The sequence below is a fragment of the Microbispora sp. ZYX-F-249 genome (genome assembly GCF_039649665.1).
Lineage (GTDB): Bacteria > Actinomycetota > Actinomycetes > Streptosporangiales > Streptosporangiaceae > Microbispora > Microbispora maris.
The window spans coordinates 114,428-170,706 of the sequence record NZ_JBDJAW010000008.1 but is presented as its reverse complement, the minus strand read 5'-3'; the positions used below and the strand labels follow the sequence as shown (position 1 = coordinate 170,706).

The window sequence follows — 56,279 nt, the reverse complement described above, 5'->3', positions numbered from 1 at the left end:
GGACCAGCCGGGTCGCCGGAGGCAAGACCGTCTGGTTCTCGCTGGCGATTCCCTAACGCCGGAACGCCTTGCGGTAGGCGGAGGGCGACGTACGCATCGACCGGCCGAAATGGTGGCGGAACGTCACAGGGCTCTCGAAGCCGACGGCGGTTGCGATCTCCTCGATCGGAGCCGCCGTCGCCTCGAGCAGCGGCAGGCTGGCCGCGATCCGCTGCGCGATCACCCACCGCAGGGGGCTCGTCCCGGTGCGCCGCCCGAAGTGCCGGATGAAGCCGCGCTCCGACATCCCGGCGACCCGGGCCAGCGCGGCCACCGTGACCGGCCGGGTGAGATCGGCCAGCACCCAGTCCATCACCCTGCCCACCGCGTCGTCGTCCTCCACGGCCGCGACCGGCGCCTCGGCGAACTGCGCCTGCCCGCCTTCGCGGTGCGGCGTCACCACGAGCCTGCGGGCCACCGCGTTGGCCACGCCCGGCCCGTGGTCGCGCCGGACGAGGTGGACGAGCAGGTCGAGCCCCGCCGCGCTGCCCGCACTGGTCAGCACGTCGCCCTCGTCGACGTACAGCACGCCGGGATCCACCCTGACCTCGGGGAAACGCCGCTGGAGCAGCTCGGCGTACCTCCAGTGGGTCGTCGCGGCCCGCCCGTCGAGCAGCCCGGCGGCGGCGAGGGCGAAGGCGCCCGAGCAGATCGACACGATCCGCGCGCCCCGCGCGTGCGCCCGGCGCAGGGCGTCCGTGAGGGCGGGGGAGACCTCCGCCCGCACGTCCGGGACGCCGGGCACGACCACGGTGTGCGCCCCGGCGAAGACGTCGAGCCCGTGCGCCGCCTCGATCGTGAACCCGCCGACCGCCCGCAACGGGCCGGGGCTTTCCGCGCACACGGCCAGCTCGTACCACGGGACGTCCAGCTCCGGGCGCGGCAGTCCGAAGACCTCGACGACGCAGCCGAGTTCGAAGGGGCTCATGCCGTCGAAGGCCAGCACCGACACGGTACGGCTCCGATGGGGCAGCGGAAGCATGGCGGGATATTAGCGATATTGGGCTTTCGCGCCTCTTCTGGGGCGGTGGGGTGGCCGGGCACCCTGATGGGCATGTCCGCCGTAACGCACACGCCGGCCGCCGAGCCGGCCACCGCCGTCGCCCACTTCTCCGCCCGGCTGGCCTTCGAGACCGACGTGTCCGACGTACGCGCCGATCTGCTCTCGGGCGAGCCGGGGATCGTGGTGGTCGACTCCCGCAGCGCGCAGAGCTGGCGGCAGGGTCACATCGAGGGCGCGGTCCACCTGCCCACGGCGGAGATCGCCGTCCGGGCGCCCGCGTTGATCCCCCGCGACGCGACCGTGGTCGCGTACTGCTGGGGACCGGGCTGCAACGGCGCGACCCGCGCGGCGCTGGAGTTCGCCCGGCTGGGCTACCGGGTCAAGGAGATGCTCGGCGGGTTCGAGTACTGGGTGCGCGAGGGCTTCCCGGTCGTGGAGCCCTCCGGCGTGCGCGCGCGGCCGGCCGATCCGCTCACCGCGCCCCGGGGAGCCGCCTGCGCCTGCTGAGACCTTCTCGGTTACACCCACGCCGCGAAAGTCCGATACACTGGCCACGCACCGCCGACGCGGTGTGGGTAAGGGGCTATAGCGCAGCTGGTAGCGCACTTCCATGGCATGGAAGGGGTCTGGGGTTCGAGTCCCCATAGCTCCACCATGATCGATGAGGCATCGCGAGAGCCGTCCTCCGGCCGGAGGGCGGCTCTCGGCGTTTCCATGGACGCCGAGACGGTCTGCGGCATCTACGGATATCTCGCCGAACGTGGCGTGAAGATCTGGATCGACGGCGGCTGGTGCGTCGACGCCCTCCTGGGACGGCAGACGAGGCGGCACCCGGATCTCGATGTGGCGCTCGGCCGCGAGGACGAGGAGCGGTTCGTCGAACACATGGCGAGCCTCGGATACACCAGAAGGCACGACGGCGACGACACCGCGTGGAACTACGTCCTGACCGATGACCGGGGCCACAGCGTCGACGTGCACGTCTTCGAGTACGACCAGTCCGGGCGGAACGTCTACGGGATCGCGTATCCCCACGGCTCGCTCACCGGCGAAGGCACGATCGACGGCCGTACCGTGGCCTGCGTCGCGCCGGAGTGGATGTTCGCCTTCAAGACGGCGTACGCGCCCGCGGACAAGGACCTCGCAGACGTCCGCGCGCTGAGCGAGGCGTTCGGCTTCGAGATACCGCCGACCCACCGGTGATCACCGGGCCATGAGGCGCAGGGCGAGCTCACGTAGATCCGCAACGGTCATGGACGGCGTTTCGTCATGGGGCCATGCGCGCTGGTCGCGATTGATCCAGGCGGTGTCCAACCCGGCCCTCCGTGCGGCGATGACGTCCTCGGCGGGGTCGTCGCCCACGTGCAGGACGTCGCCGGCCTCGAGTCGCATCCGATCCAGCATGAACCGATAGATCTCCGGGTCCGGCTTCTGGAATCCGCATTCGGCGGCGACCACCACCGACTCGAAGACGCCGTCCAGGCCCAGGCGACGGGGATGGGTGTTGCCGTTGGTCACGAGCGCGAGGCGATGGCGCGACTTCAGGCCGGCCAGGCTTTCCCGCACGTCTTCGTGGACGCGCAACCGCGCCCACCGGGCGCGCATGTAGACGTCGTACACGTCGCGAGCCAGCGTGGGATCGGCGTGTCCGCACTGCGCCAGGGCGGCCTCGAACGACGCCAGCCGGATCTTCTCCATGCTCCGACCGCGATACGCGTCGAGACGGGCGACCGAATCGCGGATTTCGCGTAACCAGTGCGCGGTCACCGGCCCGTCCGGCCTGCCGACCCCCGACTCGCGGAGCAGGCGAGCGGCGTCCTCGAGTGCGAGGCTCATCGCGGTCTCGAAGTCCCACAGTGTCCCGTCCCCGTCGAAGGACAGAGCCCGATAGGCGCCGGACAAGTGGCTCCCCCCTCGCCGGATACCGGCGCGGCCGGTCAGTGACCCGTGCGCGCGAAGGCGACCGCGTCCAGCGGGACGGCGTGCCCCTCGGGGTCGGTGAACGACACGTCCAGCCGCGCCCCGGTCCGCCGATCGCGGCGTTCGACCGTCGGTCCCGCGAGCCGGGGCGCGTGGCGGTCCCCCCACTGCTGCAGCGCGCCGAGGATCACGAGCGCGTCGCGGCCCGAATCGGTCAGGTGGTACTCGTACCGGGTGCGGGCCCCGGTGTCGCGGTAGGGCCGCTTCTCGACGACGCCCGCACCGGCGAGCGTCGCCAGCCGGGTGGTCAGCAGATTCGTGGCGATCCCCAGGCGCTGCTGGATGTCGGCGAAGCGGACGGCTCCCGTGTGCAACTCCCGCAGTATCAGCGGCGTCCACCGCTCTCCGAGGAGGGTCACCGCCCGCTCGATGGAGCACGTCATCGAGTCGGGGAGTTCGGTGGTCGTCATCGCACGCCTCGCTCGCTCGTCGCCGTTGGGATCCAGGCTAGCCCGAAGATGCTGACTTGCGATTTTAAAGTCAGCTCTCTAGCCTGGACGCGAAGTCGTCGAGGGATGGAGACGAACAATGAGGATCGAGGGATCGGTCGCGCTGGTCACGGGCGCGAACCGTGGGCTCGGACGGTGCTTCGCGGCCGCGCTCCTGGACCGTGGCGCCGCCAAGGTGTACGCGGCGGCGCGCAGGCCGGAGACGGTCGACCTGCCGGGCGTGGTGCCGCTCGCCCTGGACATCACCGACCCCGCGTCCGTCCGGGCCGCCGCCGAGCGCGCCCGCGACGTCGACCTTCTGATCAACAACGCCGGAGTCTCCACGGGCTCGTCGTTCGTCACCGGTGCGCTCGACGACATCCGCCTGGAGATGGAGACGCACTACTTCGGCACGCTCGCCATGGCTCGTGAGTTCGCCCCGGTCCTGGGCGGTAACGGGGGCGGCGCGATCCTCAACGTGCTGTCGGTGCTGTCGTGGTTCACCGCCCCGCAGGTGGCCGGCTACTCCGCGGCCAAGGCGGCCGCGCTTCAGCTCACCAACGGTCTCCGCCTCGAACTGCGGGAGCAGGGCACGCTCGTCACGGCGCTGCACGTCGGATACATGGACACCGACATGGCCGCCCACGTCGACGGCCCGAAGATCGACCCGGCGGAGGTCGCGGACCGGGCCCTGCGGGGGATCGAGCAGGGGAGCTTCGAGGTGGTCGCCGACGACGTGAGCCGCCAGGTGCGGGCCATGCTGTCCGGCGACGTGGCCGGACTGTATCCGCAGCTGGCGTCCTGAACGGCGGGCACATGACGACGTCCGTGCCGGGTAGGGGCGGATGTCATGAAGAGGATCCTGCAGCTCGTCGTCACCCGCTGGCTGGCGCGTACGCCGATCGGGATGGTCCTGCTCGGCCTCGGGTGGCTGTTCATGCGCAAGCGGCGGGCCCGCAAGCAGCAGCCCGCGCAGACCCCGGCGCTCCGCGAGCCCGGACGCCGGTCGGGCAACCCGTACGCCTGGCGCGGTCCCGCCGCCGGCGACCGCCGGTGATTCACCCGAGCGCGGCGGGCGTGCGGAACGTCTGCCGGTAGACCAGGGGGGACACCCCCACGGCGGCGTGGAGGTGCTGGCGGAGTGAGACCGCGCTGCCGAACCCGGCCTTCCTGGCGATCGCGTCGACCGGCAGGTCGGTGGTCTCCAGCAGGTGCCGGGCATGGGCGATCCGCTGCCCGGCGAGCCACCTGGCCGGGCTGAGGCCGGTCTCCTCCCGGAACCTGCGGGTGAACGTCCGCACGCTCATGCGGGCGTGCGCGGCCAGTGCCGCCAGGTCGACCGGCTCCTCCAGGTGTTCGAGCATCCACGCCCGGGTCGGCGCCGTGGTCGTCCCTGCGGGGTCGGGCAGCGGCCGCTCGATGAACTGGGCCTGGCCGCCTTCGCGGAACGGCGGGGTGACGCACCGGCGGGCGGTGCGGTTGGCCACCTCGCTGCCGTGGTCGCGCCGGATGACGTGCAGGCACAGGTCGATCCCCGCAGCCACACCCGCCGAGGTCAGCACGTCGCCGTCGTCGATGAACAGCACGTCGGGATCGAGCCGTACGCGGGGGAACAGCGCGCGGAAGCCGGTGGCGTTGCGCCAGTGCGTCGTCGCCGGACGCCCGTCCAGCAGGCCCGCGGCGGCCAGCACGAAGGCGCCGGTGCAGATGGAGATGAGCCGGGCCCGTCCCGCGGCGCCCCACAGCGCCGCGCGTACCTCCTCGTCGAGCGTGCCGTTCTCCACCGGGGTCCCGCTGTGGATGCCCGGCACCACCACCGTGTCCGCGGTCTCGAGCACGCCGAGGTCGTGGTCGGGGACCACGCTGTAGCCCGCCCGGCTCCGCACCGGGCGTCCGCCCGGGGTGCAGGTGACGACCTCGTACAGCGGGCCGGGGTCGCGGGCGGCCCAGAACACCTGACCGGGGATGCCCAGGTCGAGGGTGGCGAAATCGTCCAGGGCCAGTACGGCGACGCGGTGCACGGCCGGTTGCATGGCCCGATTCTTTCACATGTTGACCTCCCGGCCACTATCCCCGGTGGCGGACACAACGGGATGATGCTCGCCATGAAGTCGCTGCATCGCGCCTGGATCGTCGCCGCCGTCGCCTTCGTCGCGATCATCGGGGCGGCCGGGTTCCGCGCCTCGCCGGGCGTGATGATCACGCCGCTGGAGGACGAGTTCGGCTGGTCGAGGGGCACGATCTCGCTCGCCGTCTCGGTGAACCTCATGCTCTACGGGCTGTGCGCGCCGTTCGCGGCGGCGCTCATGGACCGCTTCGGCATGCGCCGCGTCGTCTCCTGCGCCCTGCTGCTGGTGGCGGTGGGCAGCGGCCTGACCGTTCTCATGACCGCGAGCTGGCAGCTCGTCGCGCTCTGGGGCGTCCTGGTCGGGCTGGGCACCGGCTCGATGGCGCTCGTCTTCGCGGCCACGCTGACCGACCGCTGGTTCGTACGGCACCGCGGTCTGGTCACCGGCGTGCTCACGGCGGGCGGGGCGACGGGACAGCTCGTCTTCCTGCCGGTGCTCGCGCACCTGGCCGAGTCGCAGGGCTGGCGGTGGGCCTCGGTCACGGTGGCGGCGGCCGCGCTCGCCGTCGTCCCGCTCGTGTGGTTCCTGCTCAGGGACACGCCGGAGGAGCTGGGCCTGACCGCGCTGGGCGCGACCGAGCCGGTCGCGCGCACGCCGGGCAAGGGCGCCGCGGCGCGGGCCGTACGGGTGCTGCGGGACGCCGCCCGCACCCGGCGCTTCTGGTATCTCTCGCTCGGCTTCGCCATCTGCGGGGCGAGCACGAACGGCCTGGTCGGCACCCATTTCATCCCGGCCGCCCACGATCACGGCATGTCGGAGACGACCGCCGCCTCGCTGCTCGCCGTCATCGGGATCTTCGACATCGCCGGCACCGTCTTCTCCGGCTGGCTGAGCGACCGGGTGGACCCGCGGCTCCTGCTCGTCGTCTACTACGGGCTGCGCGGGCTGTCGCTGCTGGTCCTGCCGCAGCTGTTCGCCGCCACGGCCGAGCCGAGCATGCTGGTCTTCATCGTCTTCTACGGCCTCGACTGGGTGGCCACCGTGCCGCCGACCGTCGCCCTGTGCCGCAAGATCTTCGGCGCGGACGGCGCCGTGGTGTTCGGCTGGGTCTTCGCCTCCCACCAGATCGGCGCGGCCGTCGTCGCCACCGTGGCCGGGCTCACCCGGGACCACCTGGGGAACTACGACCTGGCGTGGTACGGCTCGGGCGCGCTGTGCCTGCTGGCCGCGCTCATGTCGTCCCGTATCGTCACGCGTGTCCGGGATCGCCGCGAAGCTGCGATCCTTGTCGGGTGACCGAACGCGTTCTTCCCCTGGTCGTACGCATCGAGCGGGCCGCGCCGCCGCGGCGCACCGACGCGCTGGAGGCGGCCGCGACGGCGGTGGTGCTCCTGCTGGACGGTGCCGAAGACAGTGCCGAGAACGGCGGACAGTGGCCGCAGGAGGTCGCCGAGTGGCAGGACGGCCGGATCAGGAAGGTGGTCAGGCGGGCACGCGGCGCCGAGTGGCGGCGTGCGCTCGCCCTGCCCGGCATCACCGTCGCCGTGGGCACGGCCGAGGTCCGCGTGCATCCTCCGGTGCCGCTCGACGGCTGGCCGCGCGACCTGGCCAGGCTCCAGGTGTCGGGCACCGAGCTCGTCGACGACGTGGCGCCGCCGGAAGCGGGCCCCGATGACGTGGTGCTCTGGGTCAATCCCCGTCTGGAGATGACGGCGGGCAAGGCGATGGCCCAGGCGGGCCACGGCGCGCAGTTCGCCTGGTGGGGCGCGGGGGAGACGGACCGGGCGGCCTGGCGCGGGCGCGGCTTCGCCGTACGGGTCAGGACGGCCGCCCCCGGACGGTGGGACGCGCTGGCCGCGAGCGGGCTGCCGGTGGTCAGGGACGCGGGGTTCACCGAGATCGAACCGGGCTCCGCGACGGTCGTGGCCGACGCGCCGTGGCTGCGGGTGGGCGTTCCCGAAGTGTGATGGGGAAGGCACCCGAAATAGCGGGATTTGCCGTACGCTCCCGATCGTGTCACCTGGGGACTACGGGACGAAGGCCGTCCCCTCTTACATAGCGGCCGAGGCCGAGACCACTCCGCTACCGAAGATCACGGTCCCTGAGCCGGCGCCGCCGGCGAGTCCCCCCAGGAAACTCGGGGACCTGCCGATGCGGGTGGTCTACAAGGTCGTCGCGGTCGCGGCGGGGGTCGCCGTGCTGGGGGCGGGCGCGGCCGTCGTGCTGCTGAACCGGGACGACCCCGACACCATGGCCGCGGCGCCGCGCCAGTCCGCCGTGGTCGGCCTGCCTTCGGCGGTGTCGGCCTCGTCCGCGTCGAGCGCCGCCGCGCCGGCCGCGGGCGCGGCGGCCACGCCCGGTCTCAGTCCTCTCTCCAGCCCACTGTCCAGTCCGGCCGTGAGTCCTGCGGCCAGTGTGGCGGCCAGTCCGGACGCCGTGGATCCGGCGCTCGCGGCGGCCCTGAAGGACCCCCGGGTGCCCGCGCTGCCGAAGGCCGACCGCCGGCTCCGCGACCTGCCCGGCCGGGCGGCCGCCACCCGCGGCCTGGTCAAGGACCGCCGCTCCGGTGTCGCCCTGCCCCGCTTCGCGAAGGGGTGGGCGCTCGCGACGCCCACGCCGTTCGCCTCCCGCCAGTTGCTGCCCAGGGTGAAGGGCGCGTCGTACCGGGGGATGCTGGTCTCCTGCCCCGTGCCGATCCCGGAGCAGGAGACGCTGCGCGACACCGCGTTCCTGGCCGCCCGGTGGACTCTGAACCATCACCCCTCGGGCGCCACGATCACCTGGACGGCCTCCCAGCCGATGAAGGCGGGCAAGCGGAAGGGCTGGCTGCTGGGCTACACCGTCCACTACACGCTCAAGGGCGAGAAGCGGGTCTCCGCGGCCGCGCTGGCCCTCGTGGACGTTCCGGAGAAGAAGCCCGCCGTCGTGTTCGTCACGATCCCCGACAGCCAGAAGAAACGCTGGCGCGACATCAACACGGTGATGTCGTCGGTCAGGGCGCTCTGACTCAGCGCTCGGCGAGAACGATCACGGAATCGCCGGGGGCGAACGTCACCGGCCGGGACCGGTCCGGGTTGAGCACGACGCCGTAGTGGGGCGTCTCCCCGGTCTTCGCAGCCAGGCGGTAACCGATCGCGGTCTCGCCGCGGCGCAGCGCCGACTCCACGAGCGTCCGGAAGGCGACGGGCGCGCCGGTCGTCACGTAGTTCTCCACCGGCCGCGGGTAGGCCTCCGCGCCGGCGGAGTCGAACAGCTGCCCGAAGACCTCGGCGAGGTGCGGGTTCTCGGCGAGCTGCGCGAGCAGCAGGCCGATGACGGTGTCGCTGATCACGATGTCGTCGGCCTCGGTGACCTCGGCGAGCGAACGGTTGTTCTCGTCGTGCATCTCGCTCGCGATGGAGTACTTCTCGCCGAGGATCGCCTGCATGTCGCGCAGCTGCAGCAGCGTCATCAGGGTCCGGGTGTCGGCCTGGCGGGGGGCGTACCTGTCGTCGGAGAGCACGATGACGTGCTGGTAGACGCCGACACCGAGGGACTCCAGGGCGTACCTGTCCGTGCCGTCGCACTCCTTGACGTTCACCGTGAGGTTGCGCAGGTCCCCCAGGCCGGCGCCGGCGCCGGGGTGGTCGGTCGCGACGTCGAGCACCGATCCGGATGTGACGTAGCCGTCGAGGTGGCGGATGATCCGCGCGGCCCGGCCGTTCCAGCCCACCATCAAAGTCCGCTCGACGGCCGGCTCCGGGGCTCGCGCGGAGACGATGTGCCGATCGTCGACGGGCATGGCGGTGTTCGCCAGGCGGACCAGCGAGTCGTCCTTGGCGAGCACGACGAGTTCGTCGGACGCCCCGACCACCGTGTCCGGCGGCGGGTTGAGCAGCACGCCGCCCGCCGTGCGCAGGCCGAGGACGGACGCGGTCGCGTACGCGTGGAGGGCCTCGCCGTACGACCTGCCGGCGAGGGCGGGTTCGCGGCGCAGATAGATCTCGCTGCCGTCGAAGTTCAGCAGGTCCATGCTGACCACGGACATGCCGGACTGCCGGGACGACTGCACGAGCAGCCGCGCGGCGATGTCGTCGCTGTCGACCAGGTGCACCCTCGGTCCGCCGGCCAGCCGGGCGGCCGCCATGTTGCGCGACGCGGCGATGGAGGCGACCACCGGGGGATGCTCCCCGGCCCGCTTGGCCAGCGCGAGCAGGGTCTTGATGACCTGCGCGTCCGGGTCGTCCTGCTCGGGGGACAGCACGACTATCGCGCGCGCCGTGTTCAGGCTCATCAGGCCGAGGTCGGCCGGTTCCGTGGGGCTGCCGGTGCGGCAGACCAGCCGTGTCCTGCCGGTGTCTCCCACCCGGGCGCGGACGGCGTCCTCCATGGCGGGCTTGTCCCTGTCGGCCAGGATCGCGATGACCGAGCCGCGCTGGCTGGCGTGCGCCTTGAGCAGTTCGGCGACGATCGTGAACAGCTGCTCCGACCAGCCCAGGATGACGGTGTGGCCGCTCTCGATGACGCGCGAGCGGCCCTTGCGCAGCTCTTCGATCTTGCCGCGCAGGCCGGCCGCGAGGACGCCCACGAGGATGCTGACGATGAAGATGCCGCCGAGGGACAGGCCCAGCATGATGGCCAGGAAGGGCGCCGTCCCGGCGTCCCCGGAGATCTTGCCCGGACTGAGCGCGTGCATGAGCGACAGCCACAGCACCCCGGGCCAGCCGTCGTGCCGGAGCGCCTCGTCGGGGGCGAGCCACATGGTGAGGACGCTCGCCACCACGATCAGGACCAGGGACACCAGGGCCAGCCAGCCGATCAAGGCGGCGGTGCCCTTCGCCATGGTGTTGTCGAACCAGTAGCTGAGACGTTCCTTTACTGTATGTTTTGACACCTGTGTCCCTCGCCGGTAATGGGTAAACGCGAGACATGGTAGAAGCGGCTAGGCTGCTCTGTGTGACGGACCTGATACTTGCCTCCGCCTCGCCCGCCCGCCTCGGTGTGCTGCGGGCGGCCGGGCTCGATCCGAAGGTGATCGTCAGCGGCGTCGACGAGGACGCGATCACCGCTGCCACTCCTGGGGAGCTCTGCCTGAAACTGGCCGTGGCCAAGGCGGACGCCGTCGCCGGGACGCTCGGCGACGGCATCGTGATCGGCTGCGACTCGGTGCTCGAGCTCGACGGCGTCGCCTACGGCAAGCCGGGGACGCCCGAGGAGGCGGTGCGCCGCTGGCACATGATGCGGGGCAGGACCGGCCGGTTGCTGACCGGGCACAGCGTGGTCGACGTGGCGGGGGGCCGCGGGGTGTCGGAGGTGGCGGCGACCGTGGTGCGGTTCGGCACGCCGTCCGACGAGGAGATCGAGACGTACGTCGCCAGCGGGGAGCCGTTGCGCGTGGCGGGGGCGTTCACGCTCGACGGCCTGGGCGGCTGGTTCGTCGAGGGCATCGAGGGCGACCACGGCAACGTGCTCGGCATCTCGCTGCCCCTGCTTCGCCGCCTTTTCGCCGATCTGGACGTGCCGGTGACGACCTTGTGGCGCTAGCCTGCCCGCCATGAGTGGCATGGGGCGGCCCGCCGGACGGCGCGGCATCGGCGGTTTCGCCGAGGGAATCGGGTTCTGCTTGCGGGGTCTCGGGTGGGTCGCCCGGCATCCCCGCTGGTGGTCGTTCGGGTTGATCCCGGCTCTGATCGCGTTGGTGCTGTACGCACTGGCGCTGGTCTGGCTGGGCACGCACGCCACCGACGTGGCGGCCTGGGCGACGCCGTTCGCCGACGACTGGGGCTGGCGCGACACGTTCCGCACGCTGGTCGGCGTGATGATCTTCGTGGTGGGTCTCGCGCTCGCCGTGCTGACGTTCACCGCCGTCACGCTCGTCATCGGCGACCCGTTCTACGAGAAGCTGTCGGAGAAGGTCGAAGAGGATTGCGGCGGCCTTCCCGGCGGCGACCAGCCCTTCTGGTCGTCCCTGTTCCGGTCGATCCGCGACAGCCTCGTCACGCTCTGGTACGTCCTGCTGTTCACGGTGCCGCTGTTCGTGCTCGGTTTCGTGCCGGTCGTCGGGCAGACCGTGGTGCCCGTAGTCGGGGCGTTCGTCTCCGGGTTCTTCCTCACGGTCGAGCTGACCGCTCTGGCAATGGAACGCCGGGGCCTGCGGCGCAAGGAGCGCTTCGCCCTGCTCCGGTCGAACATGTCCGCCACGCTCGGGTTCGGTGTGCCGCTCTTCCTCGCGTTCATGGTGCCGCTCGTCAGCGTCGTCGCGATGCCCGGCGCGGTCGCCGGCGCCGCCATGCTCGTCCGCATGCGTCTGGCGCCGGCGGCCGTACCGGAGGGTCAGGCCAAGGACACGAGGCCGGCGTAGCCGGCGTTCCACATGTCCTCGACCCCGTCGGGCAGCAGCAGGACGCGGTCGGGGCGCAGGGCCTCCACGGCGGCCTCGTCGTGGGTGACCATCACGACGGCGCCCCGGTAGGAGGCGACCGCCGCCAGCACCTCGTCCCGCGACGCGGGGTCGAGGTTGTTGGTCGGCTCGTCGAGCAGCAGCACGTTGGCCTGCGAGCTGACCAGGGTGGCCAGCGCCAGGCGGGTCTTCTCACCGCCCGACAGCACACCGGCGGGCTTGCCGGCGTCGTCCCCGCCGAACAGGAACGAGCCGAGGATCCGGCGCGCCTCGCCGTCGCCCAGGTGCGGCGCGGCGGCGGCGAGGTTCTGGGCGACGGTGCGCGCCGGGTCGAGCGTGTCGTGCTCCTGCGCGAAGTAGCCCAGCCGCAGACCGGGTCCGTGCACCACGCGGCCCGAGTCGGGGCGTTCCCGCCCGGCGAGGATCCGCAGCAGGGTGGTCTTGCCCGCGCCGTTGAGACCGAGGACGACGAGCCTGCTGCCGCGGTCCACGGCCAGGTCGACACCGGCGAGCACCCGCAGGTCGCCGTACGCCTTGGTGAGGCTGATCGCGCCCAGCGGGGTACGGCCGCAGGGGGCGGGCTCGGGCAGCCGGATGCGGGCGACCTTCTCGGCGCGGCGGGCCGGCGCCGCCTCGGCCAGCATGCGGTCGGCCCGCCGCGCCATCTCCTTGGCCCGCGCGGCCGTCGACTTGCCGGCGCGCATCCTGTCGGCCTGCGCGTGCAGCGCCACGGCCTTGCGCTCGGCGACCGCCCGCTGCCGGGCGCGGCCGCGCTCGGCGGCGTCGCGGTCGGCCAGATAGGTGCGCCAGCCGGTGTTGTGCACCTCCAGCGCCGCCCGGCCGGGGTCGAGGTGCCAGATCCTGTTCACGGTGTCCTCCAGCAGCGCGGTGTCGTGGCTGATCAGGACCAGCCCGCCGGTGCGGCCGGCGAGGAACGAGCGGAGCCAGGTGACGGAGTCGGCGTCGAGGTGGTTGGTGGGCTCGTCGAGCAGCAGCGTGCCGTGCCCGGCGAACAGGATGCGGGCGAGTTCGACCCGGCGGCGCTGCCCGCCGGACAGGGTGCCGACCGGCTGGGCCATGACCCGGTCGGGCAGGCCGAGCCCGGCGGCGATGCGGGCGGCCTCGGCCTGCGCGGCGTACCCGCCGCGGGCCTCGAACTCCGCCTCGGCCCGGACGTACCGCCGCATCGCCCGCTCCCGCAGGGCGGGGTCGGCCATGGCCGCCTCGGCGGCCCGCAGCGCGCGCTCGGCCTCGTCGAGGCCCCGGGCCGACAGGATGCGGGCGGCGACGGTGAGGGACGGATCGGCCGCCGCGGGATCCTGCGGGAGATAACCGACCGGGCCGGTGCGGGTGACGGTGCCCGCGGCCGGTCGCAGTTCGCCGGCCAGGGTCTTCAGCAGGTTGGTCTTGCCCGCGCCGTTGCGGCCGACCAGGCCGACGCGGTCGCCGGGGGAGACGTGGGCGGTGACGTCGGACAGCAGGAGACGGGCGCCGACGCGCACGTCGACACCGCGAAGGGTGATCATGGGATTACGCTCCGGAGAAGCTCAAGGACACACGGGTGGCGTGGAAGCGGGTGTCCGAGCTAGGAGATCCGGGGCAGAGACATGGCGCCGAGTGTAGGCCGAGCGCTCTGTCCGGGGCCAGCGGTTTTCCGGCCGCCCGGCCGCCAGGTTGTCCACAGGAGGACGGCTGTCCCCAGAACGCGCTTCGGCCGCCTTGAGGCCCGGCCGTCCGGCGAGGCTTGCGGCCATGACGATTCCGAAGCTCGTGCTCTCCTCGCCGGCGGACATCCTCGCCGCCGTGCCCTATCTCGTCGGGTTCCATCCCGCCGACAGCCTCGTCGTGACCGGCTTCGCCGGTGCGGAGGTGCGGCTGACGACGCGCTGGGACCTGCCGGTCGCCGCCGAGGACCTCGACCGGCTGGTCTCGCTGCTGCGCCGCGAGGCGGTGACGGCCGTTTTCGTCATCGGGTACGGTTCCGGCGCCGCGGTGACCCCCGCCGTCGACACGGTGACCCGGCTGCTGCGTGCCGAGGGCATCGGGGTGACCGAGAGCCTCCGGGCCGAAGGCGGGCGCTACTGGTCCTACTCCTGCGACAGCGCGACCTGCTGTCCCGCGGAGGGCACGCCGTACGACACCGAACGCAGCCGTGTCACGGCGGAGGCCGTGATGCACGGGCTGGTCGCCCTGCCAGACCGGGGCAGCCTGCGGCGATCGGTCGAGCGGTGCGGCGGTGCGGCGATGCGGGAGGCCACCCTCCGCGTGATGGCCGAGCTGCGGGCGTTGCCGGAGCCCGGGGGACCCGCCGCCGACGAACTGGCCGCGCGGTTCGTGGCCGAAGGGCTGGCACGGGTGCGCAGAGCCCTCGGCCTGTACGACTCCGGGGGCCGGCTGGACGACGACGGCGCCGCGCGACTCGGGCTCGACCTCGCCGTGGTCAGGGTGCGGGACGAGGCCTGGGCGTTGGTCGACGACCGTGACGCGCACATCGCGTTGTGGCGCGACCTCACCCGCCGCCTGGAGCCGGGCCACGCCGCGCCCGCGGCCTCACTGCTGGCGGCCGCCGCGTGGCATCGGGGGGAGTGCGCACTCGCGGGGATGGCGCTGGACCGGGCGCTCGCCGCCGACCCCGGCTATTCGATGGCGCTCCTGCTCCGGCAGGCCCTGACGTACATGATGTCCCCCGCCATGCTGCGCGACCGCATGCCGACGCCGGAGGAACTCGACGACGAGATGGGCCGTCCCCGGGCGATCTGGCTCGCGCCGCTGCGCGCACTGCTGGCCCGGGGCCTGCCCGAGCCGGCGCCGGTGCCGGGCGGCCGTCAGACCGGGTCGCCGTCCTGAGCCCGGCGGCGGCGCTCGTTGTAGGCCCGCATGCGGGCGGGGTAACCGGTGAGCTGCACGTCGTAGACCGGGAGAGCGAGGTCCCTGGCGACCTTGGCGATGACCGCGGGAGATCCGACACGGCGGCGGGTCCACTCACCGTCGTGCGCGACGGCCACCGCGGTGGTGTCGGTCGCGAAGGTCTCGGGCTCGACGTAGAACTCGACGCCACGCCGCGTCTTGGCGAACTCGATGAGGGTCTCGACGTCGGCGTCGGTCGCCTCGCGGTCGAACTTGGCCACGCGGGCGCCCCGTCGCCGCCGGAGCCCATAGCGATCTCGCCATCTCATAGTGCTTGTATACATCGCCGTGGATCACGATGACGTTAAGGGAACGGTCTCGGGGCGATGTCGGGGATGTCCCTGATGCCGCCGGGCGCGTAACCGGCCCAAGATGGAGGCAGACTCGAAGAGAGCCGAGCAGTCGACGTGACGGAAGGCTATGCGTGATGCCCACGGCAGTGACACCACCCTGGCAGGGCCGTGCCCCTATGCCACATCCTCAGTTGCGCGTCACCAACCAGGACCGCGAACAGGTGGTCGAGCATGTCAAGGCGGCCTACGCCGAGGGCAGGCTCGACAAGCACGAGATGGACGAGCGCCTGCACCTGGCGATGACCGCGCGCACGCACGCCGACCTCGTGCCCATCATGAACGACCTGTACGGGACCCGGCCGGCCTACGTCCCCCGGCCGCCCTCGTACCACGCGCCCGCGGCCCCCGACGGGGGAGACCGGGTCGGGGCGGCGGCCTCGCACCTGTTCGGGCTGCTGGGGTTGTTCATCGTCGGCCCGCTGCTGATGATGGTGACCGCGGGGCGGACGTCCCCCTACGTCAGGAAGCACGCGGTGGAGTCGCTGAACTTCCACCTCACCGTGCTGGGGGCGACCGTGCTGCTGCCGATCACCGTCGTCGGGCTCGTCCTGGTGCCGGTCGTCTGGGTCGTCGGACTGGCCCTGTGCATCGTCGGCGGGGTGTCGGCGCTCGCCGGCACCGAGTTCCGCTACCCGCTGACCATCCGCCTCGTGAAGTGACGTCCGGAGCGGGGCGTACGGTCAGGGCATGAGCGCGCGGACCGCGGCCGCGGTGTCGGCCTCCTCGGGCCGCTTGTCGGGCCGGTAGCGCAGGACCCGCGCGAACCGCAGCGCCATGCCGCCGGGGTAGCGGCTCGACCGCTGCACGCCGTCGAAGGCGATCTCCACGACCAGCGCGGGCCTGAGCGTGACGACGTAGTCGTCCGCCGGCCCCTCCGCCAGTCGCAGGAACTGCTCGGTCTGCCAGGTCAGCAACTCGTCGGTGAGACCCTTGAACGTCTTGCCGAGCATCACGAAGCCGCCGGTCTCCGGGTCGTAGGCGCCGAGATGCAGGTTGGACAGCCGGCCCCGGCGCCGTCCGCTGCCCCATTCGGCGGCCAGCACGACCAGGTCGAGCGTGTGCCGTGGCTTGACCTTGACCCAGCCCGCCCCCCGCCGGCCCGCGGCGTACGGCGTGCGCAGCGACTTCACCACGACGCCCTCGTGGCCCCGCCGTACGGCGTCGCCGAAGAACGCCTCGGCCTCGTCGGCGTCGGCCGTGACGAGCCGAGGCGTGACCAGCCCGGCCGGGACCGCGGCCTCCAGCGCGGCGTGCCGCTCCTCGTCGGGCAGATCGAGGAGGTCGGCGCCGTCCACGCGCAGGGCGTCGAAGAAGAAGACGGTCAGCGGCACGGTCGCGCGCAGCGACGCCACGTCGGTCCTGCTGGCCACCCGGCCGGAGGTGACCTGGAACGGCTCGGGGCGGCCGTCCGGGCGCAGGGCGATGACCTCGCCGTCGAGCACGAGGTCGGTCCCGGGCAGGCCGAGCACGGCCTCCACCAGTTCGGGGACCTGGGCGGTGATGTCGTCGAGCGTCCGGGTGAAGACGGCGACCCGGTCGCCCGACCGGTGGGCCTGGACCCGCACGCCGTCGAGCTTCCACTCCACCGCGGCGGGGGCGCCGGCCTTCTCCAGCGCGGCGGTCACGCTGGGCGCGCTCTGCGCGAGCATCGGCGCCACCGCACGCCCGACCTCCAGGTGGAACGCCTTCAGCTCCGCGACGCCGCCGCGCAGCGCGGCCGCGCCGACGGCGGGCAGCGAGCCGCGCAGGGTCAGGGCCCGGCGCACCTCGGCCGCGGGCACGTTCGCGGCCATGGCGATCGCCTCGATCATCACGCCGTTGAGCGCTCCCTGGCGCAGCTCGCCCGTCAGCAGCCGGTGCATGAACGACTGCTCCTGACGGGTGAGGGCGCCGAACAGCTCGCCCAGCAGCTCACGCCGCGCGGCCTGCGAACCGGCGCCGGACCGGGACTTGATGCGTTCGAGCAGCTCGTCGACCCGGGTCAGGGTCGCCGTGGCGACCTGACGCGGCTCGGGGAGGTCGGACAGGCTCCGCCACCCCACCCCGATCTGCCGCTGCGGCAGCTCACCCGACAGGTACGCGATGGCGATCTCGGCCTCGTCGGCTCCCACCCTGCAGAGCAGCTCGCCGAGATGCCTGATCTTGGCGAGCCGCGCCGAGTCCGCGGCGACGGCCGCGGAGGTCCTGGCAAGGTCGATCAGCAACACACCGTAATCCTGCCTCACCACAACGGCAGATGCCCAGGCCGGGGGTCGGGCACCAGGGAGTGTCCGGCGCGGCAGGTCCGTGATTCGTCAGACACGACCTAGCTGTAGTGACGCGCGCTCGGCCACAGCTGGCGCCAGGGACGGACGGGGTCGCGGCAGACCGTGATCGGCACGCCCCGCTCCTCGCCCGGCATTCCGCTCAGCCTGCCCGCCGGGACGCAGCGGGTGAAGACGGTGGCGAGGTCGGCGGGCGGGTAACCGACGGACACGACCACCCGGGTCCCCTCCGGCGGCGGCCCCCACCACCACAGCTCGTTGTGGCCGCTGTACACCGCGGGCAGCCCGAACTCGCCCGCCCAGCGGCGCAGCGCGCCGGCCTCGCCGTAGTTCGCCGCGAGCAGCACCGCCCCGGCGCGCTCGGCGGCGGGCAGGCCGTCCACCACTCGTGCCGTCTGCGCGGCCACGTCGCGCATGCCCACCGACTCGCGGGCGACCTCGTTGACGGCGGCCACGGGCGTTCCCCCGAGCGACGCGGCCGGGACGACCGGCAGCGCCACCACCACCGCGACCACGGCGCCGGCCGCCAGTGCCGTGGCCAGTGCCGCCCGCCACCGCCACCCGGCCGCCGTGACGCAACCGGCCGCGAACAGGTAGAGCAGGAACGCGCCGGTGTAGTCGGGGCGGCCGCCCGAGTACAGGATCAACGCGCAGGCCACGGGATAGGCGATGGCGAGCGAGCGGACCCGCCGGTTCCGCCACAGCCGCAGCCACCCGGCCGCGCACACCACCGCCTGTACGGGCCCGAGCAGCACGATCTGAAGGGGGACGAAGGACGCCCGGTTGTCCGCGCCCTCGTCGATCCGCAACGCCTGGGCCATCTGGAGCTGCGGCCAGTCGTGCGTGGCCTGGTAGACCAGGTTGGGCGAGGCGATGGCCAGGGCCAGAAGGACGCCCGCCCACAGCCGCCTGTCCCGCAGTACCTCGCGCGGACCGGCCACGAGGACGCCCAGGCCGACGCCGCCCAGCAGCACCACGATCAGATCGCGGTTGTACGCCGCGATCCCGCACAGTGCCCCCGTCCAGAGCCAGTAGCGCCCGTCCCCCCTGAGTAGCACCCTTAGCAGGCACAGCGTGACCGCGCTCCACAGCACGAGGTCGGGGGTGAGGGTCAGCAGCGCGTGCCCGGCCACGAGAGGCAGCACGGAGGTCGCGGTCCCGGCCGCGGCGAGGATCTGGGCGGTGCGGCCGCCGCCCAGCTCGCGGGCGGCCAGCGCGACGAGCACGACCAGAGCCCCGGTGCACAGGGCGGGGACGATCCGCAGCGCGACGACCGTGTCCCCGAAGAGCGTGGTGGACAACCGGGCGATCATCGGCGTCAGCGGCGGAGTGTCGAAGTAGCCGAGCCGCGGCCGTTCACCCAGCATGCGGAAGTACAGCTCGTCGCGGTGGTAGCCGTACCACGGGCTCACCGCGAGGAGCACGGCCACGGTCACGGCGGCGATCGCGGCCACGGCCCGGGGTGGCGCGGCGAGCGGTCCGCCCGCCCGGACACCGCGGCCGGCCACCGGCGTGCCGGCGACCGCCTGGCCGTCCGCGGTCACGCCGGCCTCCCGGAAGCCGGCGTTCGCAAGGGGCCGCCTCTGGAGCCGTGCTTCGGGAGGGCATCGTCCACGCGGCCATCATCCTCGAAGCGCTCCGGCTCGCCTACCCCCGGACAGGCGCCGCCCGGTGTCCGGTCAGCCGACGCCGAGCAGGTCGACGACGAAGATGAGCGTCTCACCGGGCTTGATGAGGGCGCCCGCGCCGCGGTTGCCGTACCCGAGGTGCGGGGGGATCGTCAGGCGGCGCCGCCCGCCGACCTTCATGCCGGCCACGCCGCGGTCCCAGCCGGCGATGACCCGGCCGCCGCCGAGCGGGAACTGGAACGGCTGACCGCGGTTCCAGGAGGCGTCGAACTCCTCACCCGTGGAGAACGCCACCCCGACGTAGTGGACGGTTACGTTCTGCCCGGGCTTGGCCTCCGGCCCGTCCCCCTCGACGAGATCCACGATCTCCAGGTCCGCGGGCGGCGCGCCCTCGGGAAAGTCGATCTCGGGCTTCTCCAGTGCCACGTGGGCCTCCTGTTCTTCCAGTGCCGGAAGTTCCGACCGGCTGACGACTCTACCGGTGACGGCCGACACGACGACGCCTTCCCCACACGGCGTGGGGAAGGCGTCGCGACTTCCGTGGACGACGGGGGGAGGTTATGGGCGAGGGCCCCGCGACGCGCCCGCCCGGTCGTCGTCGCGCACCTCCTCGGCCCGGGGTCCGGACTCCGGGAGACCGGTGGCCTGCGGCGCCGTATCGCCCGTGGTGACCGGAGACGTGGTGGCCGGAGACGCGGTGACGGGACCGGCCGACGGCGGGCGCTCGACGACGACGGTGTCGGCCGGCTGCACGCCGCCCTGCAGCAGCGCCTGGGCCTGGTCGAGCATGGGGGAGGCCACCAGCACGTCGTAGCGTCCGGCGACGATCGAGCTCCTGGACGAGAAGTCGCGCGTCCCGCCGGTGAAGGCGTGGCTCGTGAAGCCGAAGGCGGCGCCGGCGATGGCGCCCCAGAGGATCGACCACAGCACCAATCCGATGAACGAGGTCGTGGTCGAGGTGAACAACCCGAGGAACAGGCCGACGACGAGTCCGAACACCGCACCGGTGATCAGGCCCGACAGTGCGGCCCTGCCGTTGGTGAGCCGTCCGGTGACGGTCTCCTCCAGGCGCAGGTCGCTGCCGACGATCGCGGTGTTCTCCACCGGGAACCCGGCGTCGGACAGGGTGTCGACGGCGCGCTGCGCCGCCGTGTAGTTGTCGTAACTGACCAGCAGCCGTCTGTCGACCGCCGGACTGACCGGCCCTCCGGCCGGGGAGTACTGCATGATCGCCTCCACGGGGTAGTGCGGTCGGTACACGAACGCACTACCCCGACAGAGCTCGATATTCCTGTGCGGAATAGGAGGAGTCACCAACTCTGGTAAAGTGGCATGCCCTCGCTGTAGCCGGAGGCGCTCTGCACGCCGATCACGGCCCGCTCGTGGAACTCCTCAAGCGTCGTGGCGCCCGCGTACGTGCAGGAGGAACGCAGACCGGCCACGATGGCGTCGATCTGGTCCTCCACACTGGGCCGCGCCGGGTCGAGGTACATCCGCGACGTCGAGATGCCCTCCTCGAACAGCGCCTTGCGGGCCCTCTCGAACGGCGAGTCGTCGGCGGTGCGCAGCCGTACGGCGCGGGCCGAGGCCATGCCGAAGTTCTCCTTGTACTTGCGCCCGTCGGGCGCGGTGCGGGTGTCGCCGGGCGACTCGTACGTGCCGGCGAACCACGAGCCGATCATGACGTTGGAGGCGCCCGCGGCGAGCGCGAGCGCGACGTCGCGGGGGTGGCGCACGCCGCCGTCGGCCCACACGTGCCGGCCGAGGCGGCGGGCCTCGGCCGCGCACTCCAGCACGGCGGAGAACTGCGGCCGTCCCACGCCGGTCATCATCCGGGTCGTGCACATCGCGCCCGGACCCACGCCGACCTTCACGATGTCGGCGCCGGCCTCGACGAGGTCGCGTACGCCCGCCGCGGTGACGACGTTGCCGGCCGCGACCGGCACGGAGGGCTCGAGCGCGCGTACGGCCCGCAGCGCGGAGATCATCTTCTCCTGGTGGCCGTGCGCCGTGTCGACCACGAGCACGTCGACGCCGGCGTCGAGCAGCTCCTTGGACTTGGCGGCCACGTCGCCGTTCACCCCGACGGCCGCCGCGACGCGCAGCCGGCCGCGCGCGTCGAGGGCGGGCTGGTAGAGGGTGGAGCGCAGCGCCCCGGTGCGGGTGAGGATGCCGACCAGGCGGCCGTCCTCGTCCACCACGGGCGCCAGCCGGTGGCGGCCCTCGTGCAGCGCGTCGAACGCGGTCTGCGGGTCGACGCCGCGCGGCAGCGTCTGCGGTGAGGCGGTCATGACCTGGGAGAGCTGCGTGAACATGTCGACGCCGTGGCAGTCGGCCTCGGTCACCACGCCGACCGGGCGGTTCTCCCAGTCCACGACGATGACCGCGCCGTGCGCGCGCTTGGGCAGCAGGGTGAGCGCCTCGCCCACCGTGTCGTGGGCCGTGAGCGTGATGGCCGTGTCGTGGACGAGGTCGCGGCTCTTCACCCAGTCGATGACATCGGCGACCACGTCGATCGGGATGTCCTGGGGGATGACGGCGATGCCGCCGCGCCTGGCGACGGTCTCGGCCATGCGGCGGCCCGCGACGGCCGTCATGTTGGCGACGACGACGGGGATCGTGGTGCCGGTTCCGTCGCCGGTGGACAGGTCCACCGCGAGGCGCGACCCGACGGAGGAACGGGACGGCACCATGAACACATCGCTGTACGTGAGATCGTAGGGCGGCGTCACATCATTGAGGAATCGCACGTTTGTCCAGCCTACGTTGTGAGCGGGTCATACCCGGCATTCCCGGCCGCCGCCGTACCAGACCCGGACACGGGATACATTGACCTCGCCTGAAAGGAGAGCACGTGATCATCGTTGACCGTCCGGAGACGCTCGTGGTCGGCTTCGCCGTGCGGACGACCAACGCGGCGGAGGCGGACCCGGCCCGCGCCCAGTTGCCGGGCCTGTGGGCCCGCGCCGGCGCGCCCGGCGCCTTCGCGCACGTGCCCGGCCGGGTCGACGAGAACCTGTACGCCGTGCTGACGGACTACGAGAGCGACCACAACGGCGCCTACACGCAGATCGTCGGCGTGGCCGTGCGTACGGCCGCGCGGCTGCCCGAGGGCATGGTCGCCGTGCGGGTGCCCGGCGTGCCCGCGCTGCTGTTCGAGGCGCGGGGGCCGATGCCGGGGGCGCTCACGGAGGCCTGGCAGCAGGTGTGGAAACACGCGGAGTCGGGCCTCACCCCGGCCCGCGCCTTCACCACCGACCTGGAGATCCACCACCCCGGGGGCGTCGACCTCTTCGTGGCCACGCTCCCGTCGTTCGGGGATCCGACCGGGCCCATCCCGCCGGTTCAGGCCACGCCCGCCTGACGGCCGTCCCCGTCGTCGTCCACGCCGTCGTCGTCCGGCGGCGGGTCGGGCAGCCGCCATCCGGCGACCAGCAGCGGCAGCAGGATGTGCGTCCACAACAGGGCGAAGACGCCGAGGAAGACGGCGGCGCCGGGGATCTGGGCCTTCTCGCCCGCGTCCCAGGTCGCGACCACGACGAACACCGCCAGACCGCCCAGGACGAGCCGCATCACCCTGTTCGCGTACGTGTGGGCCCGGAACCTCTCGCTGACCTGCCGTTCGTCGAGACGGCTCTCGGGCAGCGAGGCGAGCCCGCGGGTGGCGCTGTTGAGTGCGGTCACGACCGGGATGTAGATCGCCAGCATGACGACCAGCAGCACGAGGTTGACCCGGACGGCGGTGTCGCTCGGGGCGATCGCCCACGACACCGCCGCGTCCGCCCACAGCAGCAGCACGCTGGCCGCGCCCGCCACGACGAGCAGGCGGCGCCGCCGCCGGGTGCGGTGCAGCGCGGGAAGGTGCTCCTCCTCCATCGCCCGGGCGATGTGGTGGTCCCAGCGGTCGCGCAGGCTCATGACGCGCTCCCCAGCTTGGGAAACGGCTTGAGGGAGAAGACGACCTCCACCGGCACCTCGAAGAACTCGGCGATCCGCAGGGCCAGGTGGAGGCTGGGGCTGTACTCGCCGCGCTCCAGGTAGCCCACCGTCTGGTAGTGCACCCCGAGCGCGGCGGCCAGGTCCCGGCGCGAGACGCCGCGGTCGGCCCTCAGCACCGCGATGCGGTTGAACACCGGCTCCTCGGCCACGTCTCACCTCCGTCGGGCCCACGGGACCGCTCACTTTCCGCGGACCCGGCGCAGCAACCAGGGGGCTAGAACCATACCGCCGACCGCCCACGCGCCCAGCACGGCGGCCGCCTGGCCCAGCCGCCACGCGTGCGCGACCTCGGCCGCGAGGACCGAGTCGGGCAGGAGCGCCGCGCGCAGCCCGAGCGCCTGCCAGTAGAGCGGGAACACCTCCGCGATGCGGCGCACGAGGTCGGGCATCGTCTCCAGCGGCAGCATCACCCCGGAGACGACCATCAGGAGCATCGCGGGCAGGGCGAGCATGGCGCCCGCCTTGGGGCCGGGCAGCAGGCTGCCGATGACCGCGCCCACCGGCACGACGGCCAGCGTGCCGAGCACGACGACCCACCCGAGGGTGAACCAGCGCGCGGGCGTCGCCGGAGCCGGGACCCCGGCCAGCGGGATCGCGAAGGCCAGGACCAGAGTGATGTTGACGAGGATCGTCAGCAGCACGGTGGTGGCGCGGCCGACCAGGTAGACCCGGATGCCCCGGGGCAGCGTGCGCGCCCGCAGCAGCGTCCCCTCCTCCCGGTCCGCGGCGATCAGCATGGGCAGCGCCGTCAGCCCGGTCGAGAAGATCGCGAACGCGATGAAGCCCGGCGTCATGAACGTCCCCGCGGTGACGGTCGTGCCCTCGACCGGTGTGTCGCCGATCCAGAGGATGAGCAGCCCGTAGGTGACGACGCTCCCCGCGACGGCGTTGAACAGCTCCTTGCGGTCGCTCCACTGGTTGAGCTGCTCGATCCAGCCCCGGCGCAGTCCCAGCATCGTCGCGTTCATCGGGTCCTCGCCTCCTCGATGAGGTCCAGGTAGCTCTCCTCCAGCGTCGGCCGCCGGATCTCCAGACCGGGGACCGGGCCGCCGTACCGCTGGTGCAGTTCCCAGGCCACCGCGGACGGGTCGGCGGTCTCCAGTTCGCCCTCCGCCCAGCGCACCCTCGACGGCGCCTGTACGGCTCGCGCGAGCTCGGCCGGGCTGCCGCAGGTGAGGACCCGCCCGGCCACCAGCACGGCGATCCGCCCGGACAGCCGTTCGGCCTCGGCCAGGTCGTGGGTGGTGAGCAGCACGGTCAGCCCCTCCTCGGCCGCCAGCCGCTCGATCAGCAGGTGGAACTCGCGCCGGGCCTCGGGATCGAACCCGGTCGTCGGCTCGTCCAGGAACAGCACCTCCGGCCGCCCGACGATGCCGAGCGCCACGTCGAGCCGCCGCCGCTGCCCCCCGGACAGCACGGCGGCCCGGACGCCCGCCGAGTCGGTGAGGCCGAGCACGGCCAGCAGGTCGTCGACGTCGCGGGGGTCGTCGTAGTGCGCGGCGACGTGGCGCAGCAGGTCGCGCACCCGCCAGCGCGGGTGGTCGCGCCACGACTGGAGCACCACCCCGAGCCGCGCCCGCCAGGCGTCGCCGGCCCGCGCCGGGTTCTCCCCGAGCACGCTCACCTCGCCGGTCCAGCCGGTCCTGAACCCCTCCAGGATCTCGACGAGGGTGGTCTTGCCGGCGCCGTTGGGCCCGAGGAGCGTGAACACCTCGCCGCGCCGCAGATCGAGGTCGACCCCCTCCAGCACCCGGACGGGTCCGTACGCCATGCGTAGCCCGCGTACGCGGATGACGACATCGTCCATACGCCCTCCTATGAAGCAACCCTGCTGTTGAATGTAGTAGGTGTACTACATTCAACACAAGAGCTGCTGCATCAGAGGGCGTATGGGTGATCGCTCAGGGCGTCCAGAGAGGCTCGGGGATCTCGAAGCCGACCGGGTCGCCCCAGCGGTTGCGGTAGGCGACCTCGTGGGCGGGCCGGCGCGGGGCGACCCCCCAGCGGCCGGTCGGGTAGCCGAAGGTGACCATGCACGCCACCTGCCAGCCCTTGCCCTCGGGCACGCCGAGGATCCGCATCGTCTCCGCGCCGTGGAACAGCCCCAGCACGGACGTCAGCGCGCTGCCCACGCCGAAGGCCCGGGCGGCGAGCTGGGCGCTCCACACCGAGGGGTAGATGGAGCCGCCGCCGGGGTCGTTGCGGGTGAAGGCGAACATGAGCAGGGGATAGGACTCGAAGTTGTCGGCCAGATGCCGGGCCGAGCGCAGCACGTTGAGCGTGGCGGTGTCGCCGGTCGCCTCGGCCCGCTCGCGCATCGGCTTGTAGTGCCCCTCGAACAGCCTGCCGAGCGCGTCCCGGTACAACGGTCCCAGCTGGGACTTCACCTCCGTGTCGTCCACCAGCAGGAACCGCCAGCCCTGGCTGTTGCCGGCGCTGGGGGCGCGGACCGCGGCGTCCAGGATGCGTTCCTGGACCTCCACGGGGATCGGGTCGGGTTTGACCCGCCGCATGGCGCGGGTCGTGTAGAGGGCTTCGAAAACGTCCATGTGCGGGGGGACTCCTCGTTGTGTCGGCAGGGTGGAGCAGGGACGGTCAGGCCAGCACGCCGGCGGCGCGCAGGGCCTTCGCCTCGTCGTCGGGCAGGCCCCAGGAGCTGAGGTCCAGCAGCCGGGTGGCGGGGGACAGGTCGGCGCGCGGCGCGCCGACCAGCCGGGGCGCGGGCGCCGCCTGCGGCAGCCCGCCGACGTCCACGAACGTGCCGCGCGCCCGGTTGTGCGGGTGCCGGGCGGCCTCGCGCGGGTCGAGCACCGGGGACACGCAGGCGTCGGAGCCGTCGAAGACCGCCTCCCACTCGGCCCGCGTACGCGACCGGAACGCCTCGGTCAGCCGCTCCCGGATGGCCGGCCAGTTCGCCCTGTCGTCGCGGTCGGGCATGTCGTCGATGCCCATCCGGGCGAGCATCTCCGCCCAGAACTGCGGCTCCAGCGCGCCCACGGCGAGGAAGCCGCCGTCGGCCGTCTCGTAGGTGTCGTACATGGGGGCGCCGGTGTCGAGGAGGTTGGTGCCGCGCGGGCCCCAGTGGCCGCCGTGCACCGCGCCGTAGAACATCGACAGCAGCAGCGCCGCGCCGTCCACCATCGCCGCGTCCACCACCCGGCCCCGGCCGGTGCGCTCCCGCTCCAGCAGAGCCAGCAGCACGCCGTACGCCAGCATGAGCCCGCCGCCGGCGAAGTCGCCCAGGATGTTGATCGGCGGGGTGGGCTTGCCGCCCTCGCGGCCCAGCATCGACAGGGCCCCCGCGATCGCGATGTAGTCGATGTCGTGCCCGGCCGTGGAGGCGAGCGGGCCGTCCTGGCCCCAGCCGGTCATCCGGCCGTAGACCAGCCGCTCGTTCACCGCGTGGAGGTCGGCGGGCCCGATTCCGAGCCGTTCGGCGACCCCGGGCCGGAACACCTCGATCACCACGTCGGCCCGCTCGGCCAGCCGCCTGAACGCGGCGACGCCCTCGGGCGACTTGAGGTCGAGGCCGATCGTGCGCTTGCCGCGGTCCATCACGTCGCGGCGCGGGGTGTCGCTCACGGCCTTCACCCGGTCGATCCGCAGCACCTCGGCGCCGTGGTCGGCGAGCATCATCCCGGCGAACGGCCCGGGCGCGAGACCGGCCAGCTCCAGCACGCGGACCCCCGCCAGCGGTCCCCGCGACTCGTCCATCCGACCCCTCCTCAACGCGGCAGCACTTCACGCGACAGTAGAACATGTTTCTGGAGACGTGCGAGACTGCGCCCGTGACGTGGAATGTTCTCGCGCTGCCGCCGCTCCCCGAGGACGCGGTGCGCGGCCTGCTCGCCGACCTCGACGGGCGCGCCGAGGTGCGCGTCCCCGCCCGGCACGACCGCGAGTCGCTGCTGGAGGCGCTGCCGGACGCCGAGATCGTCGTCGGCGACTGGAGCGGCGCCCTGGCCCTCGACGCGCGGGCCGTACGGCTGGCGCCGCGCCTGGCGTTCGTGCAGCAGCCGTCCGTGGGCGTGGACGGGCACGACCCGGAGGCGCTGGCCCGAGCAGGGGTGCCCCTCGCCAACACCGCCGGGGTGAACGCCGCCGCGGTCGCCGAATGGTGCCTGGCCGCCGCGCTCGCGCTGCTGCGCCACCTCGCGGACGGCGACAGGGACATGCGGGCGGGGGAGTGGCCGCAGTTCGCCTACCAGCGCCGCGAGCTCGCCGGATGCCGCGTGGGAGTGGCCGGTTTCGGGCCGATCGGCGCGGCCTGCGCCCGCCTGTTCGGCGCGCTCGGCTGCCGGGTCTCCTACTGGTCGCGCACGCCCAAGCCCGAGTCGTACGGCGCCGCCTATCTGGACGTCGACGCGCTGGCCGCGGGCAGCGACGTGCTGGTCCTGGCCGTGCCGCTGGCGCCGGAGACCCGCGGGCTGATCGACGCCGCCAGGATCGGGCGCATGCCCAGGGGGTCGGTTCTCGTCAACGCGGCCCGCGGCGGGGTGGTGGACCAGGCGGCGCTGCTGGCCGCGCTGGAGTCCGGCCACCTCGCCGGCGCGGCGCTCGACGTGTACGACAGCGAGCCTCCGCCGCCGGACGACCCGCTGCGCTCCTGTCCGCGGGTCCTGCTGTCACCCCACGCGGCCGGCGTCACGCCCGAGGCCACGACGCGGCTGATCCGGTGCGTGCTGGACAATCTCGCCGCGGCGATGGAGGGCCGTCCCGTCGTCAACGTGGTCAACGGCGCCGACCCGCTCGTCCGCCGTCGTCCGCCCAGGTCCTGACGGTTTCCACAGTTACACCAGGGGCGGCGGAGGCGATGAAAAGAGGCGAGATACGATCTACGCCGGTGGGCCGTCGTGAGAACACCGGATAGTTTTCGCGGGCGTAACGTGTCTACTCTGGTCTGCGTTCCCCTCCGGGGATAGCGTGCCAAGAAGGCGATCTCTACGATCCATGGGGGTGGTGTCATGCCAGAGCGCACGGCCAGTATGACCGCCCATAGCAAGGCCGTCGAGCAGATCAGGGACTCCTACGCCGCCATTCCCGCGGACGCGGCTCCCCGGCTGGCCAAGGCGACGACGAACCTGTTCCGCTTCCGTACGCCGGCCAAGACGGCATCGCTGTCCGCCCGCGATCTGGACCAGGTCATCCACGTGGACCCGGCGACGATGACGGCCGAGGTCCAGGGCATGACCACGTACGAGAACCTCGTGGACGCGACGCTGCCGCACGGGCTCATGCCGTACGTCGTGCCGCAGCTCAAGACGATCACGCTGGGCGGCGCGGTCACCGGCCTCGGCATCGAGTCGACGAGCTTCAAGGACGGCCTGCCGCACGAGTCGGTCGAGGAACTGGAGATCCTCACCGGCGACGGGCGGATCGTGGTGGCCCGGGCCGACAACGAGCACGCGGACCTGTTCCGGGCGTTCCCCAACTCCTACGGCACGCTCGGCTACGCCCTGCGCATCCGCATCAAGCTGGCCCGGGTGAAGCCGTACGTCAAGCTGACGCACATCCGCTTCAGCGACGCCGACAAGTGCATGCTCGCCATGCAGGAGATCTGCGAGAGGCGCGAGCACGACGGCGAGCAGGTCGACTTCGTCGACGGCACGTTCTTCGGCCCCGACGAGCTGTACATCACGGTGGGCTCGTTCTCCGACCGGGCCCCCTACACGTCCGACTACACCGGCATGCGGATCTACTACCAGTCGATCCGCAGCCGCGTGCGCGACTGGCTGACCGTGCGCGACTACCTGTGGCGCTGGGACACCGACTGGTTCTGGTGCTCGCGCGCCTTCGGCGTGCAGCAGCCGCTGGTCCGCTCGCTCCTGCCGCGCCGCTACCTGCGCTCGGACGTCTACCGCAAGCTCGTCGGCCTCGACCAGAGGTACGGCGTGACCGCCCGCATCGACCGCTGGCGTAACAACCCGGTGCACGAGTCGGTGATCCAGGACGTCGAGGTGCCGGTCGAGCGCGGCGCCGAGTTCCTGGAGGTCTTCCACGACAGGGTCGGCATGACCCCGGTGTGGATGTGCCCGCTCAGGGCGACCGGCCGGTGGTCGCTCTACCCCCTGGAGCCCGGCCGTCTGTACGTGAACTTCGGCTTCTGGGGCATGGTGCCGCTGCCGCGTGGTCAGTACGACGGGTACCACAACCGGCTGATCGAGCGGGCGGTGCACTCGCTCGACGGCCACAAGTCGCTGTACTCCACCTCTTTCTATGAGCGTGAGGAGTTCTGGCGGCTCTACAACGGAGACGCCTACTGGCCGGTCAAACGCGCCTACGACCCGGGTGGCCGGCTACTCGACCTCTATGACAAGTGCGTCAGGGGCAGGTAGGCGTCGAAACGTCGGGAGAGGTGCAATGACTCTTGCGGAGATCTTTGAGAAGATCGTCGGTCCTGACGCAGGCGTCGAGTTCGTCGCCTACGACGGCAGCAAGGCCGGATCCTTGGGCGCGGACGTCCGCATCGAGGTGAAGTCGCCGGTGGCGGTGGCCTACCTCGCGCAGGCGCCGGGGGAGCTCGGCCTCGCCCGTGCGTACATCTCCGGGCACATCGACGTGCACGGTGACATGTACACCCTGCTCGACCGGATGTGGTCGCTGACACTCAACGACCTGCCGCTGAGTGAGAAGATCGCCGCGGTCCGCTCGCTCGGGATCAAGCCGCTGCTGATGCGCGTTCCGCCGCCACCGCAGGAGGCGCGGCAGAGCACCCTGGCCAAGCTGGGCAGCAGGCACGCCAAGCAGCGCGACGCCGAGGTGATCCATCACCACTACGACGTCTCCAACCGCTTCTACGAGTGGGTGCTCGGCCCCTCCATGGCGTACACGTGCGCGACGTTCCCGCGGGCGGACGCGACGCTGGAGGAGGCGCAGTACACGAAATTCGACCTGGTCGCCAAGAAGCTCGGCCTCAAGCCCGGCATGCGCCTGCTCGACGTCGGCTGCGGCTGGGGCGGCATGGTCATGCACGCGGCCAAGGAATACGGCGTGAAGGGCCTCGGCGTCACGCTGTCGCGCCAGCAGGCCGAGTGGGCGCAGAAGGCCATCGCCGAGGCCGGGCTGTCGGAGCTCGCCGAGGTCCGTCACATGGACTACCGCGACGTCGCGGAAACCGGTTTCGACCGGGTCAGCTCGATCGGCCTCACCGAGCACATCGGCAAGGACAACCTGCCGTCCTACTTCTCCTTCCTGTACGGCAAGCTCAAGCCGGGCGGGCGCCTGCTCAACCACTGCATCACCCGTCCGACCAGCACGGAGAAGAGCATCAACAAGAGCGGGTTCATCAACCGCTACGTCTTCCCGGACGGCGAGCTGGAGTCGGTGGGTTACCTGATCCGCCAGATGGAGGACACCGGGTTCGAAATCCGCCACGAGGAGAACCTGCGCGAGCACTACGCGCTGACGCTGCGCGAATGGTGCAAGAACCTCGACGCCCACTGGGACGAGGCGGTCGAGGAGGTCGGCCAGGGCACCGCCCGGGTCTGGCGGCTCTACATGGCCGGCTCCGTCGTCGGGTTCGAGCGCAACAAGGTGCAGCTCCACCAGGTGCTCGGCGTCCGGCTCGACGAGGGACGGTCGCACGTTCCGCTGCGCCCGTCCCTCGACTGGCCCTGATCGGTCAGCGCAGCTCGCGCTTGAGGATCTTGCCGGTGGCGGTCATCGGCAGGGACTCGCGGAACTCCACGATCCGCGGGTACTTGTAGGCCGCCATCGTCTCCTTGCACCAGGCCACCAGTTCCTCCTCGGTGGTCGTGGCGCCGGGCTTGCGGATCACGTACGCCTTGATCTCCTCGCCGTGGGAGTCGTGGGGGACCCCGACGACCGCGGCGAGCGAGACGGCCGGGTGGGTCATGAGGACCTCCTCGATCTCCCGGGGATACACGTTGAACCCACCGCGGATGATCATGTCCTTGGCCCGGTCGACGATGAAGTAGTAGCCGTCCTCGTCGCGGCGGGCCACGTCGCCGGTGCGGAACCAGCCGTCCTTCATCACCTCGGCGGTCGCCTCGGGCCGGTTGTAGTAGCCCTTCATGATGTTGTGCCCGCGGATGGCGATCTCGCCGACGTCGCCGGCCGTGTTCCAGCCGGCGTCGACCAGCTTCATCTCCACGCCCCAGATCGGGGTGCCGATCGAGCCGGCCTTGGCGGGCCTGCCGGGCTGGTTGAACGACGCCACCGGAGAGGTCTCCGACAGGCCGTAGCCCTCCAGGATGTCCACGCCGAACGCCGCGCTGAAGTCCTTGAGCACCTCCACCGGCAGCGCGGCGCCGCCGGAGACCGCCGTGACCAGCGACGACGGCACCTCGGCGGCCCCGGTCTGCACCGCGGTGAGCATCGCCCAGTACATCGTCGGCACTCCGGCGAACAGCGTGACCTCCTCCCGCTTCATCAGCGCGAGGGCCTCGGCCGGCTCGAAGCGCGGCATCAGCACGAGCGTGCCGCGGCGCCGGAAACCGGCGTTCAGCAACACGGTCTGGCCGAAGGAGTGGAACAGCGGCAGCGTGACGAGGTAGGTGTTCTGCGCCTGCCGGGGGAACATCTCGTCGCTGACGATGGCGTTCATGACCATGTTCTGGTGGGTGAGCTCGGCGCCCTTCGGCTGGCCGGTGGTGCCGCTGGTGTAGAGGATCACCGCCGTGTCCTCGGCCGAGGTCTGCACGGTCTCGAACTCGCCGGACACCCCGTCGAGGGCGGCCCAGAGCGTCTCGCCCAGCTCGGACTCGGTCGCGAACGGCGTGGCCGGCAGCACGAAGAAGTGCTCGGTGACCTCGGTCTCGGCGAAACCGCCGCGGCCCCGCTCGCCCAGCGGCAGCTCCGGTGAGCCCTCGAAGCAGAAGAAGGCCTTGGCGTCGGAGTCGTTCAGGTGATAGGCGATCTCCCTGGTCTGCAGCAGCACGTTCAGCGGGACGACGGTCGCGCCCGCCTTGAGGATCCCGTAGTAGACGAACGGGAAGTACGGCAGGTTGGGGCAGGCCAGCGCCACCTTGTCGCCCCTGCCGATCCCGCGCGAGACGAGCAGGTTGGCGACCTGGTTGGCGATGGTGTTCACGAGTGAGTACGGCAGGCGGAGGTCTCCGAAGACGACCGCTGTGGCGTCGGGCGTGTCTCGTGCGCTGTCTTCCAGCACGACGGCCAGGTTGAGCATCTGCCGCTCCCTCTTCTGTCGGACCCTCGGTCCATACCAACCGGTAGGTACCTCAGCGTAACGGCTCGGAGGGCGTATTTCGGGGGGCCGGTCACCCCGGTCGCCCCGGCTCTCAGTGGGCGTACTCGGCGCGGCGCCGCAGCATGACCGCCAGCATCAGCGGGAACATGGCGACGTGGGCCGCGACCATCAGTGTCATGCCGTCGATCAGGCCCAGCCACAGCAGCGGGAACAGCGGCACGACCGGGGCGAACATCGCGCCGCACATCTCCAGGGCCGGGGCCCGGGCGTGGCCGCGCACGCGCATCCAGGCGGCCATGCCGGCCGACATGTCGAACGCCATCAGCAGATAGGCGAGCTCGGGCTCGCGGTCGTACGAGGGATCGATCCCCAGGGCGGACCACAGCAGGCCGAGCGCGACCATCCCCGGGAACATCGCGACGACCATCTCGAGGTAGTGGAGGGCGAAACGGCCCCATCGCCGCGCGGCGTGCCTTTCGGGCGTCGTGTGTGTCATGGCCCAACTGTCCGGGCGGCCCCGGGACGCGCCAAGGAGGGAGAGAGGGACAGGTCCGGAATCTTGGGCTCCCGGTCCGTCCGGCCTACAGTCGTGTCATGACCCAGCGGCGCATGGTCGTGGTCGGATACCACACGGCGGAGCTCGTCGACATCGCCTGCGTGACGTCGACGCTGATCATGGCGAACGCCCACGGCGCGTCCCCGTGCTACGACGTGTGCCTGGCCACCCCGTCGGGCCTGCCCGTCACCTGCGGCAGCGGCCTGACGCTGCAGGGGCAGCAGGCGCTCGAACGCCTCACCGGGCCGCTGGACACGCTCCTCGTCTCGGGCGGGATCGGGCACGAGGAGGCGGCCGCCAACCGGGTGATCGTCGGCCACGTCCGGCGGCTGGCGCGGGAGAGCCGCCGGGTCGCGTCGGTGTGCACGGGCGCGGCGGTGCTGGCCGCCGCCGGTCTGCTCGACGGGCGGCGCGCCACCACGCACTGGCAGTTCGCGCACACGCTCGCCGCCCGCCATCCGAAGGTCGCCGTCGACGCCCGCCCGATCTTCATCCGCGACGGCAACGTCACCACGGCCGCCGGCGTCACCAGCGCGCTGGACGTCACCCTCGCCTTCATCGAGGAGGACAACGGCCCGGCCCTCGCCAGGCAGGTGGCCCGCAACCTGGTGACCTACCTGCAACGCCCCGGCAACCAGGCGCAGATGAGCATGTTCACCGAGGGCCCGCCGCCCGGCGACGACCTGGTCAAGCGCGTCGTCGACCACGTCACCGGCCACCCGGACGCCGACCTGTCGACCACCGCCCTGGCGGCCGGGGCGGGCGTGAGCGAGCGCCACCTGACCCGCCTGTTCCTCAAGCACACGGGGCAGACGCCGGGCCGGTTCGTCCGCCGGGCCCGCACGGAGGCCGCCGCCCACCTGCTCGCCTCCACCTCGCTGCCCATGGCCGCCGTCGCGGCCCGCTGCGGCTTCGGCACGGCCGAGGCCCTCCGCCAGGCGTTCGTCGATTTGTACGGCATCCCGCCCTCGCGCTACCGCCTGACCCAGGCGACCGCGCTGCCGTCCTCCTCCGGCGACGACGCGCCTTTCCCCGCCCGAAGAGGCCCTGTGGCCGAGCCGGGGAGTGTGGCAGACTGACGACCGAATATGGTTCTAGTCACTCGGAAGGGGCCGGCCTCTCCATGACGACACAGCCGACGGAGCCCGCGGGGCGCACGCCCATCACCTCGGCCGCCGACATCGACCTGAACGACTGGAACTTCTGGGGCCGCCCCGACGCGGAGCGGGAACACGCGTTCCGGCTGCTGCGCGACCTGGACAAGCCCGCCTTCTTCCCCGAGCCGGAGTTCAGCTTCGCCGGCGCCACCGGACCGGGCTACCACGCGCTCGTCCGGCACGCCGACATCCTGGAGGCCAGCCGCAACCCGGAGGTCTTCTGCTCGGGCGACGGCGGGGCCACCAACATCCCGGACCTGCCGGCGGAGTTCGCCGAGTACTTCGGCTCGATGATCAACATGGACGACCCGCGCCACGCGCGGCTGCGGCGGATCGTCTCGCGCGCCTTCACGCCGAGGATGATCAAGCAGTTCGAGTCCGACGTGGACGCCGCCGCCACGCGCATCGTCGACGAATTGCTGGAGACCGGCCCGGGCTGCGACTTCGTCACCGAGGTGGCCGCGAAGCTGCCTTTGAAGATCATCTGCGACATGATGGGCATTCCGGAGAAGGACTACCAGTTCGTCTTCGACCGGTCGAACATCGTCCTCGGCGCCACCGACCCCGAGTACGTCAGCGACCGCGAGGACATCGCCCACGCGCTGCTCACCGCGGGGATGGAGCTGCAGCAGCTCGTCCAGGACCTGGCCGCGCTGCGAATGGAGACGCCCACCGACGACCTCACCTCGTCCCTGGTCAACGCCAACATCGACGGGGAGCGGCTGACCGCCCAGGAGCTCGGCTCGTTCTTCATCCTGCTCGTCGTGGCGGGCAACGAGACCACCCGCAACGCCATCTCGCACGGCATGCGCCTGCTCGCCCTCAACCCCGGGCAGCGGCGGCTGTGGCTGGAGGACTTCGAGGGCCGGGCGCCGCGCGCGATCGAGGAGATCGTCCGGCTGGCCGCACCGGTCAACTACATGCGCCGCAAGGTCACCCGCGACCACGAGATGAACGGCAACCTCTACCGCAAGGGCGAGAAGGTCCTGCTGTATTACTGGGCCGCCAACCGCGACGAGCGGGTGTTCGACGACCCGCTGCGCTTCGACATCCGGCGCGACCCCAACCCGCACGTCGGCTTCGGCGGCCCGGGCCCCCACTTCTGTCTCGGCGCGCACCTGGCCCGCCGCGAGATCACGGCGATGTTCCGCGAGCTGATGCGGCGGATCCCCCAGATCGAGGCGGGCGAGCCGGAGCGCCTGCTGTCCAGCTTCATCAACGGCATCAAGCACATGACCTGTGACTTCTGACCTGGGCGGTGCCCGCATGGCCACGGTGAACACCGTACGCGGCCCCGTCGAGGTGGACGACCTCGGCGAGACGCTGATGCACGAGCACGTCTTCGTGCTGGCGACCGAGCATCTGGACAACTACGGCCGCGGCGCGTGGTGGGACGAGGAGACCCGGGTCGCCGACGCGATCGCCAAGCTCCGGTCGCTGGTGGCCAAGGGGGTCACGACGATCGTCGACCCCACCGTCTGGGGACTGGGCCGCTACATCCCCCGGGTGCGGCGGATCGCCGCCGAGGTGCCGGGACTCAACATCATCGTGGCCACCGGCCTGTACATGTTCGAGAGCGTGCCGCACCAGTACGAGATGCGCGGGCCGGGCCTCGTCATGGACATGCCCGAGCCGATGGTGGACGACTTCGTCCGGGACATCACCGAGGGGATCGCCGACACCGGGGTGAAGGCGGCGTTCCTCAAGTGCGTGGTCGAACAGCAGGGGCTCACCCCCGGCGTCGAGCGGATCTGCCGGGCCGTGGCACAGGCTCACCTGCGGACCGGCGCACCCGTCACCGTGCACACCAACGCCGCGGCCCGCAGCGGCCTCGCCGCGCTCGACCTCTTCGTCGCGGAGGGCGTGGACCCGCGGGCGATCGTGATCGGCCACGCCGGGGACTCCAACGACCTCGACTACCTCATGCGCCTGGCCGACACCGGCGCGATCCTGGGCATGGACCGCTTCGGCCTGGACCTCTACAACCCCACGCCCGCGCGGGTGGAGACGATCGCGGCGCTGTGCGAGCGCGGCTACGCCGACCGCATGGTGCTGAGCCACGACGCGGCGTGCTTCATGGACTACTTCGGCGGGGCGTGGGACCAGGTCATGCAGGTGACGCCGAACTGGCGGTACGACCACATCCACGACGACGTGCTGCCGGCCCTGCGCGAGCGCGGGGTGGGTGACCACCAGATCCGGCAGATGCTGGTGGACACCCCCCGCCGCTACTTCAGCCGATCGGCTTGATCGACCGGAAGACCGTGTTGATGTCGGGAAGCAGATCGTCCTTGAGCTGCGGCACGGCCATGTACACGATCGTGGGCAGGTCGGCGCCGGTGTTCACGGCCGCGATCACGACCGTGGTGGTCGCGCCGTCGGCGGTCACCTTGTAGGCGGCCGTCAGGCCGGTGAGGCCGTTGCGGGCCAGGCGCTGCTGGGCGACCTTGGTGACCTTGTTGTCCTTGGGGAACTGGGTCTGCCGCGCCCGGAACATCACCGCGCTCACGACAGGGCCCAGGTTGTCGGGCGTGGTGTACTTCACGGCGAGCGACTGGGCCAGCCGGCCCGACATCACCAGGGCGAACTCCCGCTTGCCCTTGGTGGTCATGCCGGCGGGCACGTACTGCCTGCTGGTGAAGCCGTACGTCGCCTTGATCTGAGCGGGGTCGGCGTCCGCCTGCCAGGGGCCGCCGAGTTTGGGCAGCGTGATCCGGGCGGCGGTGTCGGTGACCACGCCGTTCACGGGGGAGGCCTCGCCCTTGTAGACGGGCAGCCGCGGGACCTGCGCCTGCGGCTTGGCCGTGGCGGCGGACTTGGCGGGCGCGGGCTTGGCGGACGTCGCCGCCTCGGCCGTGTCGCCGGAGCTGAGCGGCCCGGCGGCGAAGGCCCACACGAGAACCCCGACCAGCGCGGCGACGACCGAGGCCACCAGCGCGTACAGCCAGACCGGCCGGCCGGGCTCCTCCTCCTCGTACTCGTCGATGGCCCGGTAGTTCTCCCCGAACACCGTGTTCCACAGCTCCTGCTGCCGATGCGCGGGAGGCGTCTTCGGCCCGCTGATCTGTCCCGCCGTCACGAACGGCCGGTACGGATCCTCCGGCTGCGGCGGGGGCGCAGGCGCGGCGGAGACGGGCGGGGCGGAGACGGGCGGGGCGGAGACGGGCGGGGCGGACTCGGCGAACGAGCGGACCGAGGGAGTGAACGGCGTGGAGGGCTGCGGGCGGTCCGGACCGCCGGGGAACGCCGCCCCGTGGGGGCCCGCCTGACCCTGTTCGTGGCCGGGACCGTTGCCGTGACCGTGGTTCTGACCCGGGCTCTGTTCGCGACTCTGCGCGGGGCCCGGCATGCCGTACACGGGGGCGGGGCCACCGGGCTGCGCGGGGTTGCCGAAAGCCGCGAAGTCGCCGAAGGCCGCGGGCCCGGCGGGCTGCGGGTGCCCGGCGGCCTGGGGGCGCGTGCCGGCCTGGGGGTGCCCACTGGCTTGCGGGTGCGCGCCGGGCTGCGGGTGGCCGGCGAAGGACTCCGGGCCGCCGAAGGGAGGAGCGGGCCGGGGCGCGTCGGGCTCACCGAAGGCGGGGACGGGCTGCCGGGGGGCCGTGCCGGGAAGCGAGCCCGCCATGGTCGCGGTGGCGTCCGGGGACTGCTGCGGCGCCCCCTCGACGAAGGACCGGACGGTGGGGGTGAAGGAGGAGGGCGGAGGCATCTCGGGCCACGCCGGCGGGATCTCCGGCCACGCCGGTTCCCGCTGGTGTTCGCTGCGGTCCGTGGGCACGGTACCTCCCGAGTTCATGCCCGAATTGGGGGTGCCTGGCATGATCTCATGCGAGCCGGGGGCTGCCGCAGCGAAACCGCGGAATGCCTCGCGGAACTGCTCACCCGTGGGGTCGGTGGGCGGGTCCTGCATCGGCAAATCCGCGGGCGGATATGAGTTGGCCACGGCAGCACAGTAAGGGAATGGACATAAGAGCCCACAACGGAACTATCACCATCGGATATCGCAGTCTGACAGACGAGGTCAGCGAGCGCGCGCCGCGACCGACGAGATTCGCCCGGACGGGGCGAAGGCCCGGCCCGAGGGGCACACGAGCGATCGGCGACTCACTTGCGGTCTGCGCTACGCTTGACACGCGTGCCGCACCCTGCTGCGCAGGCAGCCGCCTCATACCGGGAGTGTGAGAGCGCGGACCGCCCTCCCCTCCCGGTTCGGACAACCGGGTCGGAGCGGGCCGCAGCGGTAAGGGGAGTGCGACGGGGTTCCGCCCCGGGCGCGCCTTCATCTGTGTGATTCCAGCCGCCTGGCGAGGAGTGGAAGTGGACGAGCCGGTGTACGACCCGCAGGCGCTGCAGGCCAAGTGGCTGCCGCGGTGGGAGGAGCTGAACCCCTTCGCGGCGGTCGAGGACCTCGCGGACACCAGGCCGCGCAAGTACATGCTCGACATGTTCCCCTACCCCTCCGGCGACCTCCACATGGGGCACGGCGAGGTCTTCGCGATCGGCGACGTCGTCGCGCGTTACTGGTTCCAGAAGGGCTACAACGTCCTGCACCCGATCGGGTGGGATTCCTTCGGCCTGCCCGCGGAGAACGCGGCCATCAAGCGCAACGCGCACCCCGCCGAGTGGACGTACGCCAACATCGACACCCAGGCGAACTCGTTCAAGCGGTACGCCATCTCCTTCGACTGGTCGCGGCGCCTGCACACCAGCGACCCGGAGTACTTCCACTGGAACCAGTGGCTGTTCACCCGCTTCTACGAGCGGGGCCTGGCCTACCGCAAGGGCGGCCTGGTCAACTGGTGCCCGCAGGACCAGACCGTGCTCGCCAACGAGCAGGTCGTGGCGGGCAAGTGCGAGCGCTGCGGCGCCGACGTCGTCCGCCGCGAGCTGACGCAGTGGTACTTCAAGATCACTGACTACGCCGACCGGCTGCTCGACGACATGGCGCAGCTGGAGGGCGGCTGGCCGGATCGCGTGCTGACCATGCAGCGCAACTGGATCGGCCGCTCCACCGGGGCCGACGTCCAGTTCCGGATCGAGGGCCGGGACGAGCCCGTCACCGTCTACACCACGCGTCCCGACACCCTGTACGGCGCGACGTTCTTCGTGGTGGCCGCCGACGCCCCCCTGGCGGAGGAGATCGTCGCCCCCGATCGGCGTGATGCTCTGGCCGCCTACCGCGCCGAGGTCGCCAAACTCTCCGACATCGAGCGGCTGTCCACCGAGAAGGAGAAGACCGGCGTCTTCCTGGGGACGTACGCGATCAACCCGGTCAACGGAGAGCGCATCCCGGTCTGGGCGGCCGACTACGTGCTGTCCGACTACGGCCACGGCGCGATCATGGCGGTGCCCGCGCACGACCAGCGCGATCTCGATTTCGCCATGAAGTTCGGCCTGCCGGTGCAAGTCGTCGTGCACACCGGCCTGGCCGACCCGGGCGAGACCGGCGTCGCCACCCCGGGCGAGGGCACCCTGGTCAACTCGGGCCCGCTGGACGGGCTGACGAAGGCCGAGGCGATCCAGAAGATCATCGAGGTCCTGGAGGAGCGCGGCACCGGCAGGGCCGCGGTGAACTACCGGCTGCGCGACTGGCTGCTGTCGCGGCAGCGGTTCTGGGGCACCCCGATCCCGATCATCCACTGTCTGGACTGCGGCGAGGTTCCGGTCCCCGACGACCAGCTTCCGGTCACGCTGCCCGACCTGCGCGGCGCCGACCTCCAGCCCAAGGGCGTCTCGCCGCTGGCGAGCGCCGCCGACTGGGTCAACGTCGCGTGTCCCAAGTGCGGCGGCCCCGCACAGCGGGACACCGACACGATGGACACGTTCGTCGACTCGTCGTGGTACTTCCTGCGCTACTGCGACCCGCACTTCGAGGACGGACCGTTCGACGTCGAGAAGGTCCGTAAGTGGGGCCCGATCGACCAGTACGTCGGCGGTGTCGAGCACGCGGTGCTCCACCTGCTGTACTCGCGGTTCTTCACCAAGGTGCTGCACGACATGGGCCTGGTCGGCTTCACCGAGCCGTTCCTGCGCCTGCTCAACCAGGGCCAGGTGATCAACCAGGGCAAGGCGATGTCGAAGACGCTGGGCAACGGCGTGGACCTCGGCCAGCAGATCGACGCGTACGGCGTGGACGCCGTCCGGCTGACCATGGTTTTCGCCGGGCCGCCGGAGGACGACATCGACTGGGCCGACGTCTCGCCGGCCGCGTCGCAGAAGTTCCTGGCCCGCGCGTTCCGCGTGATGGCCGAGGCCGGTGCGGCGTCCGCCCCGGGGACCGACTTCTCCGGCGGCGACGTCGAGCTGCGCAAGGTCACCCACCGGACCATCGACGAGGTGACCAAGCTCGTCGAGAGCTACCGGTTCAACGTCGCGGTGGCCCGCATGATGGAGCTGACCTCGGCCGCCCGCCGGGCGATCGACACCGGCCCCGGCGCGGCCGACCCGGCCGTCCGCGAGGCCGCCGAGACCCTGGCGATCATGCTGTCGCTGGTCGCGCCGTACGCCGCCGAGGAGGGCTGGGAGCGGCTCGGGCACGCGCCGTCGGTCGCCACGGCCGGCTGGCCCGAGGCCGACCCGGCGCTGCTGGTCCAGGAGTCGGTCACGGCCGTGGTCCAGGTGGCGGGCAAGGTCCGCGACCGGCTGGAGGTCTCCCCGGACATCACCGAGGCCGACCTGCAGGCGCTGGCCCTGGCGTCGGATAAGGTCCGGCCCTACCTGGACGGCGAGCCGCGCAAGGTGATCGTGCGGGCGCCGAAGCTCGTCAACATCGTCCCGTAACGGGTGACCCCGGCTCCGTCGTACCGTGAACGAACCCGTCCGGTACGGCGGAGCCGGTGCCATTCGGCATAGGGTGCGCATGTGGCGAATGGTGCGTATCTGAGATTCCCCCATCTGAACGGCGACCTCCTCACCTTCGTGGCGGACGACGACGTCTGGCTGGCACCCACGGGCGGCGGCAGGGCGTGGCGGTTCACGGCCGACCGGGTGCCGGTCTCCCATCCCCGGTTCTCCTCCGACGGCACGCGCATCGCGTGGACGAGCACCCGCGAGGGCGACCCCGAGGTGTTCGCCGCCGATCTGGACGGCGGGGAGGGCGAGCGGCTCACGCACTGGGGCAACGCCATGACGGGCGTGCGCGGCTGGACCGAGGACGGGAACGTGCTGGCCGTCACCGCGGCCGGCCAGGGCTCGCGCTCCCGGCAGTGGGCCTGTGCGGTCCCGCTGGACGGCGGCCCGGTGACGGCCCTGCCGTACGGCAGGGTCAGCGAGGCCGCGGTCAGCGGCGCCAAGGTGGCGACCGTCTCGGCGGTGTGGCGCGAGCCGTCGCAGTGGAAGCGTTACCGCGGCGGCACCGCGGCCAAGATCTGGGTGGACGCCGCGGGCGACGGCGAGTTCAGCCGTCTGTTCGCCGGCAACCCGGCGCAGCACTGGTCGGTCATGTGGGTGGGCGAGCGCCTGGCCTTCCTCGCCGACACCGACGGTGCCGGCAATCTCTACTCCTGCCTGCCGGACGGCTCGGACCTGCGGCAGCACACCACGCACCGCGGCTTCTACGCGCGCCACGCCGCGACGGACGGCTCCCGCGTCGTCTACAGCCTCGCCGGCGACCTGTGGCTGCTGGAGAGCCTGGACGCCGAGCCGTACAAGCTGGACGTCACCCTGAGCGGGCCGCGCCCGGCCCGGGCCAGGCGGCCCGCGCCGAACCGGGTCGGCGGCTTCGCGCCGGACCGCACCGGACGGGCCAGCGTGGTGGAGATCCGCGGCACCGCCCACTGGCTGACCCACCGCGACGGCCCCGCCGGCGTGCTGCGCGCGGAGCCCGGCGTCCGGGTGCGGCTGCCGCGGCCCCTCGACGGCGCGGGCCGGGCCGTCTGGGTGTCGGACGCCTCCGGCGAGGACGCGCTGGAGATCGGCACGCCCGGCGGTGAGATCCGCACCCTGGCCGCCGGGCAGCTCGGCCGGGTGCTCGACCTGGCCGCCGCGCCGGACGGCAAGCACGTCGCGGTCGCCGCGCACGACGGGCGGCTCCTGGTGGTGGACCTCGACTTCGGCGACGTCCGCGAGCTGGACCGCACCGCCCACGGCGACGTGCAGCACCTGACCTTCTCGCCGGACTCGGCCTGGCTCGCGTGGGCGCACGCCTACCAGCCCTGGCGCCGGCACCTGAAGCTCGCCCGCGTGGACGGCAGCACCGCGATCGAGGTGACGCCGCCGCGGTTCAACGACTACAGCCCTTCCTTCACCGGCGACGGCAAGTATCTGGCCTTCCTGTCGGACCGCACGTTCAACCCGGTCTACGACAGTCACGTCTTCGACCTGTCCTTCCCCGCCAGTTGCCGGCCGTACCTGGTGCCGCTCAAGGCCACCACGCCGTCGCCGTTCGATCCCTCGCCGGCGGGCCGCGGCTTCAACGGGGAGGACGACGCCGGGCCGGACGCCCGGCGCGCCAAGAACGCGAAGAACGACGGCGAGCCCGGCCCGCCGCCGGTGACCGAGGTGGACGCCGACGGGCTCGCGGCGCGGATCGTGCCCGTGCCGGTGCCCGCCGCCGTCTACTCCAACCTGCGTGCCGCCAAGGACGGCCTGCTGTGGCTGCGCCATCCGCTCGGTGGCCAGCTCGGCGACGGCACCGACCCCGGCGAGCCGGTCCTGGAACGCTACGACCTGGTCAAGCGCAAGCTCGGCGAGCTCGGCGGGGAGTTCGGGGCCTTCGAGGTCAGCGGCGACGGCACCCGCCTGGTGGCCACCGGCGGGAACGGCCTGCGGACCCGTGCCACCGGGGAGGACGACGAGGTCGTCACCATCGACCTGGACCGGGTGGTCGTGACCGTCGATCCGGTCGCCGAGTGGCGGCAGGCGTACGACGAGGCCGGGCGGCTCATGCGCGACCACTTCTGGCGGGCGGACATGAACGGCGTGGACTGGCCGGGCACGCTCGACCGCTACGCGCCCCTCGTGGAGCGGTTAGGCGCCTACTCCGAGCTGATCGACCTGCTCTGGGAGGTGCAGGGCGAGCTGGCCACCTCCCACGCCTACGCGAGGCCCAGCGGCGGCGCCCGCGATCCCCGGCGCCGCCAGGGCCTGCTCGGCGCCGACCTGGCCCGGGACGAGAACGGGGTGTGGCGGATCAGCCGCGTTCTGCCGGGGGAGTCCTCCGACCACGAGGCCCGCTCGCCGCTGCTCGCGCCCGGCGTCGCCGTCCGGGAGGGCGACGCGATCGTGGCCGTCGGCGGGCGCCCGGTCGACCCGGTCCGCGGGCCGCTGGCACTGCTGTCCGGTACGGCGGAGCGGCCGGTGGAGCTGACCGTCCAGCCCGGCTCCGGCGGCGAGACCCGCCGGGTCGTCGTCACGCCCATCGCCGACGAGACGCAGCTGCGCTACCACGACTGGGTGGCCGGACGGCGGGCGTTCGTGCGTGAGGCGTCGGGCGGGCGGCTCGGCTATCTGCACGTGCCGGACATGATGTCGGCCGGGTGGGCGCAGTTCCACCGGGACCTGCACACCGAGATGGGCTTCGACGGGCTCGTCGTGGACGTGCGTGACAACGGCGGCGGGCACGTGTCCGAGCTGGTGCTGGAGAAGCTGCAGCGGCGGGTGACCGGGTGGTCGCTGGCCCGGGGGTACGAGCCGGCGCGCTACCCGGAGGACGCGCCCCGCGGGCCCGTCGTGGCCGTCACCGACGAGTACGCCGGATCGGACGGGGACATTGTCAGTGCCGGGATCAAGAACCGCGGCATCGGGCCGCTCGTGGGCACGCGGACCTGGGGCGGCGTGATCGGCATCGACTCGCGGTACTCGCTCGTGGACGGGACCGTCGTCACGCAGCCGCGGTACTCGTTCTGGCTGGAAGGCGAGGGGTGGGGCGTCGAGAACCACGGCGTCGACCCGGACGTCGAGGTCGTCATGACCCCGCAGGACCTGGTCGCCGGGCGGGATCCGCAGCTCGCGCGGGCGGTGGAGCTGGCCCTGGCGGCGCTGGAGGAGCGGCCTGCGGCGACTCCGCCGGAGGTGCCGCCGCTGCGGTGACCCCCGGGGACGTTGACGATCGGCCGACCTACCGGACAAAATTACGCCCGAGCCACAAACTAGTCATAGAGAAGTAGGCGTGCGGTCAGGGCATGCCGCGACCACCACCGCTCCGGCGGTGGTCTGGGGTGCGCGCCTGACCGTATGGCTCACCGTCGGCGTGCGCCCCGCGTGGGAGGCACGTCTTGTACAGACGCATCATCGGCGGGCTGGCGACCGCCGCCGCGATGGCGGCGACCGTTCTCGTCGTCACCGGTACGCCGGCGAACGCCGCCGGCACGGGCACCGGCTACCTGCACACCAGCGGAAACAAGATCGTCGACAGCACCGGCGCCACGGTCCGGCTGACCGGCATCAACTGGTTCGGCATGGAGACCGACAACAAGACCTTCCACGGGCTATGGGCGAACAACCCGTGGAAGAGCCAGATCGACCTCATGGCGAACCTGGGCTACAACACCCTGCGGGTGCCGTTCTCCGACGACGCGCTCAAGCCGGGCGCGCAGGCGACGAGCGTCAACACCGCCTCCAACCCCGACCTGATCGGCCTGTCGCCGCTGCAGATCCTCGACAAGGTCGTGGACTACGCGGGCCAGAAGGGCATGCGAATCATCCTCGACCGGCACCGGCCGACCAGCGCGGGCCAGACCGCGCTGTGGTACACCTCCGGCGTCCCCGAGTCGACCTGGATCAGCAACTGGAAGTCGCTGGCCCAGCACTACGCCGGCAACCCCACCGTCATCGGCGCGGACCTGCACAACGAGCCGCACGCGGACGGCACCAACCCGAACGCGACCGGCTCCTGCTGGGGCTGCGGCGACCAGGCGCGCGACTGGCGCCTGGCGGCCGAGCGGGCGGGCAACGCGATCCTGTCCGTGCAGCCCAACTGGCTGATCTTCGTGGAGGGCGTGAGCTGCCCGAGCGGCGGCCTGTCCAACGTCTGGGACAACGACACCAGCAACGACGAGGACTGCGGCTGGTGGGGCGGCAACCTCACCAAGGCCGGCCAGTTCCCCGTACGGCTCAACGTGGCCAACCGGCTCGTCTACTCGCCGCACGAGTACGCCACGTCGGTCTACCACCAGAACTGGTTCGACGACCCGAACTACCCGGCCAACATGCCGGCCATCTGGGACAAGTACTGGGGCTACCTGTACAAGCAGAACATCGCGCCGATCATGGTCGGCGAGTTCGGCACCACGCTGGCCAACAACATCGACAAGGTCTGGCTCCAGGAGCTCATGAAGTACATGGGCACCGGAGTGAACGGCATGTCCTTCACCTACTGGTCGTGGAACCCCAACTCGGGTGACACGGGCGGCATCCTGAAGGACGACTGGGCCACGGTCGACCAGGCCAAGCAGAGCATCATCTCGCCGTACCTCATCCCGCCCGTGGGCGGCAACCCGCCGGTGTCGCCCTCGCCGCAGGTCTCGCCGAGCGTGTCGCCGTCCGTGTCTCCGTCCGCGTCCCCCTCGGTGTCGCCTCCGGTGTCCCCGTCGGCGTCGCCGTCGTCTCAGGGCGGCAAGACCTGCACCGCCACGTACAAGGTCGCCAACCAGTACCCCGGCGGCTTCCAGGGTGACGTCACGGTGAAGGCCGGCAACTCGGCCATCTCGGGCTGGACCGTGAAGTGGGCCTTCCCGAACGGCCAGAGCATCAGCCAGCTCTGGAACGGCACGCTCAGCGCGAGCGGCGCCAACGTCACGGTGACCAACCTGTCCTACAACGGCGCGCTCGGGGCCGGCGCCTCGACCACGTTCGGCTTCAACGGCAGCTGGTCCGGCAGCAACGGCGTCCCGTCCTCGGTCAGCTGCACGGCGAGCTGAGCGGGCGCGTCACGCCAGCGCGGCGGCGATCCTGGCCAGGATCTCCTCCAGGATCGCCGCCGACGTCGCGAAGTTGAGGCGGGCGAAGGTGTCGCCGCCTCCGTAGTTCGGGCCCGGGTTGAGCTTGACCCGGGCCTCCCGCTCGAGGAAGTGCGCCGCGCCGGGCACGCCGAAGTCGAGCCACGCGAGATAGGTGGCCTCGGGCATGCGGTACCCGACCGACGGGAGCCGCTCGGCGATGCGCCTGCGGTTGCGGTCCAGGATCGTCAGCACCTCCTCCAGCCACGCGTCGCCGTGCCGCCACGCGGCCACCGTGGCCTCCACGCCGAGGACGCTGGGCGCCCCGTAGATGTGGGCGGGCTGGCGGCCGAGCGCGTCCCTGACGTCCTTCGCGCCGATGTGGGCCACGGAGCAGTGCAGTCCGCCCATGTTGAAGGCCTTGCTGGCGGAGGTCAGGGTGACCGTGCGCTCGGGGAGGATCGTGGCGAACGGGATGTGCCGGGCCGGGGCGTACGTCAGGTCCGCGTGGATCTCGTCGGCGATAACCAGCGTGCCGTGCCGGTCGGCGTACGCGGCGACCGCCTCGAGCTCCGCACGGGTGAACGAGCGGCCCGACGGGTTCTGCGGGTTGACCAGCAGGAGCACCCGGACGGGCTCGCCGGGGACCTCGAACCGGCCGTCGGCCGTCAGCGGCATGGGCACCAGGCGGCGGTTCATCCCGGTGATCGTGGCGAGGAAGGGGTCGTAGGCCGGCACGTGCAGCGCCACGGCGTCGCCGGGGCCGGTCATGACGTGCAGCAGCACCTGGAGGGCCTGGTTGAGGTCGGTGTAGGACCGCACGTGGGCCGGATCGGCTCGCCAGCCGTGCCGCGCCTCCATGCGCTCGGCGAACGCCTCCGCCAGGGGACCGGCGGTCGGCTCGTCGAGCCAGGCGGGATAGCCGAGGTCCGCGGCCGCGCGTCTCGCGATGGCCTCCGTGACCGCCTCGGGCACGGGGAAGTCCATGTCGGCGACCCAGGCGGGGATGACGCCGGACGCGGCGTGAGCCCATTTGATTCCGTCACGGCGGCGGGCCGCATCCAGGGACAGCGAGTCGAGATTCACCCGACTCACCCTAATTGCCGATTAGTGGCCGCCGGAAAGGTGGTCGTCGCGCCCCGCGGTGCGTCGTGCCGCGGGGCGCCGGCGGCCGCTACAGCTTGCGCAGGACGGCCGTGACCTTGCCGAGCACGGTCGCCTCGTCACCGGGGATCGGCTCGTAGTTGGGGTTGTGGGGCACCAGCCACACGTGCCCGTCCTTGCGCTTGAACGTCTTCACGGTGGCCTCGCCGTCGATCATGGCGGCCACGATGTCACCGTTGTCGGCGACCGGCTGCTGCCGCACCACGACCCAGTCGCCGTCGGCGATGGCGGCCTCGATCATCGAGTCGCCGGAGACCTGGAGCAGAAACAGCGTGCCCTCGCCCACGAGCTGCTTGGGCAGTGCGAACACGTCCTCGATGCTCTGCTCGGCGAGGATGGGACCGCCGGCGGCGATGCGGCCGACCAGCGGCACGTACGCGGCCGTCGGGCGGTTGAACCCGGCCTCCTCCTCGGTGGTGGCGTCCGGATCCACCCACAGCACCGGCTCTCCGGGCAGCCGGACCTCCAGGGCCCGGGGGCGGTGCGGGTCACGCCGGAGGTAGCCCTTACGCTGGAGCGCCGTGAGCTGGTGCGACACGCTGGAGGTGCTCGTCAGCTGGACTGCCTCCCCGATCTCCCGCATGGACGGCGGATAGCCGCGCTGCTGGACCGAGTCGCGGATCACCTCGAGGATCTTCCGCTGCCTGGGGGTGAGGCCAAGCGAGTCGCGCCTGCGAACCGCGAGGTCGCTGACGCCATCCGCTTGCTCACTTCGGTCACCCACGATGCCACCTCTCAATCCGTGTTCCTCATGTCGCACAGAGCGACCGTACCGCGATTCAAGATCACCGTCAAACAATTGTTCGATATCCAGCGAAATCGCCGATCTCGCCGTCTCCCTCATCGTACGGGAGTTCGATCGATCCCGTGTTCGATTTACCCGATCTTCCAGGGCCGATGTACGTCCAGGTCAGAGGCCCTGCGGAAATCGGCGGGGAAAGGCGCCGTAAAGGGCCTATTTCGCGATCGGCGGGGCAGGTGATGCCGCCGTGACCCGAGGTGCGACACGCGCGCCGAACAGGCACTTCCCCTCCCAAGGCCGGTTCGACTTGCGTTCAAGGTCGGGCACTTCTACGGTTGGACCACAACATCTAGTAGTCACACCGGTGTAAGTTCACCACACCTTGTGTTCGGGATGGGCGTTCAGGGAGGCGATGGAGTGCACTGTCCGTTCTGTCGCAACCCCGACACGCGAGTCGTGGACAGCCGCGCCGCCGAGGACGGGGCCGCGATCCGTCGCCGGCGCACCTGTCCCGAATGCGGGCGCAGGTTCACCACCCAGGAGACCGTCCTGCTGATGGTGAGCAAGCGCAGCGGGGTCACCGAGCCGTTCTCCCGGGAGAAGGTCGTCGCCGGCGTGCGGCGGGCCTGCCAGGGACGCCCGGTCAGCGAGGACTCCCTCGCCCAGCTCGGGCAGCGGGTCGAGGAGAGCATCCGGGGCACGGGTGCGGCCGAGATCGCCTCCCACGAGGTGGGCCTGGCCATCCTCGGTCCGCTCCGCGACCTCGACGAGGTGGCCTACCTGCGCTTCGCGTCGGTCTACCGCAGCTTCGAGACGCTGGCGGACTTCGAGGCGGAGATCGAGCGGCTCCGCGCGGCACACGGCCCGGCGGGCGAGGAGTAGGCGCCTTCCGGGGGACCGGGACGAGGCGGACGGCGGCGCGCGACGGCGCGGCGCGACGATGTGGTTGTAACGAGCGTGGTCCGGAGAAGGGGCTCCATCGGGCCCTGGGAGGGGGAAGTCATGACGGAGACCGTGAGCGGCACCGTATCGGGTACGGGGGGCCGGGGGGGCAAGCGCCCGCGCAAGGGCCTGAAGATGAAGCGCGTCTTCACCACCCCGGGCGTCCACCCGTACGACGAGGTCCGCTGGGAGCGGCGCGACGTCGTGATGACGAACTGGCGGGACGGCTCGGTCAACTTCGAGCAGCACGGCGTCGAGTTCCCCGACTTCTGGTCGGTCAACGCGGCCAACATCGTCACCACCAAGTACTTCCGCGGGGCGGTGGGCACCCCGCAGCGTGAGTCGAGCCTCAAGCAGCTCGTCGACCGGGTGGTGGGCGTCTACACCAGGACCGGCCTGGAGAACGGCTACTTCGCCTCGGAAGAGGACGCCGAGATCTTCGACCACGAGCTCAAGCACGCGCTGATCCATCAGATCTTCAGCTTCAACTCGCCGGTGTGGTTCAACGTCGGCACCCGCTCGCCCCAGCAGGTGAGCGCCTGCTTCATCCTGGCCGTGGACGACACGATGGAGTCGATCCTCGACTGGTACAAGGAAGAGGGCGTCATCTTCAAGGGCGGCTCCGGCTCCGGGGTCAACCTCTCCCGCATCCGCTCGTCCAAGGAGCTGCTGTCCAGCGGCGGCACGGCCAGCGGCCCGGTCTCATTCATGCGCGGCGCCGACGCCTCCGCCGGCACCATCAAGTCGGGCGGCGCCACCCGCAGGGCGGCCAAGATGGTCGTCCTCGACGTGGACCACCCCGACATCGAGGAGTTCATCGAGACCAAGGCGCGCGAGGAGGACAAGATCCGCGCGCTGCGCGACGCCGGGTTCGACATGGACCTCGGCGGCAAGGACATCGTGTCCGTCCAGTACCAGAACGCCAACAACTCGGTGCGGGTCTCCGACGAGTTCATGCGCTCCGTCGAGGCCGGCGGGAAGTTCGGCCTGCGGGCCCGGCTGACCGGCGAGGTCATCGAGGAGGTCGAGGCCCGCTCGCTGTTCCGCAAGATGGCCCAGGCCGCCTGGGAGTGCGCCGACCCCGGCGTGCAGTACGACGACACGATCAACGACTGGCACACCTGCCCCGAGACCGGGCGCATCACGGCCAGCAACCCCTGCTCGGAGTACGTCCACCTGGACAACTCCTCGTGCAACCTCGCGTCGATCAACCTGCTGAAGTTCCTGCGCGACGACGACAGCTTCGACGTCGCGAACTTCGTCAAGGTCACCGAGCTGATCATCACCGCGATGGACATCTCGATCACCTTCGCCGACTTCCCGACGCAGAAGATCGCCGAGACCACCCGGGCCTACCGCCAGCTCGGCATCGGCTACGCCAACCTCGGCGCGCTGCTGATGGCGACCGGCCACGCGTACGACTCCGACGGCGGCCGGGCCATCGCGGCCGGGATCACCTCGCTGATGACCGCCGTGTCCTACCGCCGCTCCGCCGAGATGGCCGGGATCGTCGGCCCGTACGACGGCTACCAGCGCAACGCCGAGCCGCACAAGCGGGTCATGCGCAAGCACGCCGCGGCCAACGACGACCTGCGCACGCTCGAGGACATGGACAAGGCCCTGCACGCCGAGGCCACCCGGCAGTGGCAGGAGTGCCTGCGGCTCGGCGAGAAGAACGGCTACCGCAACGCCCAGGCGTCGCTGCTCGCCCCGACCGGCACCATCGGCCTGATGATGGACTGCGACACCACCGGCATCGAGCCCGACCTGGCGCTGGTCAAGTTCAAGAAGCTCGTCGGCGGCGGCTCGATGCAGATCGTCAACCAGACGATCCCGCGGGCGCTGCGCCGGCTCGGCTACCTCGAGGAGCAGGTCGAGGCCATCGTCGAGTACATCGCCGAGCACGGCCACGTCGTGGACGCCCCCGGCCTGCGGCCGGAGCACTACGAGGTGTTCGACTGCGCGATGGGCGAGCGGGCCATCGCCCCGATGGGCCACGTCCGGATGATGGCGGCCGTCCAGCCGTTCCTGTCCGGTGCGATCTCCAAGACCGTGAACCTGCCCGAGTCGGCCACCGTGGACGACATCGAGGAGGTCTACCTGCAGGGCTGGAAGCTCGGACTCAAGGCCCTGGCCGTCTACCGCGACAACTGCAAGGTCGGGCAGCCGCTGTCGGTCGCCAAGAAGACCCCGGAGGAGGCCTCCCAGGAGACCGCGGAGCAGGAGCCGGTCGTCCAGGTCGTCGAGGTCGCGCGGCCGACCCGGCGGCGGATGCCGAACCAGCGGCCCAGCATCACCACCCGCTTCACGGTCGGCGGCGCCAAGGGCTACATGACCGCCTCGTCCTACCCCGACGACGGCCTGGGCGAGGTCTTCCTCAAGATGTCCAAGCAGGGCTCCACCCTCGCGGGCGTGATGGACGCCTTCTCCGTGGCGATCTCGATCGGCCTCCAGTACGGCGTGCCGCTGGACACGTACGTGCAGAAGTTCGTCAACATGCGGTTCGAGCCGGCCGGCATGACCGACGACCCCGATGTCCGGATGGCGCAGTCCGTGATGGACTACATCTTCCGGCGGCTCGCGCTCGACTACCTGCCGTACGAGGACCGGGCGGCGCTGGGCATCTTCTCCGCCTCCGAGCGGGCCGCGCAGCAGCGCGGGGAGGACCCGGCCGCACTGCAGGACGTCGACACCGCCGCCCTGGCCCAGTCGGCGCCCATCGAGAACGGCCAGCCGGCGCCGATCGAGGCCAAGCCCGCCGAGGGGCCGGCCGCCGGGCAGCCCGCGCCGGTCGCGGTGCCCGAGCCGCGCCGGGCCGGCGCCTCGCTGGAGAGCCACCAGGGCCGTACGGCCGACGCGCCGCTGTGCATGACCTGCGGCACCAAGATGCGGCCCGCGGGCAGCTGCTACGTCTGCGAGGGCTGCGGCAGCACCAGCGGCTGCAGCTGAACCGCTGTCTGAACGCCCCGTGAGCGAAGGGGGCCGGCGAGTGCGCCGGCCCCCTTCGTGGTTCTTCAGACCGTCGCGGCCGCGCGGACGATTTCGAGTGCTTCAGCGAGCGACCATGGTGTAGCGATTCGGCCTATTCGTCGGTGTCGTCCGGGTCTTCGGGGATTCCCAAGTCGGCGCGCATGATGGACCGGAGGCGTTTGTTGTGATGCCAGAAATCCTCGCCGTGCGCGAAGGCCTCCTCCACGGATTCGCCGTCCTTCGCGGCTCCGGAATCCAGCCGCTTGGCCATGCCGAACCAGGCGCTCAGATGTTCTCTCAAGGCTCCGGCGGCGGCGAGGACATTGCCGGGAGCTGTCATCTGCGCTTCCGCGTGCCGTTCGATGTATAAACGCCGGGAGTCTTCGAGTTCGTCCCGTACGTCGTCGCCGACCTTCCCCTGCCGCAGCGCGTGCAGGAAGTCGACGATGGCCGCGCGATGCCTTCTGATGGCGATGTTCAACGCCACATAGCATGCGCGCCGTTGTTCAAGCTCCGCCTCGCGCCGGGCGCGCTCGTACTCTTCCTGCCGCTGGGCCTTGCCCAGCTCGAACTCCTGCTGTCTGCGACCTCGGCGCTCCGGCCATCAGGGGAGCCGGTGGAGTGCTTGCTCGCGGCCGACGGGATGAGGCCCGCACGGTCGCAAACGGTCCACCTCGGAATGGAGGCTGTGCGTACAAGCATTATCAGTCGCCGCCACACATCGTCTTCAATGCCGAATCGCCAGGGCCACGGGGCTGCATGCCCCCCATGTGGCCAGAGAAACTCCCTGCCTGCAGCCTGCGCGGTGCCACCCGCGCCTTCGCGCACCAGGGTCAGATGGAAATTGGGCGACGCAATTGCTGACGAAAAACGAGGTACCGGCAGATGCGTCCAGTTGCGTCGGGATGCCGCACCTTCGGTTGGGGGCCGGCGAGTGCGCCGGCCCCCTTCGTGTTTCTTCAGACCGTCGCGGTGACGCGGTCCAGGTGCTCGATGATGACGGCGGTGAACGCGGCGGGGTCCTCGAAGGGCAGGCCGTGACCGCCGGGGACGGTCACGAGCTCGGCGTGCGGGATGAGCCGGGCGAGCTCACGCTGGTGGTGCGGTGGCACGATGCGATCGCCGGCGCTGGAGACGATCAGCGTCGGGGCGGTCACCCGGGGCAGCAGCTCCGTGATGTCCACCGTGATGTCGGCACGCGCCTGCCGGGCGAAGCCGTCCTCCGCGCCGTCGAGGGAGGCGGTGAAGGCGGCGGCGGCCTGCTCGAAGTCGTCCGCCGAGCGGGCGCGCAGCGTGGCGTCGCCCATCGCGGTGACCTGGAGCAGCCGGGCCAGCAGTGCCCTGTCGGTGCGCACCAGGCGGATCCACAGGTCCATCTGGAAGGCCATCCACGGGTCGGTCCTGGCCCATCCGGCATGCGCGGTCAGTGACAGCACCCTGTCCGGCCGGGTGCCGGCCGCCGCCAGCGCCACGACGGCGCCCAGCGAATGGCCGGCCAGATGGAAGCGCTCCAGGCCGGCGTGCGCGGCGGCACCGAGCACCTGGGCGACCAGGTCCTCCATGTGGATCGGGCCGCCCCCGTCGACCGTGGCGCCCGAGCCCGGCAGGTCGGGGGCGACCACGGTGAAGCGGTCCGCGACGGCCTCGATGAGGGGAGCCCAGTTGGTCTCGCCGGTGGCGCCGGTGCCGTGCACCAGCACGAGGCCGGGGCCGGTTCCGGTGACGAGATAGTCGACGGTGCTGGAGCCGACGGTGACGACGGGCATGATCGTTCCTTTCAGGAGGTGACCCGCGCGGGTTCGCGCACGGACATCAGGAGGCCGACGGCGAGCGCGCCGGCCAGGGACAGCAGGGTCAGCAGCCACAGGGCGGTGTGCAGCGCGTCCGCGTACCCGGCGCTCGCGAGGCGGGCGAACTCGAGCCGCCCCGCTCCCGCCGGAACGGCGCCCGCGATGTCGCCCTGCAGCAGGCGCGAGGTCGCCAGGGCCGCCCGCGCCTCGCCGTACCGGCCGGTCAGGCTCGCCCGGGTGAGCGTGGACAGCACCGCGCCGAGCACGGCGACGGCGACGACCTCGCCGGTGATCCGGGCGGTGTTGAACAGCCCGGCCGCCATTCCGGCCCGCGCGGGCTCGACGGAGGAGACGGCCGCGCCGTCGACCACGGCCAGTGACAGGCCGAACCCCGCCCCGATCAGCAGCAGCGGCGCGGCGAGCCGCGCCGGGCCCGCTCCGGCGGGGACCGCGGCCAGCAGCGCGGTCCCGGCGGCGGCCAGCAGCAGCGTGGCCACGAGGAGGGCGCGCTGCGGCACGCGGCGGGCCAGGACGCCGGTGACGGGCGGCATGACCAGCGTCGGCCCGGTCAGGAGCATCAGCGTCAGCCCCGCCTGCCGGGCCGAGTAGCCGGAGGTGGCCATCAGGTACGGCGGGAGCACGATCGTCAGCGCGACGAAGCCGAAGGCCAGCAGGAACGGTATGGACGCGATCGCCGCGAACCGGGGGTGGGTCAGCAGCGACAGGTCCACCAGCGGCGCGGGGTGGCGCCGTTCGGCCATGGCGAAGGCCGCGCCCAGGATCGCGCAGGCCGCGAAGGCGGCCGCCACCACGGGGTGCGTCCAGCCGAGCGTGGGGCCCTCGATCACGCCGACGGTGAAGGCGGCGAGCGCGAGGGTGAAGGCCGCCGCGCCGCCCCAGTCCATGGGTCCGCCGGGGACCGCCCGCGACTCCTCAAGCAACGCGCTCAGTGGCAGGACCGGGAGCAGCGCCACCGCGGCGGCGGCGAATAGGCCGCGCCACCCGGCGGCGCCGACCAGCGTCCCCGCGATCACCGGACCGAAGGCCAGTCCCAGGCCGAGTGTCGTGCCGAACCAGGCGAACGCCCTGGTCCTGCCGGGGCCAGCCGGATAGGCGTGCGCGAGCAGGGCGGTGCCGCCGGTGGAGGCCGCGGCGGCGCCCACGCCCGCCAGCGCCCTGGCGGCGATCAGAACGCCGACGTCCGGGGCGGCGGCGGCCAGGAGCATCGACGCCGTGAACACGCCGGCGCCGAGGGCGAACATCCGGCGCCGGCCGACCCGGTCGGCCAGCGCCCCGGTGCCCGCCATGAACGCGGCGAAGGTGAGGAAGAAGGCGTTGATCACCCACTGTGTGGCGTCCAGCCCGGCGTGCAGGTCCGCACCGATGTCGCCGAGCGCCTCGGCGGTGCCCGTGGCGGTCACCGGGACGAGCAGCACGGCGGCGCAGATCACGGCGAGGGTGGGCGCCCGGCGGGCCGGACCGGAGTATCGCGGGGACATCACTACCATCCGAAGCTTGACAACCATAAAAGCTCTGATGGTTATCAGAGCATGGATGTATAGGGGAAGGGTTGTCAAACCGGTGATAAGGTCCGCAAGTCAGGACCCTGGTGGCCGGGGGAGCGTGGATGGGAGCCGAGGAGAGGATCGCCGACGCGGTGGCGTGGCGGCCGGGCAACGCCATCAAGCGCGCCGAGCAGGCGCTCATCGCGGAGAAGACCCGCGTGCTGCGGCCGTTCGGCCTGACCGTCCCGCAGTACGCCGCGATGTACGCGCTGTCGCTCGCGCCGGGCGTCTCGGGGGCCAAGCTGGCGCGGTACTGCGCGGTGACCCCGCAGAGCATGACGACCGTGCTCAAGACGCTGGAGTCGCGCGGGCTGGTGGAGCGGCGTCCCTCCAGCGACCACGCCCAGGTGCTCGTGACCCGCCTCACCCGCGCCGGGCAGGCGTTGCTGCGCAAGGCCGACGCCGCGGCCGTGGCCGTGGAGCGCCGGCTCGTCGACGCCTTCACGCCCGACGAGGCCGGCCTGCTGCGGGACCTGCTGGAACGCGCCGTCGTCGTCCTGGAGGACAGGCCCCCGGGGGAGTGAGACCGGGGGAATGAGAGCGGGGGGCGGGCGTGTTGCCGCAGCCATGGTCATCGGATTCATCGGCAGCGGGAAGATCGGCGGCACCCTCGCGAAGCTGGCGGTCGACGCCGGGCACTCGGTGGTGCTGAGCAACTCCCGCGGGCCGCAGACGCTCTCCGAACTCGTCGCCCGGCTGGGCCCGGACGCACGCGCCGCCACCGCGGCCGAGGCCGCGGCGGCGGGGGACATCGTGGTCGTCACGATCCCCTTCGGGCGGTATCGCGAGGTGCCGGTCGAGCCGCTGGACGGCAAGATCGTGATCGACACGAACAACTACTACTTCGAGCGGGACGGTCACTTCCCCGAGCTGGACGCGGGGGAGACCACCGACACCGAGCTGCTCGCGGCGCACCTGCCGGGGTCGCGGGTCGTGAAGGCGTTCAACGCCATCAACTACGTCCATCTCGCCGAGCACGGGCAGGCCGCCGGCACCGAGAACCGGCGGGCGCTGCCCATCGCGGGCGACGACGCCGAGGCCAAGAAGGCGGTCGCCGAGCTGATCGACTCCTTCGGCTTCGACGTGGTCGACGCCGGCCCGCTCGCGGAGGGACGGCGGTTCCAGCGGGACAAGGCCGCCTACGGTCCGCGGCTCACCGCCGCCGAGCTGCGCGAGGCCCTGAGCCGCGGCTGACTCCGTCCGGCGGCCCGGCGTCCGGCCGGGCCGCCGGACGCTCGATCAGCCGGCCCGCTCAGTCGGTCCGCTCAGCCGGCCCGCTCAGTCGGTCTCGAAGGCGAGCCG

Annotated in this window: 53 protein-coding genes and 1 tRNA gene (2 of these 54 running past the window's edge); 27 read left to right on the top strand and 27 right to left on the bottom strand. The window is 71.9% G+C overall.

Features of this window, described 5'->3' with window-relative positions; translation table 11 throughout:
- Positions 1–56 carry the final stretch of a SpoIIE family protein phosphatase gene (locus AAH991_RS12905; RefSeq protein ID WP_346226019.1) on the top strand. Its footprint begins 1,384 nt before the window's first position, so the window shows 56 of its 1,440 coding nt (coding positions 1,385–1,440); its start codon lies off the left edge, out of view; the stop codon is at positions 54–56.
- Here AAH991_RS12905 and ftrA read toward each other — a convergent pair.
- Positions 53–1,021 carry a transcriptional regulator FtrA gene (gene ftrA / locus AAH991_RS12900; protein WP_346226018.1) on the bottom strand — a complete coding sequence of 323 codons (969 nt, stop codon included), beginning with the start codon at positions 1,019–1,021 and terminating at the stop codon, positions 53–55. The two genes, AAH991_RS12905 and ftrA, sit on opposite strands and share 4 nt — an antisense overlap.
- Positions 1,022–1,093: 72 nt before the next feature.
- Here ftrA and AAH991_RS12895 point away from each other — a divergent pair, with 72 nt between their 5' ends.
- The 3 genes from AAH991_RS12895 (at position 1,094) to AAH991_RS12885 (ending at position 2,245) form a co-directional block, all read left to right on the top strand.
- Entirely contained in the window at positions 1,094–1,549 is a 456-nt protein-coding gene (locus tag AAH991_RS12895; RefSeq protein ID WP_346226017.1) for a rhodanese-like domain-containing protein, read from the top strand.
- A gap of 72 nt (positions 1,550–1,621) precedes the next feature.
- Positions 1,622–1,697 (top strand) — tRNA-Ala (locus tag AAH991_RS12890).
- 59 nt (positions 1,698–1,756) lie between these two features.
- Positions 1,757–2,245, top strand: a complete 489-nt coding sequence (locus tag AAH991_RS12885) for a nucleotidyltransferase domain-containing protein (protein ID WP_346226016.1) — start codon at positions 1,757–1,759, stop codon at positions 2,243–2,245.
- Here the strand turns inward: AAH991_RS12885 and AAH991_RS12880 are convergent, their stop codons facing one another.
- A complete protein-coding gene (locus AAH991_RS12880; protein ID WP_346226015.1) occupies positions 2,246–2,944 on the bottom strand; it encodes an HAD family hydrolase in 699 nt (232 codons plus the stop codon). It lies immediately after the preceding gene.
- 35 nt (positions 2,945–2,979) lie between these two features.
- Complete coding sequence (locus AAH991_RS12875; protein WP_346226014.1) at positions 2,980–3,432, bottom strand: winged helix-turn-helix transcriptional regulator; 453 nt, start codon at positions 3,430–3,432, stop codon at positions 2,980–2,982.
- Between the two features lie 118 nt (positions 3,433–3,550).
- On the opposite strand from AAH991_RS12875, the gene AAH991_RS12870 reads away from it, so the two are divergent.
- On the top strand, positions 3,551–4,255 hold the full coding sequence (locus AAH991_RS12870) for an SDR family oxidoreductase (protein WP_346226013.1): 705 nt from the start codon (positions 3,551–3,553) through the stop codon (positions 4,253–4,255).
- A gap of 45 nt (positions 4,256–4,300) precedes the next feature.
- Complete coding sequence (locus AAH991_RS12865) at positions 4,301–4,507, top strand: DUF6203 family protein (RefSeq protein WP_346226012.1); 207 nt, start codon at positions 4,301–4,303, stop codon at positions 4,505–4,507.
- Position 4,508: 1 nt separating this feature from the next.
- Here AAH991_RS12865 and AAH991_RS12860 read toward each other — a convergent pair whose 3' ends face one another.
- Positions 4,509–5,483, bottom strand: a complete 975-nt coding sequence (locus AAH991_RS12860; protein WP_346226011.1) for a GlxA family transcriptional regulator — start codon at positions 5,481–5,483, stop codon at positions 4,509–4,511.
- A gap of 72 nt (positions 5,484–5,555) precedes the next feature.
- On the opposite strand from AAH991_RS12860, the gene AAH991_RS12855 reads away from it, so the two are divergent.
- From AAH991_RS12855 to AAH991_RS12845, 3 genes are read left to right on the top strand one after another with little or no spacing between them, the layout of a single operon-like run.
- Complete coding sequence (locus AAH991_RS12855) at positions 5,556–6,815, top strand: MFS transporter (RefSeq protein WP_346226010.1); 1,260 nt, start codon at positions 5,556–5,558, stop codon at positions 6,813–6,815.
- Positions 6,812–7,486 carry a peptidyl-tRNA hydrolase gene (locus AAH991_RS12850; protein ID WP_346226009.1) on the top strand — a complete coding sequence of 225 codons (675 nt, stop codon included), beginning with the start codon at positions 6,812–6,814 and terminating at the stop codon, positions 7,484–7,486. Before AAH991_RS12855 ends, AAH991_RS12850 begins: the two co-directional genes overlap by 4 nt.
- 46 nt (positions 7,487–7,532) lie before the next feature.
- Complete coding sequence (locus tag AAH991_RS12845) at positions 7,533–8,525, top strand: hypothetical protein (RefSeq protein ID WP_346226008.1); 993 nt, start codon at positions 7,533–7,535, stop codon at positions 8,523–8,525.
- Between the two features lies 1 nt (position 8,526).
- On the opposite strand, the gene AAH991_RS12840 is transcribed toward AAH991_RS12845, so the two are convergent.
- Positions 8,527–10,392 (bottom strand): CASTOR/POLLUX-related putative ion channel, encoded by a 1,866-nt coding sequence (locus AAH991_RS12840; RefSeq protein ID WP_346226007.1) that lies wholly within the window; start codon positions 10,390–10,392, stop codon positions 8,527–8,529.
- Positions 10,393–10,454: 62 nt separating this feature from the next.
- Between AAH991_RS12840 and AAH991_RS12835 the strand changes: the two genes are divergently transcribed.
- The gene (locus AAH991_RS12835) at positions 10,455–11,042 is read left to right on the top strand and encodes a Maf family protein (protein ID WP_346226006.1); all 588 of its coding nucleotides are present in this window, start codon (positions 10,455–10,457) and stop codon (positions 11,040–11,042) included.
- A 10-nt stretch (positions 11,043–11,052) separates the two neighbouring features.
- A complete protein-coding gene (locus AAH991_RS12830) occupies positions 11,053–11,859 on the top strand; it encodes an EI24 domain-containing protein (protein ID WP_346226005.1) in 807 nt (268 codons plus the stop codon).
- Here AAH991_RS12830 and AAH991_RS12825 read toward each other — a convergent pair.
- A complete protein-coding gene (locus AAH991_RS12825) occupies positions 11,832–13,424 on the bottom strand; it encodes an ABC-F family ATP-binding cassette domain-containing protein (RefSeq protein ID WP_346226004.1) in 1,593 nt (530 codons plus the stop codon). The two genes, AAH991_RS12830 and AAH991_RS12825, sit on opposite strands and share 28 nt — an antisense overlap.
- Positions 13,425–13,650: 226 nt before the next feature.
- Here AAH991_RS12825 and AAH991_RS12820 point away from each other — a divergent pair, with 226 nt between their 5' ends.
- Positions 13,651–14,745, top strand: a complete 1,095-nt coding sequence (locus AAH991_RS12820) for a DUF4192 domain-containing protein (RefSeq protein ID WP_346226003.1) — start codon at positions 13,651–13,653, stop codon at positions 14,743–14,745.
- Here the strand turns inward: AAH991_RS12820 and AAH991_RS12815 are convergent.
- Positions 14,724–15,074: a hypothetical protein gene (locus tag AAH991_RS12815; RefSeq protein WP_346226002.1), complete on the bottom strand. Its 351-nt coding sequence runs from the start codon at positions 15,072–15,074 to the stop codon at positions 14,724–14,726. The two genes, AAH991_RS12820 and AAH991_RS12815, sit on opposite strands and share 22 nt — an antisense overlap.
- Positions 15,075–15,274: 200 nt before the next feature.
- On the opposite strand from AAH991_RS12815, the gene AAH991_RS12810 reads away from it, so the two are divergent.
- Complete coding sequence (locus tag AAH991_RS12810) at positions 15,275–15,817, top strand: DUF1707 and DUF4870 domain-containing protein (RefSeq protein WP_346226001.1); 543 nt, start codon at positions 15,275–15,277, stop codon at positions 15,815–15,817.
- A gap of 21 nt (positions 15,818–15,838) precedes the next feature.
- Here the strand turns inward: AAH991_RS12810 and AAH991_RS12805 are convergent, their stop codons facing one another.
- From AAH991_RS12805 to AAH991_RS12785, 5 genes are all read right to left on the bottom strand, one after another.
- Positions 15,839–17,365 carry an ATP-dependent DNA ligase gene (locus AAH991_RS12805; RefSeq protein ID WP_346226000.1) on the bottom strand — a complete coding sequence of 509 codons (1,527 nt, stop codon included), beginning with the start codon at positions 17,363–17,365 and terminating at the stop codon, positions 15,839–15,841.
- 98 nt (positions 17,366–17,463) lie between these two features.
- Complete coding sequence (locus AAH991_RS12800) at positions 17,464–18,966, bottom strand: glycosyltransferase family 39 protein (protein WP_346225999.1); 1,503 nt, start codon at positions 18,964–18,966, stop codon at positions 17,464–17,466.
- A gap of 135 nt (positions 18,967–19,101) precedes the next feature.
- Positions 19,102–19,476: an FKBP-type peptidyl-prolyl cis-trans isomerase gene (locus tag AAH991_RS12795; protein WP_079316111.1), complete on the bottom strand. Its 375-nt coding sequence runs from the start codon at positions 19,474–19,476 to the stop codon at positions 19,102–19,104.
- Between the two features lie 132 nt (positions 19,477–19,608).
- Positions 19,609–20,277, bottom strand: coding sequence for a YflT domain-containing protein (locus AAH991_RS12790; protein WP_346225998.1), 669 nt, complete (start codon positions 20,275–20,277; stop codon positions 19,609–19,611).
- A gap of 83 nt (positions 20,278–20,360) precedes the next feature.
- The gene (locus AAH991_RS12785) at positions 20,361–21,800 is read right to left on the bottom strand and encodes a GuaB1 family IMP dehydrogenase-related protein (protein ID WP_346225997.1); all 1,440 of its coding nucleotides are present in this window, start codon (positions 21,798–21,800) and stop codon (positions 20,361–20,363) included.
- 104 nt (positions 21,801–21,904) lie between these two features.
- On the opposite strand from AAH991_RS12785, the gene AAH991_RS12780 reads away from it, so the two are divergent.
- Positions 21,905–22,414: a GyrI-like domain-containing protein gene (locus AAH991_RS12780; RefSeq protein ID WP_346225996.1), complete on the top strand. Its 510-nt coding sequence runs from the start codon at positions 21,905–21,907 to the stop codon at positions 22,412–22,414.
- On the opposite strand, the gene AAH991_RS12775 is transcribed toward AAH991_RS12780, so the two are convergent.
- From AAH991_RS12775 to AAH991_RS12750, 6 genes are all read right to left on the bottom strand, one after another.
- Complete coding sequence (locus AAH991_RS12775) at positions 22,396–22,968, bottom strand: hypothetical protein (RefSeq protein ID WP_346225995.1); 573 nt, start codon at positions 22,966–22,968, stop codon at positions 22,396–22,398. The two genes, AAH991_RS12780 and AAH991_RS12775, sit on opposite strands and share 19 nt — an antisense overlap.
- The gene (locus AAH991_RS12770; protein WP_079316115.1) at positions 22,965–23,198 is read right to left on the bottom strand and encodes a helix-turn-helix transcriptional regulator; all 234 of its coding nucleotides are present in this window, start codon (positions 23,196–23,198) and stop codon (positions 22,965–22,967) included. The genes AAH991_RS12775 and AAH991_RS12770 overlap by 4 nt, the downstream gene beginning before the upstream one ends.
- Positions 23,199–23,228: 30 nt before the next feature.
- On the bottom strand, positions 23,229–24,017 hold the full coding sequence (locus tag AAH991_RS12765; protein WP_346225994.1) for an ABC transporter permease: 789 nt from the start codon (positions 24,015–24,017) through the stop codon (positions 23,229–23,231).
- On the bottom strand, positions 24,014–24,856 hold the full coding sequence (locus tag AAH991_RS12760; protein ID WP_346225993.1) for an ABC transporter ATP-binding protein: 843 nt from the start codon (positions 24,854–24,856) through the stop codon (positions 24,014–24,016). Before AAH991_RS12760 ends, AAH991_RS12765 begins: the two co-directional genes overlap by 4 nt.
- A 94-nt stretch (positions 24,857–24,950) precedes the next feature.
- The gene (locus AAH991_RS12755; RefSeq protein WP_346225992.1) at positions 24,951–25,598 is read right to left on the bottom strand and encodes a nitroreductase family protein; all 648 of its coding nucleotides are present in this window, start codon (positions 25,596–25,598) and stop codon (positions 24,951–24,953) included.
- A gap of 46 nt (positions 25,599–25,644) precedes the next feature.
- Positions 25,645–26,763: a CaiB/BaiF CoA transferase family protein gene (locus tag AAH991_RS12750; protein WP_346225991.1), complete on the bottom strand. Its 1,119-nt coding sequence runs from the start codon at positions 26,761–26,763 to the stop codon at positions 25,645–25,647.
- A gap of 74 nt (positions 26,764–26,837) precedes the next feature.
- Between AAH991_RS12750 and AAH991_RS12745 the strand changes: the two genes are divergently transcribed.
- From AAH991_RS12745 to AAH991_RS12735, 3 genes are all read left to right on the top strand, one after another.
- Positions 26,838–27,827: an NAD(P)-dependent oxidoreductase gene (locus AAH991_RS12745; protein WP_346225990.1), complete on the top strand. Its 990-nt coding sequence runs from the start codon at positions 26,838–26,840 to the stop codon at positions 27,825–27,827.
- A 186-nt stretch (positions 27,828–28,013) separates the two neighbouring features.
- Positions 28,014–29,384 carry an FAD-binding oxidoreductase gene (locus AAH991_RS12740; protein WP_346225989.1) on the top strand — a complete coding sequence of 457 codons (1,371 nt, stop codon included), beginning with the start codon at positions 28,014–28,016 and terminating at the stop codon, positions 29,382–29,384.
- A gap of 25 nt (positions 29,385–29,409) precedes the next feature.
- Positions 29,410–30,666: a class I SAM-dependent methyltransferase gene (locus AAH991_RS12735; protein ID WP_346225988.1), complete on the top strand. Its 1,257-nt coding sequence runs from the start codon at positions 29,410–29,412 to the stop codon at positions 30,664–30,666.
- Positions 30,667–30,670: 4 nt separating this feature from the next.
- Here AAH991_RS12735 and AAH991_RS12730 read toward each other — a convergent pair whose 3' ends face one another.
- The gene (locus AAH991_RS12730; protein ID WP_346225987.1) at positions 30,671–32,197 is read right to left on the bottom strand and encodes a long-chain-fatty-acid--CoA ligase; all 1,527 of its coding nucleotides are present in this window, start codon (positions 32,195–32,197) and stop codon (positions 30,671–30,673) included.
- Between the two features lie 112 nt (positions 32,198–32,309).
- The gene (locus AAH991_RS12725; protein WP_346225986.1) at positions 32,310–32,714 is read right to left on the bottom strand and encodes a hypothetical protein; all 405 of its coding nucleotides are present in this window, start codon (positions 32,712–32,714) and stop codon (positions 32,310–32,312) included.
- A 98-nt stretch (positions 32,715–32,812) separates the two neighbouring features.
- Here AAH991_RS12725 and AAH991_RS12720 point away from each other — a divergent pair, with 98 nt between their 5' ends.
- From AAH991_RS12720 to AAH991_RS12710, 3 genes are read left to right on the top strand one after another with little or no spacing between them, the layout of a single operon-like run.
- On the top strand, positions 32,813–33,853 hold the full coding sequence (locus tag AAH991_RS12720) for a GlxA family transcriptional regulator (protein ID WP_346225985.1): 1,041 nt from the start codon (positions 32,813–32,815) through the stop codon (positions 33,851–33,853).
- A 44-nt stretch (positions 33,854–33,897) separates the two neighbouring features.
- Positions 33,898–35,181 (top strand): cytochrome P450, encoded by a 1,284-nt coding sequence (locus AAH991_RS12715; protein WP_346225984.1) that lies wholly within the window; start codon positions 33,898–33,900, stop codon positions 35,179–35,181.
- 16 nt (positions 35,182–35,197) lie between these two features.
- Positions 35,198–36,181 (top strand): phosphotriesterase family protein, encoded by a 984-nt coding sequence (locus AAH991_RS12710; protein ID WP_346225983.1) that lies wholly within the window; start codon positions 35,198–35,200, stop codon positions 36,179–36,181.
- On the opposite strand, the gene AAH991_RS12705 is transcribed toward AAH991_RS12710, so the two are convergent.
- On the bottom strand, positions 36,165–37,706 hold the full coding sequence (locus AAH991_RS12705) for a hypothetical protein (RefSeq protein WP_346225982.1): 1,542 nt from the start codon (positions 37,704–37,706) through the stop codon (positions 36,165–36,167). The genes AAH991_RS12710 and AAH991_RS12705 overlap by 17 nt on opposite strands.
- A gap of 539 nt (positions 37,707–38,245) precedes the next feature.
- Between AAH991_RS12705 and leuS the strand changes: the two genes are divergently transcribed.
- From leuS to AAH991_RS12690, 3 genes are all read left to right on the top strand, one after another.
- Positions 38,246–40,708, top strand: coding sequence for a leucine--tRNA ligase (leuS, locus tag AAH991_RS12700; RefSeq protein ID WP_346225981.1), 2,463 nt, complete (start codon positions 38,246–38,248; stop codon positions 40,706–40,708).
- A gap of 81 nt (positions 40,709–40,789) precedes the next feature.
- On the top strand, positions 40,790–43,957 hold the full coding sequence (locus AAH991_RS12695) for a S41 family peptidase (RefSeq protein ID WP_346225980.1): 3,168 nt from the start codon (positions 40,790–40,792) through the stop codon (positions 43,955–43,957).
- A 185-nt stretch (positions 43,958–44,142) separates the two neighbouring features.
- Positions 44,143–45,786, top strand: a complete 1,644-nt coding sequence (locus tag AAH991_RS12690; protein WP_346225979.1) for a cellulase family glycosylhydrolase — start codon at positions 44,143–44,145, stop codon at positions 45,784–45,786.
- A gap of 9 nt (positions 45,787–45,795) precedes the next feature.
- Here AAH991_RS12690 and AAH991_RS12685 read toward each other — a convergent pair whose 3' ends face one another.
- Positions 45,796–46,890 (bottom strand): MalY/PatB family protein, encoded by a 1,095-nt coding sequence (locus AAH991_RS12685; protein WP_346225978.1) that lies wholly within the window; start codon positions 46,888–46,890, stop codon positions 45,796–45,798.
- Between the two features lie 88 nt (positions 46,891–46,978).
- On the bottom strand, positions 46,979–47,695 hold the full coding sequence (gene lexA, locus AAH991_RS12680) for a transcriptional repressor LexA (RefSeq protein ID WP_169950829.1): 717 nt from the start codon (positions 47,693–47,695) through the stop codon (positions 46,979–46,981).
- A gap of 432 nt (positions 47,696–48,127) precedes the next feature.
- On the opposite strand from lexA, the gene nrdR reads away from it, so the two are divergent.
- Both nrdR and AAH991_RS12670 read left to right on the top strand, forming a co-directional pair.
- On the top strand, positions 48,128–48,592 hold the full coding sequence (gene nrdR / locus AAH991_RS12675) for a transcriptional regulator NrdR (protein ID WP_346225977.1): 465 nt from the start codon (positions 48,128–48,130) through the stop codon (positions 48,590–48,592).
- Between the two features lie 120 nt (positions 48,593–48,712).
- Positions 48,713–51,601 carry a vitamin B12-dependent ribonucleotide reductase gene (locus AAH991_RS12670; protein WP_346225976.1) on the top strand — a complete coding sequence of 963 codons (2,889 nt, stop codon included), beginning with the start codon at positions 48,713–48,715 and terminating at the stop codon, positions 51,599–51,601.
- 133 nt (positions 51,602–51,734) lie between these two features.
- Here the strand turns inward: AAH991_RS12670 and AAH991_RS12665 are convergent, their stop codons facing one another.
- The 3 genes from AAH991_RS12665 to AAH991_RS12655 all read right to left on the bottom strand — a co-directional run bounded on the left by AAH991_RS12665 (position 51,735) and on the right by AAH991_RS12655 (position 54,911).
- Entirely contained in the window at positions 51,735–52,103 is a 369-nt protein-coding gene (locus AAH991_RS12665) for a hypothetical protein (RefSeq protein WP_346225975.1), read from the bottom strand.
- 478 nt (positions 52,104–52,581) lie between these two features.
- A complete protein-coding gene (locus tag AAH991_RS12660) occupies positions 52,582–53,388 on the bottom strand; it encodes an alpha/beta fold hydrolase (protein ID WP_346225974.1) in 807 nt (268 codons plus the stop codon).
- A gap of 11 nt (positions 53,389–53,399) precedes the next feature.
- Positions 53,400–54,911 (bottom strand): MFS transporter, encoded by a 1,512-nt coding sequence (locus tag AAH991_RS12655; protein ID WP_346225973.1) that lies wholly within the window; start codon positions 54,909–54,911, stop codon positions 53,400–53,402.
- Positions 54,912–55,039: 128 nt separating this feature from the next.
- On the opposite strand from AAH991_RS12655, the gene AAH991_RS12650 reads away from it, so the two are divergent.
- Together AAH991_RS12650 and AAH991_RS12645 are read left to right on the top strand one after the other, a co-directional pair.
- The gene (locus tag AAH991_RS12650; RefSeq protein WP_346225972.1) at positions 55,040–55,501 is read left to right on the top strand and encodes a MarR family winged helix-turn-helix transcriptional regulator; all 462 of its coding nucleotides are present in this window, start codon (positions 55,040–55,042) and stop codon (positions 55,499–55,501) included.
- A 43-nt stretch (positions 55,502–55,544) separates the two neighbouring features.
- Positions 55,545–56,171 (top strand): NADPH-dependent F420 reductase, encoded by a 627-nt coding sequence (locus AAH991_RS12645; RefSeq protein ID WP_346225971.1) that lies wholly within the window; start codon positions 55,545–55,547, stop codon positions 56,169–56,171.
- 84 nt (positions 56,172–56,255) lie between these two features.
- Here the strand turns inward: AAH991_RS12645 and AAH991_RS12640 are convergent, their stop codons facing one another.
- On the bottom strand, positions 56,256–56,279 hold the 3' end of the coding sequence (locus AAH991_RS12640) for a type III secretion system chaperone family protein (protein WP_346225970.1). 411 nt of this gene lie beyond the right edge of the window; the window shows 24 of its 435 coding nt (coding positions 412–435); its start codon lies off the right edge, out of view; its stop codon occupies positions 56,256–56,258.

Excerpts from the sequence above, each read along its gene's own strand:
- ftrA (WP_346226018.1), bottom strand. The coding sequence starts at position 1,021 with ATGCTTCCGCTGCCCCATCGGAGCCGTACCGTGTCGGTGCTGGCCTTC.
- AAH991_RS12895 (WP_346226017.1), top strand. The coding sequence starts at position 1,094 with ATGTCCGCCGTAACGCACACGCCGGCCGCCGAGCCGGCCACCGCCGTC.
- AAH991_RS12885 (WP_346226016.1), top strand. The coding sequence starts at position 1,757 with ATGGACGCCGAGACGGTCTGCGGCATCTACGGATATCTCGCCGAACGT.
- AAH991_RS12875 (WP_346226014.1), bottom strand. The coding sequence starts at position 3,432 with ATGACGACCACCGAACTCCCCGACTCGATGACGTGCTCCATCGAGCGG.
- AAH991_RS12870 (WP_346226013.1), top strand. The coding sequence starts at position 3,551 with ATGAGGATCGAGGGATCGGTCGCGCTGGTCACGGGCGCGAACCGTGGG.
- AAH991_RS12865 (WP_346226012.1), top strand. The coding sequence starts at position 4,301 with ATGAAGAGGATCCTGCAGCTCGTCGTCACCCGCTGGCTGGCGCGTACG.
- AAH991_RS12860 (WP_346226011.1), bottom strand. The coding sequence starts at position 5,483 with ATGCAACCGGCCGTGCACCGCGTCGCCGTACTGGCCCTGGACGATTTC.
- AAH991_RS12855 (WP_346226010.1), top strand. The coding sequence starts at position 5,556 with ATGAAGTCGCTGCATCGCGCCTGGATCGTCGCCGCCGTCGCCTTCGTC.
- AAH991_RS12830 (WP_346226005.1), top strand. The coding sequence starts at position 11,053 with ATGAGTGGCATGGGGCGGCCCGCCGGACGGCGCGGCATCGGCGGTTTC.
- AAH991_RS12825 (WP_346226004.1), bottom strand. The coding sequence starts at position 13,424 with ATGATCACCCTTCGCGGTGTCGACGTGCGCGTCGGCGCCCGTCTCCTG.
- AAH991_RS12820 (WP_346226003.1), top strand. The coding sequence starts at position 13,651 with ATGACGATTCCGAAGCTCGTGCTCTCCTCGCCGGCGGACATCCTCGCC.
- AAH991_RS12815 (WP_346226002.1), bottom strand. The coding sequence starts at position 15,074 with ATGAGATGGCGAGATCGCTATGGGCTCCGGCGGCGACGGGGCGCCCGC.
- AAH991_RS12810 (WP_346226001.1), top strand. The coding sequence starts at position 15,275 with ATGCCACATCCTCAGTTGCGCGTCACCAACCAGGACCGCGAACAGGTG.
- AAH991_RS12790 (WP_346225998.1), bottom strand. The coding sequence starts at position 20,277 with ATGCAGTACTCCCCGGCCGGAGGGCCGGTCAGTCCGGCGGTCGACAGA.
- AAH991_RS12775 (WP_346225995.1), bottom strand. The coding sequence starts at position 22,968 with ATGAGCCTGCGCGACCGCTGGGACCACCACATCGCCCGGGCGATGGAG.
- AAH991_RS12765 (WP_346225994.1), bottom strand. The coding sequence starts at position 24,017 with ATGAACGCGACGATGCTGGGACTGCGCCGGGGCTGGATCGAGCAGCTC.
- AAH991_RS12760 (WP_346225993.1), bottom strand. The coding sequence starts at position 24,856 with ATGGACGATGTCGTCATCCGCGTACGCGGGCTACGCATGGCGTACGGA.
- AAH991_RS12755 (WP_346225992.1), bottom strand. The coding sequence starts at position 25,598 with ATGGACGTTTTCGAAGCCCTCTACACGACCCGCGCCATGCGGCGGGTC.
- AAH991_RS12750 (WP_346225991.1), bottom strand. The coding sequence starts at position 26,763 with ATGGACGAGTCGCGGGGACCGCTGGCGGGGGTCCGCGTGCTGGAGCTG.
- AAH991_RS12740 (WP_346225989.1), top strand. The coding sequence starts at position 28,014 with ATGCCAGAGCGCACGGCCAGTATGACCGCCCATAGCAAGGCCGTCGAG.
- AAH991_RS12735 (WP_346225988.1), top strand. The coding sequence starts at position 29,410 with ATGACTCTTGCGGAGATCTTTGAGAAGATCGTCGGTCCTGACGCAGGC.
- AAH991_RS12730 (WP_346225987.1), bottom strand. The coding sequence starts at position 32,197 with ATGCTCAACCTGGCCGTCGTGCTGGAAGACAGCGCACGAGACACGCCC.
- AAH991_RS12725 (WP_346225986.1), bottom strand. The coding sequence starts at position 32,714 with ATGACACACACGACGCCCGAAAGGCACGCCGCGCGGCGATGGGGCCGT.
- AAH991_RS12720 (WP_346225985.1), top strand. The coding sequence starts at position 32,813 with ATGACCCAGCGGCGCATGGTCGTGGTCGGATACCACACGGCGGAGCTC.
- AAH991_RS12715 (WP_346225984.1), top strand. The coding sequence starts at position 33,898 with ATGACGACACAGCCGACGGAGCCCGCGGGGCGCACGCCCATCACCTCG.
- AAH991_RS12710 (WP_346225983.1), top strand. The coding sequence starts at position 35,198 with ATGGCCACGGTGAACACCGTACGCGGCCCCGTCGAGGTGGACGACCTC.
- AAH991_RS12670 (WP_346225976.1), top strand. The coding sequence starts at position 48,713 with ATGACGGAGACCGTGAGCGGCACCGTATCGGGTACGGGGGGCCGGGGG.
- AAH991_RS12660 (WP_346225974.1), bottom strand. The coding sequence starts at position 53,388 with ATGCCCGTCGTCACCGTCGGCTCCAGCACCGTCGACTATCTCGTCACC.
- AAH991_RS12655 (WP_346225973.1), bottom strand. The coding sequence starts at position 54,911 with ATGTCCCCGCGATACTCCGGTCCGGCCCGCCGGGCGCCCACCCTCGCC.
- AAH991_RS12650 (WP_346225972.1), top strand. The coding sequence starts at position 55,040 with ATGGGAGCCGAGGAGAGGATCGCCGACGCGGTGGCGTGGCGGCCGGGC.
- AAH991_RS12645 (WP_346225971.1), top strand. The coding sequence starts at position 55,545 with ATGGTCATCGGATTCATCGGCAGCGGGAAGATCGGCGGCACCCTCGCG.